At 45.0% G+C, this 57,671-nt stretch carries 50 protein-coding genes and 3 pseudogenes; 26 read left to right on the top strand and 27 right to left on the bottom strand.

Features of this window, described 5'->3' with window-relative positions:
* Nucleotides 1-87: 87 nt before the first annotated feature.
* The 3 genes and pseudogenes from AB4138_RS18445 to AB4138_RS18435 all read left to right on the top strand — a co-directional run.
* Nucleotides 88-383: pseudogene (locus AB4138_RS18445) on the top strand (LysR family transcriptional regulator); the annotation flags it as partial.
* A gap of 10 nt (nucleotides 384-393) precedes the next feature.
* Nucleotides 394-617: pseudogene (locus AB4138_RS18440) on the top strand (GGDEF domain-containing protein); the annotation flags it as partial.
* A gap of 208 nt (nucleotides 618-825) precedes the next feature.
* Entirely contained in the window at nucleotides 826-2,331 is a 1,506-nt protein-coding gene (locus tag AB4138_RS18435) for a bifunctional diguanylate cyclase/phosphodiesterase (RefSeq protein ID WP_102393945.1), read from the top strand.
* 157 nt (nucleotides 2,332-2,488) lie between these two features.
* Here the strand turns inward: AB4138_RS18435 and AB4138_RS18430 are convergent, their stop codons facing one another.
* The 4 genes from AB4138_RS18430 to AB4138_RS18415 all read right to left on the bottom strand — a co-directional run bounded on the left by AB4138_RS18430 (nucleotide 2,489) and on the right by AB4138_RS18415 (nucleotide 7,819).
* Nucleotides 2,489-3,901 (bottom strand): fructose-specific PTS transporter subunit EIIC, encoded by a 1,413-nt coding sequence (locus AB4138_RS18430; protein WP_371705494.1) that lies wholly within the window; start codon nucleotides 3,899-3,901, stop codon nucleotides 2,489-2,491.
* Nucleotides 3,902-3,914: 13 nt separating this feature from the next.
* Complete coding sequence (locus tag AB4138_RS18425) at nucleotides 3,915-4,355, bottom strand: PTS sugar transporter subunit IIA (RefSeq protein WP_017092234.1); 441 nt, start codon at nucleotides 4,353-4,355, stop codon at nucleotides 3,915-3,917.
* A 247-nt stretch (nucleotides 4,356-4,602) separates the two neighbouring features.
* Nucleotides 4,603-5,820, bottom strand: a complete 1,218-nt coding sequence (gene manA / locus AB4138_RS18420) for a mannose-6-phosphate isomerase, class I (protein ID WP_102393943.1) — start codon at nucleotides 5,818-5,820, stop codon at nucleotides 4,603-4,605.
* 94 nt (nucleotides 5,821-5,914) lie between these two features.
* A complete protein-coding gene (locus tag AB4138_RS18415) occupies nucleotides 5,915-7,819 on the bottom strand; it encodes a fructose-specific PTS transporter subunit EIIC (protein ID WP_372307195.1) in 1,905 nt (634 codons plus the stop codon).
* A 379-nt stretch (nucleotides 7,820-8,198) separates the two neighbouring features.
* On the opposite strand from AB4138_RS18415, the gene AB4138_RS18410 reads away from it, so the two are divergent.
* Both AB4138_RS18410 and AB4138_RS18405 read left to right on the top strand, forming a co-directional pair.
* A complete protein-coding gene (locus tag AB4138_RS18410) occupies nucleotides 8,199-9,038 on the top strand; it encodes a helix-turn-helix transcriptional regulator (RefSeq protein WP_017061655.1) in 840 nt (279 codons plus the stop codon).
* 564 nt (nucleotides 9,039-9,602) lie between these two features.
* The gene (locus AB4138_RS18405) at nucleotides 9,603-11,381 is read left to right on the top strand and encodes a sodium:solute symporter family transporter (protein ID WP_029236500.1); all 1,779 of its coding nucleotides are present in this window, start codon (nucleotides 9,603-9,605) and stop codon (nucleotides 11,379-11,381) included.
* A gap of 155 nt (nucleotides 11,382-11,536) precedes the next feature.
* On the opposite strand, the gene AB4138_RS18400 is transcribed toward AB4138_RS18405, so the two are convergent.
* Both AB4138_RS18400 and AB4138_RS18395 read right to left on the bottom strand, forming a co-directional pair.
* Nucleotides 11,537-12,310 (bottom strand): PTS sugar transporter subunit IIA, encoded by a 774-nt coding sequence (locus tag AB4138_RS18400; protein WP_372133869.1) that lies wholly within the window; start codon nucleotides 12,308-12,310, stop codon nucleotides 11,537-11,539.
* Nucleotides 12,311-12,317: 7 nt separating this feature from the next.
* Nucleotides 12,318-12,620 carry a PTS fructose transporter subunit IIB gene (locus tag AB4138_RS18395; RefSeq protein WP_017070485.1) on the bottom strand — a complete coding sequence of 101 codons (303 nt, stop codon included), beginning with the start codon at nucleotides 12,618-12,620 and terminating at the stop codon, nucleotides 12,318-12,320.
* 338 nt (nucleotides 12,621-12,958) lie between these two features.
* Here AB4138_RS18395 and AB4138_RS18390 point away from each other — a divergent pair, with 338 nt between their 5' ends.
* Nucleotides 12,959-14,824, top strand: a complete 1,866-nt coding sequence (locus AB4138_RS18390) for a fructose-specific PTS transporter subunit EIIC (protein ID WP_372133865.1) — start codon at nucleotides 12,959-12,961, stop codon at nucleotides 14,822-14,824.
* A gap of 120 nt (nucleotides 14,825-14,944) precedes the next feature.
* On the opposite strand, the gene AB4138_RS18385 is transcribed toward AB4138_RS18390, so the two are convergent.
* The gene (locus tag AB4138_RS18385) at nucleotides 14,945-15,529 is read right to left on the bottom strand and encodes a TetR/AcrR family transcriptional regulator (RefSeq protein WP_372133864.1); all 585 of its coding nucleotides are present in this window, start codon (nucleotides 15,527-15,529) and stop codon (nucleotides 14,945-14,947) included.
* A gap of 139 nt (nucleotides 15,530-15,668) precedes the next feature.
* Nucleotides 15,669-15,842 carry a hypothetical protein gene (locus tag AB4138_RS18380; RefSeq protein WP_017061661.1) on the bottom strand — a complete coding sequence of 58 codons (174 nt, stop codon included), beginning with the start codon at nucleotides 15,840-15,842 and terminating at the stop codon, nucleotides 15,669-15,671.
* 495 nt (nucleotides 15,843-16,337) lie between these two features.
* On the opposite strand from AB4138_RS18380, the gene AB4138_RS18375 reads away from it, so the two are divergent.
* Nucleotides 16,338-18,317: a methyl-accepting chemotaxis protein gene (locus AB4138_RS18375; protein WP_017061662.1), complete on the top strand. Its 1,980-nt coding sequence runs from the start codon at nucleotides 16,338-16,340 to the stop codon at nucleotides 18,315-18,317.
* A gap of 89 nt (nucleotides 18,318-18,406) precedes the next feature.
* Here the strand turns inward: AB4138_RS18375 and AB4138_RS18370 are convergent, their stop codons facing one another.
* The 6 genes from AB4138_RS18370 to AB4138_RS18345 form a co-directional block, all read right to left on the bottom strand.
* The gene (locus AB4138_RS18370) at nucleotides 18,407-19,150 is read right to left on the bottom strand and encodes a GntR family transcriptional regulator (protein ID WP_048611702.1); all 744 of its coding nucleotides are present in this window, start codon (nucleotides 19,148-19,150) and stop codon (nucleotides 18,407-18,409) included.
* Nucleotides 19,151-19,269: 119 nt separating this feature from the next.
* On the bottom strand, nucleotides 19,270-20,556 hold the full coding sequence (locus AB4138_RS18365) for an OFA family MFS transporter (RefSeq protein ID WP_372307191.1): 1,287 nt from the start codon (nucleotides 20,554-20,556) through the stop codon (nucleotides 19,270-19,272).
* A 94-nt stretch (nucleotides 20,557-20,650) separates the two neighbouring features.
* Nucleotides 20,651-21,604, bottom strand: a complete 954-nt coding sequence (locus AB4138_RS18360) for a PfkB family carbohydrate kinase (RefSeq protein WP_372307188.1) — start codon at nucleotides 21,602-21,604, stop codon at nucleotides 20,651-20,653.
* Nucleotides 21,594-22,616 (bottom strand): ADP-ribosylglycohydrolase family protein, encoded by a 1,023-nt coding sequence (locus AB4138_RS18355; RefSeq protein ID WP_372307185.1) that lies wholly within the window; start codon nucleotides 22,614-22,616, stop codon nucleotides 21,594-21,596. The genes AB4138_RS18360 and AB4138_RS18355 overlap by 11 nt, the downstream gene beginning before the upstream one ends.
* 74 nt (nucleotides 22,617-22,690) lie before the next feature.
* A complete protein-coding gene (locus tag AB4138_RS18350) occupies nucleotides 22,691-23,989 on the bottom strand; it encodes a nucleoside permease (RefSeq protein ID WP_372128397.1) in 1,299 nt (432 codons plus the stop codon).
* 342 nt (nucleotides 23,990-24,331) lie between these two features.
* Entirely contained in the window at nucleotides 24,332-25,495 is a 1,164-nt protein-coding gene (locus AB4138_RS18345) for an amino acid permease (RefSeq protein WP_017061663.1), read from the bottom strand.
* Nucleotides 25,496-25,985: 490 nt separating this feature from the next.
* Between AB4138_RS18345 and AB4138_RS18340 the strand changes: the two genes are divergently transcribed.
* From AB4138_RS18340 to AB4138_RS18330, 3 genes are all read left to right on the top strand, one after another.
* On the top strand, nucleotides 25,986-27,221 hold the full coding sequence (locus tag AB4138_RS18340) for a MerR family transcriptional regulator (protein WP_372307182.1): 1,236 nt from the start codon (nucleotides 25,986-25,988) through the stop codon (nucleotides 27,219-27,221).
* Complete coding sequence (locus tag AB4138_RS18335) at nucleotides 27,222-27,791, top strand: GNAT family N-acetyltransferase (RefSeq protein ID WP_372307180.1); 570 nt, start codon at nucleotides 27,222-27,224, stop codon at nucleotides 27,789-27,791.
* A gap of 236 nt (nucleotides 27,792-28,027) precedes the next feature.
* Nucleotides 28,028-28,576 (top strand): carboxymuconolactone decarboxylase family protein, encoded by a 549-nt coding sequence (locus AB4138_RS18330; RefSeq protein ID WP_017061666.1) that lies wholly within the window; start codon nucleotides 28,028-28,030, stop codon nucleotides 28,574-28,576.
* Between the two features lie 114 nt (nucleotides 28,577-28,690).
* Here the strand turns inward: AB4138_RS18330 and AB4138_RS18325 are convergent, their stop codons facing one another.
* Entirely contained in the window at nucleotides 28,691-30,118 is a 1,428-nt protein-coding gene (locus tag AB4138_RS18325; RefSeq protein ID WP_372112839.1) for a PLP-dependent aminotransferase family protein, read from the bottom strand.
* Between the two features lie 124 nt (nucleotides 30,119-30,242).
* Here AB4138_RS18325 and AB4138_RS18320 point away from each other — a divergent pair, with 124 nt between their 5' ends.
* Nucleotides 30,243-31,142: a DMT family transporter gene (locus tag AB4138_RS18320; protein WP_136982575.1), complete on the top strand. Its 900-nt coding sequence runs from the start codon at nucleotides 30,243-30,245 to the stop codon at nucleotides 31,140-31,142.
* Between the two features lie 106 nt (nucleotides 31,143-31,248).
* Here the strand turns inward: AB4138_RS18320 and AB4138_RS18315 are convergent, their stop codons facing one another.
* On the bottom strand, nucleotides 31,249-31,674 hold the full coding sequence (locus tag AB4138_RS18315) for a DUF3010 family protein (RefSeq protein WP_017061669.1): 426 nt from the start codon (nucleotides 31,672-31,674) through the stop codon (nucleotides 31,249-31,251).
* Between the two features lie 258 nt (nucleotides 31,675-31,932).
* Between AB4138_RS18315 and AB4138_RS18310 the strand changes: the two genes are divergently transcribed.
* Nucleotides 31,933-33,570 carry a methyl-accepting chemotaxis protein gene (locus AB4138_RS18310; protein WP_372307177.1) on the top strand — a complete coding sequence of 546 codons (1,638 nt, stop codon included), beginning with the start codon at nucleotides 31,933-31,935 and terminating at the stop codon, nucleotides 33,568-33,570.
* Nucleotides 33,571-33,723: 153 nt separating this feature from the next.
* Here AB4138_RS18310 and AB4138_RS18305 read toward each other — a convergent pair whose 3' ends face one another.
* Nucleotides 33,724-34,071, bottom strand: a complete 348-nt coding sequence (locus tag AB4138_RS18305) for a DUF3316 domain-containing protein (RefSeq protein WP_017069799.1) — start codon at nucleotides 34,069-34,071, stop codon at nucleotides 33,724-33,726.
* A 209-nt stretch (nucleotides 34,072-34,280) separates the two neighbouring features.
* On the opposite strand from AB4138_RS18305, the gene AB4138_RS18300 reads away from it, so the two are divergent.
* Nucleotides 34,281-35,150 (top strand): LysR family transcriptional regulator, encoded by an 870-nt coding sequence (locus AB4138_RS18300; RefSeq protein WP_017064933.1) that lies wholly within the window; start codon nucleotides 34,281-34,283, stop codon nucleotides 35,148-35,150.
* A 114-nt stretch (nucleotides 35,151-35,264) separates the two neighbouring features.
* Here AB4138_RS18300 and AB4138_RS18295 read toward each other — a convergent pair whose 3' ends face one another.
* The gene (locus AB4138_RS18295; protein WP_017064932.1) at nucleotides 35,265-36,926 is read right to left on the bottom strand and encodes a methyl-accepting chemotaxis protein; all 1,662 of its coding nucleotides are present in this window, start codon (nucleotides 36,924-36,926) and stop codon (nucleotides 35,265-35,267) included.
* Nucleotides 36,927-37,201: 275 nt separating this feature from the next.
* Between AB4138_RS18295 and AB4138_RS18290 the strand changes: the two genes are divergently transcribed.
* From AB4138_RS18290 to dgcA, 5 genes are all read left to right on the top strand, one after another.
* Nucleotides 37,202-37,714, top strand: a complete 513-nt coding sequence (locus tag AB4138_RS18290) for an RNA methyltransferase (RefSeq protein WP_017061674.1) — start codon at nucleotides 37,202-37,204, stop codon at nucleotides 37,712-37,714.
* An 87-nt stretch (nucleotides 37,715-37,801) separates the two neighbouring features.
* Nucleotides 37,802-38,638 carry an SGNH/GDSL hydrolase family protein gene (locus tag AB4138_RS18285; RefSeq protein WP_017069800.1) on the top strand — a complete coding sequence of 279 codons (837 nt, stop codon included), beginning with the start codon at nucleotides 37,802-37,804 and terminating at the stop codon, nucleotides 38,636-38,638.
* Between the two features lie 95 nt (nucleotides 38,639-38,733).
* Nucleotides 38,734-39,639, top strand: coding sequence for a LysR family transcriptional regulator (locus AB4138_RS18280; protein ID WP_372307174.1), 906 nt, complete (start codon nucleotides 38,734-38,736; stop codon nucleotides 39,637-39,639).
* A 91-nt stretch (nucleotides 39,640-39,730) separates the two neighbouring features.
* The gene (dgcN, locus tag AB4138_RS18275; RefSeq protein ID WP_017061677.1) at nucleotides 39,731-40,738 is read left to right on the top strand and encodes an N-acetyltransferase DgcN; all 1,008 of its coding nucleotides are present in this window, start codon (nucleotides 39,731-39,733) and stop codon (nucleotides 40,736-40,738) included.
* A gap of 57 nt (nucleotides 40,739-40,795) precedes the next feature.
* Nucleotides 40,796-41,782 carry an N-acetyl-D-Glu racemase DgcA gene (dgcA, locus tag AB4138_RS18270; protein WP_372307172.1) on the top strand — a complete coding sequence of 329 codons (987 nt, stop codon included), beginning with the start codon at nucleotides 40,796-40,798 and terminating at the stop codon, nucleotides 41,780-41,782.
* 94 nt (nucleotides 41,783-41,876) lie between these two features.
* On the opposite strand, the gene AB4138_RS18265 is transcribed toward dgcA, so the two are convergent.
* The 4 genes from AB4138_RS18265 to AB4138_RS18250 form a co-directional block, all read right to left on the bottom strand.
* Nucleotides 41,877-42,665 (bottom strand): HAD-IIB family hydrolase, encoded by a 789-nt coding sequence (locus tag AB4138_RS18265; RefSeq protein ID WP_372307169.1) that lies wholly within the window; start codon nucleotides 42,663-42,665, stop codon nucleotides 41,877-41,879.
* A gap of 78 nt (nucleotides 42,666-42,743) precedes the next feature.
* A complete protein-coding gene (locus AB4138_RS18260; protein ID WP_017064927.1) occupies nucleotides 42,744-42,899 on the bottom strand; it encodes a DUF3012 domain-containing protein in 156 nt (51 codons plus the stop codon).
* A 240-nt stretch (nucleotides 42,900-43,139) separates the two neighbouring features.
* Nucleotides 43,140-43,496, bottom strand: a complete 357-nt coding sequence (hpf, locus tag AB4138_RS18255; RefSeq protein ID WP_017061680.1) for a ribosome hibernation-promoting factor, HPF/YfiA family — start codon at nucleotides 43,494-43,496, stop codon at nucleotides 43,140-43,142.
* Between the two features lie 337 nt (nucleotides 43,497-43,833).
* Complete coding sequence (locus AB4138_RS18250; protein WP_229648214.1) at nucleotides 43,834-44,091, bottom strand: hypothetical protein; 258 nt, start codon at nucleotides 44,089-44,091, stop codon at nucleotides 43,834-43,836.
* Between the two features lie 57 nt (nucleotides 44,092-44,148).
* On the opposite strand from AB4138_RS18250, the pseudogene AB4138_RS18245 reads away from it, so the two are divergent.
* Both AB4138_RS18245 and AB4138_RS18240 read left to right on the top strand, forming a co-directional pair.
* Nucleotides 44,149-44,376: pseudogene (locus AB4138_RS18245) on the top strand (hypothetical protein); the annotation flags it as partial.
* A gap of 414 nt (nucleotides 44,377-44,790) precedes the next feature.
* Nucleotides 44,791-46,221: a YfcC family protein gene (locus AB4138_RS18240; protein WP_372307167.1), complete on the top strand. Its 1,431-nt coding sequence runs from the start codon at nucleotides 44,791-44,793 to the stop codon at nucleotides 46,219-46,221.
* A 121-nt stretch (nucleotides 46,222-46,342) separates the two neighbouring features.
* On the opposite strand, the gene glgC is transcribed toward AB4138_RS18240, so the two are convergent.
* Complete coding sequence (glgC, locus tag AB4138_RS18235) at nucleotides 46,343-47,563, bottom strand: glucose-1-phosphate adenylyltransferase (protein ID WP_017064925.1); 1,221 nt, start codon at nucleotides 47,561-47,563, stop codon at nucleotides 46,343-46,345.
* 399 nt (nucleotides 47,564-47,962) lie between these two features.
* On the opposite strand from glgC, the gene ompW reads away from it, so the two are divergent.
* Complete coding sequence (ompW, locus tag AB4138_RS18230; RefSeq protein WP_372307164.1) at nucleotides 47,963-48,613, top strand: outer membrane protein OmpW; 651 nt, start codon at nucleotides 47,963-47,965, stop codon at nucleotides 48,611-48,613.
* 202 nt (nucleotides 48,614-48,815) lie between these two features.
* Nucleotides 48,816-50,633, top strand: a complete 1,818-nt coding sequence (locus tag AB4138_RS18225) for a choice-of-anchor I family protein (RefSeq protein ID WP_372307162.1) — start codon at nucleotides 48,816-48,818, stop codon at nucleotides 50,631-50,633.
* Nucleotides 50,634-50,740: 107 nt separating this feature from the next.
* Here the strand turns inward: AB4138_RS18225 and AB4138_RS18220 are convergent, their stop codons facing one another.
* Nucleotides 50,741-51,460, bottom strand: coding sequence for an SDR family oxidoreductase (locus AB4138_RS18220; protein ID WP_004733012.1), 720 nt, complete (start codon nucleotides 51,458-51,460; stop codon nucleotides 50,741-50,743).
* A 210-nt stretch (nucleotides 51,461-51,670) separates the two neighbouring features.
* On the opposite strand from AB4138_RS18220, the gene AB4138_RS18215 reads away from it, so the two are divergent.
* Nucleotides 51,671-52,576: a LysR family transcriptional regulator gene (locus AB4138_RS18215; RefSeq protein ID WP_102534422.1), complete on the top strand. Its 906-nt coding sequence runs from the start codon at nucleotides 51,671-51,673 to the stop codon at nucleotides 52,574-52,576.
* A gap of 57 nt (nucleotides 52,577-52,633) precedes the next feature.
* On the opposite strand, the gene AB4138_RS18210 is transcribed toward AB4138_RS18215, so the two are convergent.
* Nucleotides 52,634-52,972 (bottom strand): helix-turn-helix domain-containing protein, encoded by a 339-nt coding sequence (locus tag AB4138_RS18210; protein ID WP_017087099.1) that lies wholly within the window; start codon nucleotides 52,970-52,972, stop codon nucleotides 52,634-52,636.
* Between the two features lie 105 nt (nucleotides 52,973-53,077).
* Here AB4138_RS18210 and AB4138_RS18205 point away from each other — a divergent pair, with 105 nt between their 5' ends.
* Both AB4138_RS18205 and AB4138_RS18200 read left to right on the top strand, forming a co-directional pair.
* On the top strand, nucleotides 53,078-53,845 hold the full coding sequence (locus AB4138_RS18205; protein WP_009846265.1) for an SDR family NAD(P)-dependent oxidoreductase: 768 nt from the start codon (nucleotides 53,078-53,080) through the stop codon (nucleotides 53,843-53,845).
* A gap of 135 nt (nucleotides 53,846-53,980) precedes the next feature.
* Nucleotides 53,981-54,634 carry a cupin domain-containing protein gene (locus tag AB4138_RS18200; RefSeq protein WP_372307159.1) on the top strand — a complete coding sequence of 218 codons (654 nt, stop codon included), beginning with the start codon at nucleotides 53,981-53,983 and terminating at the stop codon, nucleotides 54,632-54,634.
* Between the two features lie 77 nt (nucleotides 54,635-54,711).
* Here AB4138_RS18200 and AB4138_RS18195 read toward each other — a convergent pair whose 3' ends face one another.
* Complete coding sequence (locus AB4138_RS18195) at nucleotides 54,712-55,350, bottom strand: NAD(P)-dependent oxidoreductase (RefSeq protein ID WP_108123746.1); 639 nt, start codon at nucleotides 55,348-55,350, stop codon at nucleotides 54,712-54,714.
* A gap of 154 nt (nucleotides 55,351-55,504) precedes the next feature.
* Here AB4138_RS18195 and AB4138_RS18190 point away from each other — a divergent pair, with 154 nt between their 5' ends.
* On the top strand, nucleotides 55,505-56,401 hold the full coding sequence (locus AB4138_RS18190; RefSeq protein ID WP_372307156.1) for a LysR substrate-binding domain-containing protein: 897 nt from the start codon (nucleotides 55,505-55,507) through the stop codon (nucleotides 56,399-56,401).
* Between the two features lie 131 nt (nucleotides 56,402-56,532).
* On the opposite strand, the gene AB4138_RS18185 is transcribed toward AB4138_RS18190, so the two are convergent.
* Nucleotides 56,533-57,381 (bottom strand): hypothetical protein, encoded by an 849-nt coding sequence (locus tag AB4138_RS18185; RefSeq protein ID WP_372307154.1) that lies wholly within the window; start codon nucleotides 57,379-57,381, stop codon nucleotides 56,533-56,535.
* Nucleotides 57,382-57,671 lie beyond the last annotated feature (290 nt).

Genomic DNA, 57,671 nt, shown 5'->3' with positions numbered 1-57,671 from the left:
CCCTTCGTCATTAATCTGTAACGGTAAGCGCAAAAAACTGAAACCTGATTGAAGTATTTTTCACTTTTATTTCAATCAGGTGAAGCCATGTTACCCCCTCTACGTGCTCTTGTTGCGTTCGAAGCTGTTGCTCGTCTTGGTTCCATTGGCGCGGCTGCCCGAGAGCTTTGTGTCACGCAAGCGGCGGTTAGCCAACAGCTCAAAAGTTTAGAAACCTTCCTCGCCTGCCATCCTTTTATAAAAAATACTCTTTTATCAGGCTTAATATTCAGCTGGTGGACTGGCCATCAACTAACCCTTGTCAGAATGTCGATATCGAGCTGACCAACGGCAAGGTCGAAAGCGAAGACACTCATTGCGAGCGATTGTTTCAAGAACATTGGTAACTGGTGTGCAGCCCTTTCAGAGAAATTACGCTCAGCAATTCAGAAGATCAAACTTGAGCAACAACCAACTCTAACAATTAAGTCTAGTTTTGGTATTAGCTTGCTATCAGAAAAGGAAAAGTGGAAAGACTGTGCGATCGCGCGCTTTATCAAGCAAAGCTAAAAGGACGAAATACAATTGTGATTGAAGAGTCATACCCGGCATCAACAAAAGCGATCGGCAGCTCTTAGTTTGACTAAGAGCCAACATCCACACAAATTATTTTTGGCATGTTTAGCCCTAAAAGGCTTTCGTCGTGCAAAGTGATGACGAAAATCGGTAAATAAAAGTCAAAAATAAAAACGCGAGCGGTAGATTGCGATTTATGTTGGTGCTACGTTATGAGCAATTTATAACATATAAGTCATGACACATTAGACTGAGAGATAGCAGCTAACGATGAACAAGACAAAAAGATATCCGGCCAGCATAGTATTCAGCTACCTAATACTTTCATCTTTATGGGTTTTATTTTCTGATCTCGCGGTTGAATCATTATCAAATGACTTGCGTGAACATGCCTTAGCACAGACAGTCAAAGGTCTGGTATTTATCATTCTAACGTCTGCTCTGTTATGGGTAATGGTTCGGAAAAATAATCGCGATTTAGAGAGCGCCAACGATCTTGATAGTGTCACCGGACTTCATAGCCCTTCAGTCTTTTATCGATATTTAAATAAAAGACTGAAAAATTCTCAAGCCAGTGACCATTATGTCCTCTTCTTATTAGACATTGATAACTTCAAATCTGTCGCTGACCAGATCGGATTCGAGAATACTAATTCATTTTTAAAAGATATCGCACGATCTATTGAACTTCCTATAGAGCATCAACCGCTTTCATCACGAGTGCACTCAGATGGCTTCGCGTGCTTGGTTAAACTCAACCACACGGAGCATATTGAATCCTACATTGCCCTCGTACATCGTAGATTTAACCAGTGTGCTTATCGTTATGATATCCACGCCACTTGTTGTATTGGCGCTGCTCTATTCCCCTCGGATGGGAATAATGCCAAGCAACTCATGGCATCTGCTACCCACGCCTTAACTGAAGCAAAGAAAAGCAAGGACACGATTGAATTTCATGACCCAAAACTCACTGAGCTTGAACGTCAACGTCAAGAAATGGTGCAAGAATTACGTAAAGCGATTGATGACAAAGCGATTGATATTGTGTTTCAGCCTAAATTCAACATTGAAAGTAGACTCGTCGCAGGTGTGGAGGTGTTGTCTCGTTGGACGCATGAGCGCTATGGTGTCGTTTCACCGGATATCTTTGTCGCGCTAGCAGAAGAGAATTATTTTTGTCGTGATTTGACTACGTTAGTTCTAGAGAAGACTGCGTCACAACTTAGGGCTAATGGCTTGCTAGGGAATGAGCTTAATAGTGTCTCGGTCAATATTTCAGCGGTAGAGCTAAATAGCGTTGATGACATGAACCATCTGGACGAATATCTACGAAAGGATCCCGAGTTTGCTCGCTTACTTTGTCTGGAAATCACTGAAACCGCTATTTTGAAAGATATAGATCAGTGTGCAATCGCTGTTCAGAAGTTAAAAAAACAAGGGGTGTCCTTTTCGATAGATGATTTTGGTGTTGGCTACACGTCTTTTGGTATATTTAGCAAATTGGATGTAGATGAAATCAAAGTCGATCGCAGTTACATCAGTGGGTTAGAAGATGATTATCGTTCTAGAGCTATAACGTCTGGTATCATTGATATAGCGCGAGGGTTTGGCATTAGTGTTGTGGCTGAAGGGGTTGAAAATGCTCAACAACTGTCAATTTTGAAAACGTTAAATTGCGAACAAGCCCAAGGTTATTATCTGGGCTACCCGATGCCATATAAGCAGTTGAAAGAAAGTCTCACCTCTGAAATAGAACCATGTTCAACAACATAACTTAATACTTTTTCATCTAGGCTACAGAGATACAGATGACTTGTATCGAGAAGGATGCTGTTGGCCTAACTATAAGAAATCCCCATTCGCTGACAAAACGAATGGGGATTTTAGTTACTAGGGGGTAGTAATTTTATCTTCTAACTTGTTTCAGGTTTTAAATAGCCACCATAGTCGCGGCTTTCTTCATTGCTTCTTTGGTTGAACACTCAATCACGTTCGCGTTAGCAAAGCGGTGAGCGTCTTTCACTTGAATATCGTGAGCCAAGATAACCAGTCTTGCGTTCGCTACGTCTAGGTCGCTGATGCGGTTCTGAATACCGTTTTGACCTTGAGTTTCTACCTTAATCTTAAGGCCTGCGGCTAAGCCTGCTTTCTCTAGTGCTTTCGCTGCCATGAAGGTGTGTGCAACACCAGAAGGGCAACATGTTACTGCTACGATGTCGTACTCACCTTCGCCTGCTTCAGGAGCCGCTTGAGCTTGTACTGGCGCTTCAACCATATCTTCTTCTGTTTCTACCGCGACTGGTTTCCAGAAGCCAACGATAACGGCTGTGGTTAGCGAGCCAAGTGCAATACCGACCACGTACATTGGAATGTTGCTTGATACTGGCGCAGTGATTAGGCCGCCCCACGGTGCGTGCAGCAGAACGTCTGTCATGAAGCCAAACACACAACCAACGATACCACCGGCTACGATTGAAGGAAGAACGCGCATTGGGTCATTCGCTGCGAATGGGATAGCACCTTCAGAGATACCGATAGAACCCATGATTGCTGCTGCTTTACCTGCTTCTTGCTCTTGTTTAGAGAACTTGTTTTTGAATAGGAAAGTCGCCAGAGCCATACCTAGAGGTGGAGTACAAATCGCGATGCCTACACCGCCCATTAGCCATGGTTGGGTGTCTACTTGAGTTTGAGCAAATAGGGTCGCTACTTTGTTGATAGGGCCGCCCATATCAAACGCCGTCATACCGCCAAGGATTGTGCCCAGAACCATCTTAGACGCGCCAGCCATTGAAGCTAGGAACTCGTTCATAGACGACATGAACAGTTTGATTGGCTCGCCGATGCCCCACAGTACGATACCTGCAGAGATTAACGTACCTAGAAGCGGGTAGATAAAGTACGCACCCAGCGCCGTCATGTTTGCAGAAAGTGGTATCTTCTTAAGTTGGAACACCACGCCACCGGCGATAAAGCCTGCCACGATACAGCCAAGGAAGCCGCCGCCCATGTCTGCCATGATGCCAGAAGAGATCATCGCAGGTGCAAGTGCTGGTTTGTCTGCAATTGAGTAACCAATAAAGCCGCCAAGAATGATTGGGAAAAGAACAAGGCCTTTGATACCGATATTAGAGATGTCTGCTAGCATGCCGTCTGCTGGTACAGCACCTTTGCCTGATGCCATTACCGCTAACGCCAACAGAACACCACCGGCTACGATGAAAGGTAGCATGTGTGAGGTTCCGAAAAGCAGGTGGCCTTTCATGGTACTAAGGATTTTTTTAAAGTCGCTACTACTATTTTTATTATTGGTATTCGTAGCTTGAGTTGTTAGGGTGCTCATGATTTTCTACGCCTTATGAATTAATTAAAATATTAAGGATCTGTTGTTCGTCTTTTGCGTTATGGATATCTTGAATAAATTCATCGCTGAATTTTCCAAATAGTTCTTGTAGTACGTAAATATGATGGTCAGCACCGTTATCGGGTGAGGCAATCATAAAAAACACGGTTGGATTGATGCCGTCTTCATCGCCATACTCAATACCTTCACGCTTAACACCGACAGCGATTGCTGGCTCAGTTACCGCCTTACTTTTTGAGTGTGGGTAAGCGATGCCGTCCATTGAGGTAATGCTTTGAGATTCACGAATTTCGATGTCTGCCAAGAAGGCTTCTTTATTACTGATTCGGTTGTTCTCAAATAACATGCTTGCCAATTCTTCAAACAGTTCTTTTTTATTATTCGCTTGAAGGTTGCTATTAATTAAGTTGACGTTAGTTAGCTGTGTGATCATTTATTAACTCATTCACTATTGAAGTTCTTGAATTAAAATTAATGGATTAACCCGATTCGCGAAATAGCAAATAAAAGCCCTTCACTGTACATTTGTACCAAGCAAAATTAAGTGTGATTTGCATCATTCATCCAGTGTGAGATGAGTCATATTTAATGGTGTACTTCGGTGTTGAAATAACTTTCTGTAGGAAGAAAAATGCCCCGCAAAGCAGGGCATGATCAGTGTTTGTATCTACTCGGGAGAGCTAACTGTAAGCACGCGCTACTCGGCCAACGCAATCGAGTTTGTAACTCTCAGCGTAAGCGGGAATGAACACCGATTGGCCTTTCTCTATTACGCAGGTTTCACCACATTGATGGGTTAGCACCATGGATTCATCGAGTGGCAGTAGGATCTCGGCACCTTCGGTAGTGATCTTCCTCTGATGTGAGTTTTGCACGATAGAGAACTTAAAATCTTCGACTGGAATTTGATATTCCATCACATCACCTTGCTCAATCGGGCTGAGCAGTAATCTATCCGCAGGCTTTTCATTGAATTGAGTACAAGAGACTAATTCATTGATATCCATGTACTTAGGCGTCAACCCTGCGCGGAGTACATTGTCTGAATTCGCCATCACTTCTAAGCCCGTACCTTTAATGTAAGCGTGAGGTGTCTCGGCATCCAGATACATGGCTTGTCCGGGCTTTAAGGTGAGCACGTTCAATAGCAGCGGAGCAAACAGGCCGACATCCCCTGGATACTGCTGTTCTAATTCTGAAATCAACTGGAACACGGGTGCATCAGAAAGCTTGGCCTTCATCAGCAACATGGTCAGCGCCATGCCTTTTTGTTCACCTTGCAAAGACAATAAGCTCGCGAAGAAGCTGGCTAATCCATTGGGCGTTTGGTCGCCCGCGAGATCGTTAACCATCGAATGAAGCTCTGCAATGTCGAGATAATGGAAGTGTTCAAGGATCTCGTTGATCGACCTAAAGCCATTCATCGCGGTGTAGTCGGTTAATGCATACACCAGCTCCGGCTTGTGGTTGGGATCCTTGTAGTTGCGGTTGCCAGCCGTCATCGGAATGCCTTGCTGCTCTTCAAGAGCATAGCCAGATTCGGCTTGCTGCTTGTTCGGGTGAACTTGAACAGAGAGCGCTTTCTCAGCCGCTAATACCTTAAACAGATACGGAAGTTCACCAAAACGACTTGCGACTTTCTCACTTAGAAACAGGTTTAGGTTCTTGGAAATAAGGTTCGACAACGTGGTTTGCTGACCATTGTCAGTGACCATCGAACAACCATTAGGGTGAGCACCCATCCAGATCTCCGCTTGCGGCTCACCAGACTGGTTATCAGTACCAAACAGTTGGCTGAACGAAGAAGGGCTACCCCATGCGTAGTTCTGAATCACGTTGGTCATAGGGTAGAAAAAACGTTGGACGAACGAATCGTTCGCTAAAGAAAAATCAGACATCGAAATCACCATGAAGGGAAACATGGCTTGAGCTCTACTCGGCTTAATGAAATGCGAGACTAGAGTGGACTCAAGCCATTGGAGTTGAAATGGCTTAAGCCGCTGCTGTTGCTAGCTTGGCTTTGCGTAGATTTTTAAGTGCGATACAAGTAACCGCAGTTACGCCTGCACCAGACGCCATGCACAACAGTGCTAGCAGTGGGTAGTTCATTGCGCCAAGTAGAGCGACCACTGGACCACCGTGAGCAACACTGTTGGTGATACCAAACGAGAACGCCATTACCGCAGCAGTCATTGAGCCAAGCACGTTGGCTGGGATAACTGACATTGGATCTTGAGCCGCGAATGGAATCGCACCTTCAGAGATACCCACCAAGCCCATCGCGCCTGCTGCTTTACCTGCTTCAATCTCAGAAGATTCGAATAGGTCGAACTTACGGCCAAGTCTGGTTGCGATAGCCATACCAAGGGGAGCGACAGGGATTGCACACGCCATTGCACCCATGAACTGAGTTTGACCGCTGGCAATCATGCCGACTGAGAATAGGAACGCCACCTTGTTGAACGGGCCGCCCATATCAAAGCCGGCCATGCCACCAAGGACAATACCAAGCAGAACCACGTTGCCTGTACTCATGCTGGTTAGCAGTGCAGTAAGAGCATCCATCAGCCCAGCGATAGGTGCGCCAATAACAAAAATGAACAGACCTGCGATGAACAAAGAGCCAGTGATCGGAGCGATCATGATAGGCACAAGCGGTTGAACGAATTTGTGGTAGTTAAACGAAGTAATCCATTTAACGAAGTAACCCACTAATAAACCCGCGATGATTGCGCCAATGAAGCCAGTACCTGCGTCAGCGCCATAGAAAGAACCGTTGTTGGCAATCCAGCCGCCAATTAAGCCAGGGGTTAGGGCAGGGCGGTCAGCAATCGCGTAAGCAATGTAGCCAGCCAAGATTGGGATCATCAGGGTGAAGGCCACCACACCCACCTCTAGGATTTGGTTCCACATGCTGCCAGCAGGAATTGCCATGCCAGATTCACTCGGCTCACCGCCAATGGCTAGTGCTAGGGCAATCAAAAGACCGCCCGTCACCACGAATGGGATCATGTGAGATACGCCATTCATCAAGTAACGATAAAGGTCTGAACGTGCTTGTGAGGCTTTCTCTGCAACAGATTGGTTGGTCGGCGTTTGTTCAGCTTGGTAGCTAGGTGCATTGAGAGCTTGCTTGATCAAGCCTTGTGCGTCTTTGATTGGTGCTTTTACATTGGTGCTGATAACGCGTTTTCCGGCAAAGCGAGCCATGTCGACCTGTTTATCACAAGCCACGACAATCGCATCTGCGCGTTCGATCTCTTCTTGAGTCGGGCTGTTTTTAACGCCGATAGAGCCGTTGGTTTCGACCTTGATGTCGTAGCCAAGAGCCGCCGCGCCTTTCTCTAGCGCTTCAGCTGCTAAATAAGTGTGTGCAACGCCAGCTGGGCAGCCAGTTACACCAATGATGAAGCCTTGTTTCTTAACGTTGGTTTCCGTTTCTGAAGGCTCAGGTTTGGTAAGCAGTAATTCCAAAGCTTCTTGTTCAGATTGAGCATTCATGAAGCTTTCGATAAAGCCTTCTTCAATCAGTTTTGAAGAAAGCTCCGCCAGTACTTCGATGTGGTGATTATCACCACCATCAGGAGAGGCAATCATGAAGAACAGTTTTGATGGCTGGCCGTCATCTGCGCCGTACTCGATACCCTGTTGATGGACACCGATAACAACCGCGGGTTTAATCACCGCAGTGCTTTTCGCGTGTGGCAGAGCAATACCTTCTTCAAATCCGGTATTACCTTGTTCTTCACGAGCTTTAATGTCGGTAAGGAACTGTGCTTTGTCTGAAATTCGACCTTGTGCGTACAGCACCTCGATCAGCTCTTTAAATACGTCTTCTTTTGAATTAGCGCTAAGCGAAAGCTTAATCAAATTTTGGTTGATCAATGTCGTGATCATAATGAACCCCTACTCTGTTTTTATTTTGTTAGGGGTATTCTGGAATCTACGGCTTGCCTTCTGTAGTGAAGAAAAAATGCATTTACTGGATGATTGTTGCCTTATAAATGGAGTGTGATTTTGATCGGTTAGGAGTGCCTGTTTGGGGGAGTGTTGACAGCTTTTATGAGGTTATAACGCTTTTATTGATAAGGGCTTAGATTGATTTTTCTATCATGATAACAGTGTTCTAAATCTGGCCTTAGACTGGAGATTTATTTCCACTACTGGATTTTTGTAACCTAGATCTCAAATTGTGATTTTGCTCAATAGCGCTATGTTTCACTAAGGAGTATATCTATTCCCGTAGCCTTATTGCTGCTTATAAGAGTTCGAAACAATGATATTTCATGACCTAATCTCGTCGGTATTAAACGAGCGAGAACCGTTTCATAACATCTGGTTTGCGGGAGATTTTCACACGCCTTCAGCATTCAGTTATCAGGTGAACTTTCCGCGTTTAGAGCTGGTGCTCGACGGTGAGTATATTAATGAAATGGAGAGTCATGATCGCAAGATCACCAATGTTGTTGCGAAAGCAGGGGATGCGATTTTCATCCCGCCTAACTGTTGGAACAAGCCGAACTGGGATACTGATTGTTCGGTACTGAGTATGTTGTTTGGGCGTCGTCAGCTTGGTTTAAGCTTGGTGAGCAAGCGCAAAGGGGAAGAGAGCTTCTACGATATCCAAAAGCATAGTATTCAGACTCGCTCTGGCTTTGCGATTGATAATATTTTGGAGGCGCTCAGCTCGTTAGCGCGCGAGAGCAACAAGCAGCCGATGGATGAATTATTGCTGCAAGCGTTGCTTCAATACAGCAAGACGATGCTGGATGCGCCTGTCGAGAAGTCTCACAGCCGCGTACAGGATGTGTATCAAGGGATCTGTATCTATATCCAAGAGAATTTCCACCGCCAGATCACGCGAGACAGCATCGCTTTGCGCTTTAGTATTTCATCCAACCATTTGTCGCGAATGTTTCGTCAACAAGGCCACATGACGCTGGCTGAATACATTACACGTGTGCGAATCGACCGCGCCAAGTTCATGCTCAAGAAATACAATTTCAAGCTCAATGAAGTGTCGGTACGTTGTGGCTTTAAGGATGTGAATTACTTCTGCCGAGTATTCAAAAACCGCACCGGAAGAACCCCGACTGAATATCGTGGTTCAATCTAATATCCCTTCAAATTGCCATTTTTGACCAGAGCTTATACGACCGAAATTTGTATGACTAGATCACCACAGTGAGCTCTGTGTTGTGGTGATCAATTTGCTTTGTGTTTTCCTCTGCTGTTTATTTCTATACCTTATTTCCAAACCTATCTTTAGGCACGTTCTCTATTTATCCCGTTTCACTAAATAAACCCAATTAATAACATTAAGGCTTCGCTTTGCGAGTTGCTTATTGTTTTTCGTTGCCTATTTATTGAATTAAACGTGTGAGAGTTGATGTATTAACGCGATGCATTTAATGGATGATAAGTAAATTAAAAACCACTTATCGAGACGATAAAATCTTGTTGTTATTGTCCGGCTTACTGATTTAAATGTTTTTAAGTTATTGATTTTAAATGCTTACTTCGCTTCGGCTTATTCTTTGTTTACTAACGTGTAATTCATGTCTCGAAATCAAATATTCAGGTTTATACGCCCCATCACAACCTTGACTTATAATACTACAAATTAAAAATTCTATAGATAATATGATCTTCAGATATTCATCATAAAGAAGACTTATACATGGAACTCAATACTCTGATCGTAGGAATTTATTTCCTTTTCCTTATAGCAATAGGTTGGATGTTTAGAACGTTCACCAGTACAACCAGTGATTATTTCCGCGGGGGCGGTAACATGCTTTGGTGGATGGTTGGCGCGACTGCGTTTATGACACAGTTCAGTGCTTGGACCTTCACTGGCGCAGCGGGTAAAGCGTATGCCGATGGTATGGCTGTCGCGGTTATCTTCTTAGCGAACGCATTTGGTTACCTGATGAACTACCTGTACTTCGCTCCGAAATTCCGTCAACTGCGTGTGGTAACGCCAATTGACGCGATTCGTATGCGTTTTGGTAGCTTCAACGAACAAGTATTTACTTGGTCTGGCATGCCGAACAGTATTGTTTCTGCAGGTATCTGGCTGAACGGTTTGGCGATCATCGCATCGGGCATCTTTGGCTTCGACATGACGACAACCATCGTTCTGACTGGTCTTGTTGTACTTGTTATGTCGGTGACAGGCGGCTCTTGGGCGGTTATCGCGTCTGACTTCATGCAGATGGTTATTATCATGGCGGTAACCGTAACGTGTGCTGCAGTGGCTATCGTACAAGGTGGTGGCGTTACTGAAATCATCAACGATTTCCCTGTAGCAGAAGGCGCATCATTCGTTTCTGGTAACAATCTGAACTACGTAAGCATCTTCGGAATTTGGGCATTCTTCATCTTCTTCAAACAGTTCAGTATCACCAACAACATGTTGAACTCTTACCGTTACCTAGCGGCAAAAGACTCAAAGAACGCGAAGAAAGCGGCACTGTTGGCATGTATTCTGATGACCATCGGTCCAATCATTTGGTTCATGCCACCTTGGTTCGTTGCAGGACAAGGCGTTGACCTTGCAGCACATTACCCAGACGCAGGCTCTAAAGCAGGCGACTTCGCTTACCTTTACTTCGTAGAGCAATACATGCCAGCGGGTATGGTGGGGCTTCTAATCGCAGCGATGTTTGCGGCAACTATGTCTTCTATGGACTCAGGCTTAAACCGTAACTCTGGAATCTTTGTAATCAACTTCTATCAACCGATTCTTCGTCCAAACGCGACAGAGAAAGAGCTGATGATTGTGTCTAAGTTGATGTCTACCTTCTTCGGTCTAGCTATCATCCTTATCGCGCTGTTTATTAATTCGCTAAAAGGCTTGAGTTTGTTCGACACCATGATGTACGTGGGTGCACTTATTGGCTTCCCAATGACCATTCCAGCATTCTGTGGCTTCTTCCTTAAGAAGACTCCGGACTGGGCAGGTTGGGGTACGCTAGTGGTCGGTGCGATTGTGTCTTACATCGTTGGTTTCGTGATTACCGCTGAAATGCTACAAAACTTGTTCAACCTAGAGCCTCTAACAGGCCGCGAATGGTCTGACTTGAAAGTTGCAGTAGGTCTGATTGCGCACCTAGTGTTTACTGGCGGCTTCTTTGTTCTTTCGACATTGTTCTACAAACCACTAGAAGCGTCTCGTCAGAAAGATGTTGATACCTTCTTCAACAACCTTGCGACACCATTGGTTTCTGAATCAACAGCACAGAAGAAACTGGACAACAAACAACGTCACATGCTGGGCTCACTGATCGCAGTGTCTGGTGTGGCAGTGATGGCGATGTTTGCTCTACCGAACCCATTCTGGGGAAGAATGATGTTCGTACTGTGTGGCGGTATCGTATTCGTAGTTGGTTTGCTGTTGGTGAAAGCTGTAGACGACTCGGTTGAGGATGCGAAACAAGCGAAAAAAACAGCTTAAGTTAGCTAACCAGTTAAACAAGTAATTAAACATAAAACGGCTGAGCTCTAATGCTCAGCCGTTTTTTATTGTATGAGAAAATGAGCTTATAACGATTGGATAGGTGTCACAACGGGGGATTAATGGATGCTTTGAGTTTGACCAGAAGAGATGAATTAGATAAGGCGTGACGAGATGTACATCAACAAGGCTTGTAGGTCGACACTGCTTCGAGTCTTTTGCAGACGTTCATTGACCTGATCGTGAAGCAGGTTTCGAGTTAGGTTGGTCGCCGCGACAATGTGCTCACGCTGTGGCTTGGTTGGCAGAACAAGAGCAATGGCCACATGCACTTCGCCGATACGTGATGCCCAGTCAATTGGGTCGTCACTGACGATAACCGCAATCGAGAGATCTTGAGTCGATTCAAACATTACATGCGGCAGTGCAATACCCGGTGACACGCAGGTTGAAGAGCGTTCTTCTCGCTTAATAAATGCCAGAATCAATTCATCTGGGTCTTCTGGGTAAACAAGGTGAGCGAGCCCTTTCAAGCACTCAAATTTGGTCAGTTGGGTTTGCGCCTTAGCGTGGTGCCATTTGATATCACAAGGTGGGCATATTTGTGGCATTCGCTGAATTAGATCGCTAGAGAACTCATGGCTCACCTGTGAGCCAACCATGTCGTAATGCTCTGCAATGACATCTTTGAGAACGAAGCAGGCAAGCTCCGCATCAATACCAACCGCGGTTATCTGACACAAATCACCACGAAGTAGACCTACTTGTAGCATCGCGACGGATTTGGAGAGATCAGCGGTTCGATTTTGAGTGATGTTGATAATGCGGATGTTGCTTTTGAACTTCTTCGCTAAGCGAGTCAGCGGCTGTGCGACATGTGAGTTCGCGGCAGGATCGTTAACGAAGAAGGTGATCTGGTATTCGTTCATCAAAAGCTTAAGTTCGACAATGCTTAATAAAAACTTTATCGACACTCAACAACACCTCTTCCATTGGAACAAATACGGTTTTAGCTGGGTCAAATCGGCTTGGTTGTTCGATGTCGATATCAGATACGATCAACACTTTGTCTGCGAGGGTAATATCTTGGGCGGTCAGTAAGTTTTCAATACCCATAGCGCCTTGCGTCTCAACCTTGATTGAAACGTTGAACTTAGGGGCTGTTTTATTTAGAGCATCAGCTGCCATATAAGTATGCGCAATGCCTGTAGGGCACGCAGTTACCGCTACAATTCTCATTATTATTCTCGGCTTAATCTCGTCCCTGTTACGTTACATAAGCTACCTTTCAGAAGCTACCCGGCAAAAGCTATCTTGCATGGGAACTCCAGTATGGAAAGCTCGCATGGGAGAGGGACGATATTGTTATGGGTTCTGTGGATTTTATGGATTGGCGTTTTTTATTCCAAGGTGAAAGTCACACTCTGAGTTCTTGGTTACAATAATCCAGTTAATGCACCTTTCGTCCTATATATTGAGTGCCTTCACACCGTTAATCTTTTCATCTTATTAACCTTATTCCTAGGTTAACAGACACTAATTACTTCAGTCTGAAATCAGGCGAGGCAGAGCAGCATATGGATATCACCAACATTATCGAGCCCGAGATCATCTGCTTAGATTTACAAGCAGACTCAAAACAGGCGGTATTTGAAGAGCTTGTTGAACTGCTCGACCGTGCCGGTAAGCTCTCCAATAAACGTGAATTCCTTGACGACATCTGGAAGCGTGAAGCCATCGGTAATACTGGCTTTGATGATGGTATTGCGATTCCACATGCGAAAAGTACTGCCGTCGCTAAACCTGCTGTCGCAGTAGGCATTAGCCGAACGGGCATTGATTATGGTGCTGATGGCGGTGAACTCTCCGATGTGTTCTTTATGCTCGCTTCACCAGACAACAACGACGACCACCATATCGAAGTACTGGCTCAGATTTCGACCAGACTTATCGAGGATGGCTTTGTTACAAAATTAAAGGCGGTGGAGTCTGTCGAGGAAGCTCAAGAGCTGTTTCTCGAAGCCAATTCAGATTCCTTCGACAGCTACGCTTCTAGTCATCATGAAGTGTATGTCGAACCACTAAGCCCTTGGGCACAATCTCTTAATCGCCTCAAAGAACACTTATTATACGGCACCTCACACATGATTCCTTTCGTGGTTGCAGGTGGTGTGCTTTTGTCTTTGTCGGTGATGATGTCGGGTCATGGTGCAGTACCTGAAAGCGGTGTGTTAGCAGATATCGCACAGATGGGCATCGCGGGGTTAACCCTGTTTACAGCGGTGCTCGGTGGTTACATCGCGTATTCAATGGCCGACAAACCGGGTTTAGCGCCCGGTATGATTGGTTCTTGGGTTGCGGTGAATCAATACAATACCGGCTTTCTCGGTGCAATTGTGGTCGGTTTCTTCGCTGGTTTTGTGGTGAATCTACTTAAGAACATCAAACTGCCAGACAGCATGATCTCGCTGAGCTCTATCTTCATCTATCCATTAGTCGGCACCTTCGTGACCTGTGGTGCGGTGATGTGGGTGATTGGCTCTCCGATAGCTCAAGTAATGCTTGAGATGAACCAAATGCTCACGGGCATGGCAGGCTCCGGAAAAATGGTATTGGGCAGTATTTTAGGTGCAATGACGGCCTTTGATATGGGCGGCCCGATCAATAAAGTAGCAACGCTGTTTGCCCAAACTCAGGTGAATACTCAACCATGGTTGATGGGCGGTGTCGGGATAGCGATTTGTACGCCACCGCTAGGTATGGCATTGGCGACTTTCTTATCGCCAAAGAAATTCAAAACAGACGAACGTGAAGCAGGTAAAGCGGCGGGTATCATGGGTATGATTGGCATCAGTGAAGGCGCGATTCCTTTTGCTGCCGCCGATCCTGCGCGCGTTCTGCCTGCGGTTGTTGCTGGTGGCATTGTCGGTAACGTGGTTGGCTTTATGTTCCATGTAGTGAACCATGCACCATGGGGCGGCTGGATTGTGCTGCCAGTGGTAGATGGCAAGATTGGTTATATCGTCGGCACACTAGCAGGTGCTCTAACGACAGCCCTGATCGTAATTCTTCTGAAGAAGAACGTGGTCGAAGGTGAAGTGAATTCTAATCAGTTGACCTGTGGTTCGGTAACGGAAGAAGGGCAAGCAGATGTATTGGCGATCACTTCTTGTCCATCTGGTGTTGCCCACACTTTCTTAGCGGCGAAGTCTTTAGAAAAGGCGGCGCATCATCTTGGGGTTCGGATTAAAGTCGAAACCCAAGGTGCCAACGGAATAGGTAATCGCATTACCCAGAAAGACATTGAAAGGGCGAGGTTGGTGATCTTTGCTCACGATGTGGCGATTAAAGAAGTAGAGCGCTTTGCGAACGTTAAAATCTTAGATGTCAGCACTAAAGAAGCGATGCTCAATGCGCAGGCGTTGATCATGCGAAAGGTGTAACCCTTAAGCTTTAAAGTTAATCATCTATAAAGTTAACTAGACTCAAACTAAAAAGACTCCGTTCTAGCCTTTGGCTAATAGTGGAGTCTTTTTGTATGGCTTCTAAAACAAGTTGAGCTTTTAAAAAGGATGATACTTAAATACGTCTTCAACCATAGAGTTAAGCAAATCGATGTCGTCACAGGTTTTCGCGTAGGTACGCAAGCCTGCGATCTGAACTTGAACATGTCGAGCAAGCTGAACAGGTTCACGCTCTTTGCTTATTTCACCAAGCTCTTGTGCTTCGGTAATCAGCTTAGCGAACTCACCTTCCATGATCTTGAGAGATCTCTTCGCCTCTTCTAATAACTCTGCGTGCTCGTCAGTCAACTCAGCCACCGTCTTAGCCAACATACACATGCCATTTGGCGCACTTTTTTTAGATTCAACTACTGCACGTTTTACGAAGCTTTCAAGCGCTTTGATAGGCGATTCGGTTTCACTGCGAAAGCGGTTCAGGTTGAGAATACCAAGTTCGGTATAGCGAGCAAGCGTCTCTTTAAATAGACCCTCTTTGCTGCCGAACGTCGCGTAGATGCTGCCCGGACGCATATCAATCACGTCTTGCAGGTTGCGCATAGAAGTCGCATGAAAGCCCTTTTCCCAATACAGGTTCGTTGCTTTATCTACTACATCTTGTCTATCGAACTTAGCGGTCTTGGCCATAACATCTACTTCATTAATCTGAACATATGTTCAATATTTTATGCTGAACGTTCGTTCTAGTAAAGGTGTGTTTAGCTGCTTTGCGCAGGCTTAGAACATCAAAGAGTTAATAAAACATCCAGATCATCAGGAAATAATCTTAATCATCAATAACTTCTACGGTCTTGTGCTGAGCGCCGTAGTAGGTGCCTTCATCGATGGTGTACATCAATGTTGCTTCGCACTCTGGACAATCGAATTCCTCATTGGGTTCAATAGCCGCTTCTTCTACCCATTCCCAACCGATATGTTCTTCGCAAGCGGGACAATCCATACAATATCTCTCAGTTGTTGTCGCATATTTATTGCGAATCTCTACTTTGACAATTCGGCATTATACATATTTAGTTAACGAGGAATAGACAGTTAATCAGCGCAGAATAGGGAGTTGATTAGTTGTGAATCAATCGCTGGTGAGCGTTGAATCTATAGTTAGTTCTGAATATATCGTTTTCTCTGAGCACATAATTGGTGCAGGCCTACCCCTTTTGGGTAGTTAAAGTGTGTCAGATTTCAGTCGCTTACGTCAATAAAATGTTGTCGCATGTGTTTTGGGTATCGTTAGGTTGCTTAGCTAACAGTTTTATCGGTAAATCAATGAATTTTGTAAGGTTAAATGTTACCTTCATCGCATCGCGATCTGTGTGGCACGGTAATTGATGCACATTGATCAAGTTGAATAATTATACAGTCACAATTGAGGCGCATCTTATTAAGGGTGTGCGAGTTAGATGACTGAAAAGATTTGTTAGCTGCTAGGGAAATGATAATGAAATTAACCGATATGTCTTTTAAGCAAAAAATCATCGCTTTGCTTATTTTACCGATCTTGGGATTTCTATGGCTTAGCGTTTCTGCGATTTCAAAAGGCGTAGAAACCACCAGTGAATTGTCTTCATTAAACCAACTTACCCGTTTGTCGGTTGTGTACAGTGAACTTGTGCATGAGTTACAAAAAGAGCGTGGAATGACGGCTGGGTTTATCGGCTCACAGGGCACTAAGTTTGTCAGTGAACTACGTGCACAAAGAGCCAGTGCAGATAATAGACGTAATCTGAAAACCGAATACTGGCAATCTGCTGAAATCGATTTACCGCAGATCACTCGGCTGAACACTGAAATAAGCCAAAGCCTAAATCAAATTACTTCTATTCGAAATCGAGTGGATTCTCAATCGATTCCTCTGTCTGAAGCTTTGGGTTACTACACCAAACTGAATGCAAAGCTGCTGAGCGTATCGGCGTTAATTGCTGAGCTTAGCTCTGATGCTGCCATCACCACTGAAACCATCGCTTACTACAACTTTTTACAAGGTAAAGAGCGAGCGGGTATCGAGCGTGCTGTCCTAAATAATACCTTCTCTAAAAATGAATTTGGCCCAGGCATGTTGGTTAAATTCATCTCTTTGGTGACTGAGCAAAATACCTATTTCTCAAACTTTGAGGTATTGAGTAACCCAGCTAACGTTCGTTTCTTTGAACAGCAATTGAATGATCGTTCGGTGGCAGAAGTAGAAAAGCTTCGTGGTTTGGCTGAATCTAAGATGAGCGGTTTTGATGTTGATCCTGTGTACTGGTTCTCGCAATCTACCGCTCGTATTGTTCAGCTAAAGAAAACAGAAAACCGCCTAGCAGAGTCGCTTATCGCACTGACAGAGAAAAAAATGTCAGAGGCGCAGTCTGCGATGATGATGAGTATTGGTCTGTTTGCTTTGATAACCTTGTTCGCGACCTTCGTGAGCTATAAGGCGATCAGCGACCTGACGATGAGAGTAAAAGATCTTACAGTGATGTTGTCTAAGGTTCGTAATGACAACGACTTAACAGTTCGCGCTAAGTTCGTTGGCAACAGCGAGCTTGGACAGATCTCTTCGGCACTCAACGAAACGCTAGAGAAGTTTTCAAACGTTATCGACAACCTGTCTCAGTCGAGTCTGACCTTAGCTTCAGCCGCTGAAGAAACCTCACAAACCTGTCACTACAATTCGAACACGCTAGTGCAACAACAAGACCAAATTGGCTTGGTTGCGACGGCGACAGAAGAGTTATCAGCAACGGTAAATGAGGTGGCGACTAAAACTCAGCAGACAGCAAGTTCCGCTAAACTGGTCGATGAGCAGTCTCAAGAAGGTTTGAGTACGGTTCAAAACTCTTACCACTCTATCGAAAAACTGGCATCTGAAATTAATGATCTAGCGGAAAAGATCACGCACTTACACGAGAGCAGTAATAACATCAACAGTGTGATTGATGTGATTAAGTCCGTCGCTGAACAGACTAACTTGTTAGCATTGAACGCGGCAATTGAAGCGGCAAGAGCGGGTGAGCAAGGTCGTGGATTTGCGGTAGTGGCTGATGAAGTTCGCACGTTAGCACAGCGTACTCAGCAGTCGACAGCTGAAATTGAAGGTTTCATCAGCTCGTTACAGTCTGATGTGCAAACCGCGTTTAATGTGATTGATAACAGTCAGAAGATGTCGTCTAAAGCGGTTGAGGATTCAAAAGAGGTGGAACACACCTTACAAGGTATCTCAGCATCGGTGAGCGAGATCTTTAGCATGACTGAGCAGATCGCAACCGCTACCGAAGAGCAAGCGGTAGTGACTCAAGATATTGCTCAAAACGTCATGGCAGTAGAGCAGAAGTCGACAGAATCTACGACAGGTGCAACGCAAATAGCTGCAACAGCCAAAGAACAAGCTCAGTTAGCAGCTTCATTGAAAGATATTGCGAGTACGTTTAAGAGCTAGCCAGAAGCGTTCAAATAAATCTGATTAGCAAAACTAAAAAGCCCGTGAATCTCTGGATTCACGGGCTTTCTTATGGAAGGTATCTTGAGTTAGTCTTCACTCACAAACACATACATATCACCACGACAGCGGTTGATGCTGTATTCAATCGGAACGCCTTTCTTATCGTAAGCGGTTTGTTCGATGAGCAGTACAGGTACAGTTTCGTCGATGTTAAGCTTTTCTAGAAACTCTTCAGTTGGCATCTTAGCGGAAACTCGGCTCTGAGTTTTTGTCGGCGAGATATCTTGGCTGCGGAAGTAATCGTAAAGAGACAGCTGAATTTCATCTGGATCGTGGATCAGGTGAGCAGGGACGTAAGACTCTTCGATAGAGACAGCTTGCTCGTCGATGTAACGAACGCGCTTTAATAGAAAGACTTGATCGTTCTCTGCAATTTTAAGCATCTTGGCGATTTCTGAAGAGCAAGGAACCACATCTTTCTTTATCCACAATGTGTCGGGTTTTTTGCCTTTTAGAACTACTTGCTGAGAGAAGCCTGTCGCCTCTTTACTTGAGTATTCAACAGTCTCGCTGATCATAGTGCCCAAACCACGAGAGCGAACTATCACACCTTCCTTATCTAGAATATCCAATGCTTTGCGGACCGTAATTCGAGATACACCAAGCTTGTCGCTGAATTCACGTTCCGTTGGGATAAAGTCACCGCCCTTCAACATTTGTTGCTCAGTCGCGAGCTTTACTGAATCGGCAATCTTCAGATACAGAGGTGATTTATCTTTCTGGTCGATTCGTTCCTGAATCAAGGTAAGCAGTGGTTGATAAGCGCTCATAAAGGTCTGTTTTAGCTTTTATATTTAACCGAAGTATACCCGAAGTCTGAGTCCACACTTAATAGAAATGTGAAATCTGAGGGCGAAACAAAGATTCCACCACTCAGGGAGTTATTGAGTTAGCTTGAACGTCCCAACTGGTAACTGGAGGCGCCCCCATTTTCGCTGCATGGTTCTGTAGAAATAGATTTGACACGGAAGGTCAGTACCGTAGCCATGCTCACCAATACAGCACAGATCAAATAGGCGATCGAGTAACTGCCGTACCAATCCACCGATATTGCCGCCAGGATAGGGCCGATAAAGCCGCCAATCCCCCAAGCGGTATAAAGCACACCGTAGTTGGCACCAAAGTTTTTCAGGCCGTATAAGTCCGCCATAATTGAAGGGAATACCGCTAATAAAGTGCCGTACCCAATGCCCGCTAACGCAGCACCAACCATTAGTGCTGAGCTAGAAACAAACTGGCTGAACAGCAGCATATTGATGGTTTGCAGGCTCAGTGCGATCGCTAACGTTTTCAATGCGCCAATCTTGTCGCTGAGAAGTCCAGAAATCAATCGGCCTGCCGAATTGAATATCGATAAAGTCACGATCAAATACGCGCCTTCTAAGATATTGGCTTGCTCAGCAGCGATAGAGGTGATGTTGGCGATGATCATTAAACCTGCGGCCGCGCCGAATGCGTAAGTGAACCACAATAAATAGAACTGTTTGGTGGCGAGCATTTCTTTCCACATGTAATTGCGGCTGGCCGTTGATGCAGGGGTTAATGCGTCAGGCTGTGATGAGCTGACTTTAGGCTCATAGCCCTTTGGCGGATTCTTGATAGAACAGGCCAGTGGAAAGGCGATAAGAATCAAACCTGCCCCAAGTATTTGAAGGCTTTGCTCTAGACCGAATTCTGAGATTAGATAGCTAGTAAGAGGTGCCAAGTAAATAGCAGCCAGCCCGAATGCAGTGGCGAGTAACCCATTGACCATACCTTTTTGAGAAGAGTGAAACCACTTCATCGCGGTTGGATTCAAACACGCATAAGCGAATCCAATACCGGCACCAGTGACTAGACCAAAGCTCACATTAAGGTTCCAAGGCGTTAGGGAGAGGCTCGCCAAGATCATTCCCGCGCCAGCCATAAAAGAACCCACCATTAATACTTTTTGTGGGCCGATTTTATCTTGAATACGACCAGCAATGAGTAGTGCCAATGAAAGGGTGATTATAGTGATGGTGTAGGGCATCGAGGCTTGAGTGTTGTTCCAACCGAGTTCTAGTAGCGAGTTCTTAAAAACGCTCCAGGTATAGAGCACGCCGATACAAAGGTTGATCCCACAGCTCGCAAGCAGAATCCTCGTTGCTTTGTTATTTGCATTGGAAAAACGGTTCATAACAGAAGAATGATTCATATTAGAAAGGCCAAAAAAGCTAGATAGAAGAAAGACAGGCATAACAAAAAGGCCCAGTAATACTGAGCCTTGTGTCTACATGACTTAACAGGAATTAGTATTGGTTAAGGTAGTGAGTTATCTCGTCAACGCTTGGTGCGCAGTCGCCGCCCACATGACTCACCACATAAGACGCAACCGCATTGCCAAGTAAGATCGCGTCAGGCAGTTCCCAGCCAGAAGCCAAGCCCGCTAACACGCCACCCGCATGGGTATCACCTGCGCCAATAGTATCTACCACGGTCGCTTTAAATGGTGCAACGTTCCCGTAGCCATCTTGAGTAGCGAACAGAGCACCATCACTGTCGATACGCAGAATCAGTGGGCAGCCATACTGGTTATGCCATTGTTCTACAAACGCGTTTATCTCTTGCATACCGAGCACTTCGGCTTCTTGGCGATTTAAAGATATGGTCGGTTTCAGCTTGATTAGGCGATCAAATAATGGTGTTGGAATGTCTCCAATACGAGGACCGAAATCGATGAATAGTTCAATACCGCTTGGCAGTGTTTCAAGCCAAGTAACGATTTGTTCTCCACAAGCTGAAGACAACTGGTATCCCGAAAGGTAGATGATCGCATTGTCTTGAAGCTTGAGTTGTTCAAGCGCTTGTTGATTCCAGTTGTTCTCAACGCCACTGACGGACAGGAAAGTACGTTCGCCATCGGGTTCAACTAACGCTAAGCACCAACCATTGTCGCCACTTGGATCTTGCAGGCTACTTGTTAGGCCTTTCTCTGCCATCGCGGCAGTGATGATGTCCGCCCATTTACCTTGGCCAATCGGTAGAGCATTAATAGATTCAACGCCGAGCTTTTTTAAAGCAATCGCGATGTTGAGAGCGCAACCGCCGACATGAATGCCTTTCTCTGTGAGCTCGACATCAGTGCCACGTTTCGGTAGCGCAGGTGTCTCTGTCACGATATCGACCACGGCAGCGCCGATTAGGCACAACTGTCGCTTGTTTTGTAGAGTTGGAATCAGCTGAACTAAAGAACTATGAGGCATAACCTTGCTCCTTAATCTCTCTTAAGCGTAGGAAGGTTTCAGCGTAACCGGTAAAGTCGAGTTGGTTTTCGTCATCGAGCTGTTTTTTCAGTTCGACATCGATAGCTTGAATACCATTCAATGCGCCACAAATTGCAGTTGCCATTGCACCAATTGTATCGGTATCACCGCCTAAGTTGGCACATAGAATTGCACAGCGGTTTGGATCGGTTTGTGCTAGCTCAACCATTGCGATGGCAGCCGGAACTGACTCAATCGTGCTTACACCTGCACCGACTAAGTTGTAGATCTTTTCCATGCGTTCTTCAATGCCGCTGTTTTCTGATGCCACCATAAGTGCAAGCTCAATACGAGCGCCCATTGAAGCACTGAACGTGGTGATCTTCTTGGTTTGTGCTGCGTTAGCAATCGCAGGTAGTTGGTCTTTAATTGCGCTCCAGCTGTGCCCTTCAATCGCTTTAGATACAGACCAAGCAATGGCAACCGCACCCGCAATCGCTACGTCTGATTTATGTGTTGGGCTTGAAGCCAGAGCGACTTGGTCGATAAAAGTATCAAGGCTGGTGGTTGGTATAAGGCAGCCCATTGGCGATACACGCATTGCTGCGCCATTAGTTACACCGTTGTTTTCAAGCTCATCAATTGAAGTGCCTTCTTTAATCGCGCGCATCGCAGCTTTCGAGCTTGGGCCGAAAATATTTTTATTGAATGCATCAAAGCCTTCAGCCCAACTTAATACGTTACGAGCAATGATCTCTGGTGAGATTTCGCCATCGCATTCAATGATAGCGTCTGCAAGAGCCAGCGCCATTGAGGTGTCATCCGTGAACTGGCAAGCATCGAAGTAACAAGCGGCGTTGTTTTCAGCAGGCCCCGGCAGGAATGAGTCAATCCAACCAAAATGCGCTTTTACTCGGCTTCTTGGCCAAAGCTCTGATGGCATTCCCATCGAATCACCCAGTGCTTGACCATAAAATGTGCCTAAAATTCTGTCTTGTTTTGAAATGTTCATCTTACTTCACCAAAAATAGGTTATCTAAAAGCTGCTCAGTCAGAAGCTAGGAGAGAGACCGAGCAGGTATAAAGTTACGCTTGAGCTTTTTCTACTGGAGTTTGCTCTGATGGGGTTCCATCTGATTTGTTGTCGATATTAATCTCTTTGATCTCGCCGTTTGGTTCACGGAAGAAGTACATAAAGATGACTAGGATGATGGCGATCATGATGGCTCCGAAGCCCCACATACCAGCCCAATCAAATGTCAGGCCATTCTGTGGTTCGTCGTAAGCAAACATCTTCTCCATCAACACGCCACCTAAGCGGTAACCGAGCAAGCTACCAATACCTTGGCAACCTAATGTGATAAGGCCTTGCGCAGCGGTACGCATGTGAGCCGGTGCTTTTTTGTCGACATAGATGTAAGCCGTTACGAAGTAGAAGTCGTAGCTCACACCGTGCAATAGGATGCCTGCGAACAGCAGTGAGTAGAGGTACCAAGTGTCTGCGCTACCGTAAACGAAGAATCCATAACGAACCGCGGCAGTAAATAGACCAAGAAGTAATACCTTCTTAATACCAAATCGTTTTGTGAAGAATGGTAGTGCCAGCATAAAGAAGATTTCAGAGAACTGACCCAGCGTCATCCAACCTGTCGCATTACTCATTCCTACTTCAGTTAAGTAGCCATTAGCGAAGATGTAGTAGAACGCTAGAGGCATGCTGAACATGAAAGAACAAACGAAGAATGCTAGGAAGTTTTTGTCTTTTAGCAGCACGATAGCGTCTAGGCCAAGCATCACTTTAAGGCTGAGTTTACCGGTACTTTTCGGTGGTGTATCTGGCAGTGTTAGCGCGAAGATACCCAGAGCCAAAGATGCTAAAGCGGTCAGAATAAGTGGGATATTGCTTGATGAAATATCACCATAGCCTAACCAACCTGGTAGGAAGCCGATAGCGATACCTGACGCAATCCAACCGATCGTACCCATAACACGAATGCGCGGGAAGTCACGTTCTACGTCTTCAACGTTAGAGAAAGCAATGCTGTTGGTCAGTGCAATCGTCGGCATGTAGGTCAGTGAGTAAAGCAAAAGTAGTGGGAAGAAGGTGGCGAACTCGGTTTGCTGAGCCGCTAAGTACATCAAACCTGCACCTGCTATCAACATCACAGAAAGTACTTTCTGTGCAGCGAAGAATCGGTCGGTGATTGAACCAACTAAGATCGGTGAAATGATCGCGGCGATCGCGGTACATGCGTAAGACCATGCGATCTCAGTTGGTGTGAATCCATTGGTATTGAGTATTTGCCATAGGGGAACAAACCATGCTCCCCAGATAAACCATTCAATGAACATCATTGAAGACAGTTTGAAGTTATTCGATTTCATTATTATGTCCTTTAGTACTGTAGGGTACGCGAATGATGGTATTCCAAAATATAATACCAATACAATACCATTGGGGTTGTTTTGTGATCTAACTATCAGATGTATCAGCAACGCAGTTACTTTATATGATCATAGAACATGGTGTTTTGAGCTGGTGCTGAGATCTAAATATGACGAGTTGTTTATCTAAATTATTGTTTCTAAATACGTTGTTTGAATGTCTCTGACGATGTGTGTCGATAAGGAGGAAGGAATAACGTGGGTAGGGAAATTAGGCATAAAAAAAGAGCAGCCAACGCTGCTCTTTCTGGTCTTAGTTTGGGTATATTACTCAGTGAATAGTTAACCCATAAACCAAGACACGAAAATCAACGCACCAAAACCAAATGTCGCCATTAATGCCGTGTCGCCACCGGCTGCTGTGTAGCTGCCTTCGGTTTGTAGGTGAGGGAAGTCAGGTCTGCGAACCTTAACTACCATTGCGAGTGGGCCCCAGATAGCTAGGAACACCAGGACCATGCCTGCATAGTCCAGCATGCTTACAAACTGGCTAGCGAACAACTCAGCTAATACCAAAGGTAAGATGAAGGTTAGCGCATAAGCCAACGCTTTGTTGTTGGTCACCGCATCTTTGTTTTGGTCGTAAAGCGCCATCGACACGCCGAGGAAAGAAGTCACCAAGGCCAGAGCAGAGAACAGAGCGATCACCACTTTCAACCAAGCAGATTGGCCGCTGAACGCAGAGATCAACTCAGAGATATTGTGGAACTGGCTTATCGCGTCTGTGCCAAGGTTGCCGATAATCGCGAATAACCAAGTTAGGTAGCAAATTAATGGAATCACTGAGCCTAGCAGAATCATATTGCGGATCTGCTTTTGAGTTGCTTCACGGTTGTAGATAACCAGTGACGGGATCACCACCATAGAGGCAAAGCTAGTAAAGATAACTGCGCTGTATTGCACCACGTCGTTGGCCGTGTATTGGCTGGTTTGAGTTAGGTAATCAAGGCGAATGTTGCTAAATAATGACGCGATAACGATAAACAGCATCACGACCATCAAGATGAATAGCCCGCGATTCAGTTTGTCGATATAAGACTTGCCCGAGACGACGATAGCACCCATCAATAGGCTGAAAATGGTATACGCAACGGATGCTGATACATCGACACCAACGTCGAGCAGTAGCTTATGAATGATGTCACCGACACCCAAGATATAAGCGATCAACATGCATACTAGCAACAGGTAAAAGAGTGCATTGATAAAGTGTTTACCTTTGCTGCCCAGAGTGAGGTAAGCAACACTGCTCATGCCACTGTTGTCTTTAGTTTTAGTGCATGCTTCTGCCAGGAGGAGTGCAGAGTATGTGGTGCCGATAAAGATAAGTAGCATCAGCACTGAGCTGATCATGAAGCCAAATTGGGCCAACACCATGGGAATAGCGAGCATGCCAGCCCCTAATGCAGTTCCTGACAGAATCAAAGAACTGCCGAATAATTTCATATTCAAGAAAAACAACCTCAAGCGATCCAATTAAATTTTGTTTGGATTGTAAATAATTGTTTCCAAGACTAACAAAATACTCAGTAAAGTTAGGGGTTAATTTCTAATAAATTTTGAATTTTTCTAAAAAATTTAAGCAGGAATTTCTGGTGTATATGTGTGGTTGATTTAAGTATTCACTCGGTGAGTTTATTTATCGTTTAGTTAACGTTCGTCCATTATTGAATGATTTAGAAATTGGCAAAATTCAGTTAAAAAGAAGTATGTTTATGAGCTAATTGTTTTCAATTCATCAAGTTTAATACTTCTCCTTTCCTGAATCCCGTTCAGGCAATGTCGATGACTAACCGTTCTATGGGTAAAAGACACGCTCAGATCGCTTTATCAATTTGAAGGTAAATAGGTAAAGAACGAGAAAAGTGTCGAAAATTCTGTTGACCTGACTACAACTTCATAGTTTATCTTTACTACTGAAATGAGGGAGAAGTGGATGTATCGCATATCTGAATTAGCGGAGCTCGTTGGCATGAGCCGTTCAACGCTTTTGTACTATGGAAAGTTGGGTTTGATAGAAGCTCAACGCACCAATAATGGTTATCGAAGTTATTCCGAACGCGACTTGCAGCGTGTGAAATTGTTGCAGCAGTTACAAGCGGGTGGACTGACGTTGAAAGAGTGTCAGGCGTGTTTGGATGCCAAGGTTGACCGCTCCTTGTTACAAAACCGACTCGAACAATTGGACGAAGAGATCGCTCAGAAACAGCGTTCGAGAGATCTTTTATCGGCCTTGTTAGGCGAGAGTGGTTTGCAAGATTGGCATGAATCGATGGACAAGGTGGCGCCTGATGCGCATCTCGATTGGCTCATTAAGCAAGGCTTTGATGAGAAGCAAGCACTGCGACTGAAATGGCTTTCAAAAGACATGAACGATCATGACCAGTACATGGCGGATTTTGAGGTGATCTTTGAGGGTTTACAGCGTTTAGGGCCAGGAACAGCGGAAGATACTTTAGCGGCGTTGGTACACGTTTCGGTTTCTCCTAAACGTGTGCTTGAGATCGGTTGTGGTAAAGGTATTGCCACCTCTGTGTTAGCGAAAGCCTTAGTAGAACATCAAGTGGATGTGCAAATAACGGCGGTAGATAATGATCAACCGAGTTTAGATGTTCTGACTCAGCAAGGACAGGTTCTTGGCTTAGAAAGCAACGTCAAAACCGTATGCGCGAGCATGATGGATCTGCCGTTTGAAGCTAAGTCGTTTGACCTAATTTGGTCGGAAGGCAGCGCTTACATCATGGGTGTTGAAAAGGCGCTAAAGCAGTGGCGAAATTTACTCAGTGATGACGGCATATTGGTCGTTAATGATTTGGTGTGGAATACCGAACAACCTAACGAATCGAGCAAAGCGTTCTGGCAGAAAGAGTACCCGGACATGACGACGGTTTCCGAGCGTATTAAACAGGCAAAAGCAGCGGGTTATGAAGTTTTGGATCACTTTGCAATGAGTGACGCTGGTTGGCTTGCGTATTACCAGCCCTTTCAAAAGCGAATAGAAGCGCTTAAAGCAACGATGCCGAACTCAAAAGCGCTCGTCGATTGCGACAATGAAGTTAAACAATTTTTCGATAGCAGCACATCAAAGAACGGTTTGGGTCAAGAGCCTTCGAAAGGTTCTGAACAACGTGATTTTGATTATCAGTTCTTTGTGCTAAAGAAATTAAAGTAAATGAGTAACACCATGAAATTTAGGCAATATAATTCAAATGAAATCGAAACGATCACTCAAGTTTTCACTCAAACCTTTACGGATTCAGAAGGTGAGAACGAAGGTAAAACTTTGGGTGAGCTTGCCAACGATCTTTTAACGACCACAGCTCCGACAGAGCTATTTTGCTTTGTTGTTGAAGACGATTCTAGTGAGTCGGATGCGGATAGCACGATTGTGGGTGCGATTATCTTTACGCCGCTTTCATTTGATGATGAAACCAAGGCATATTTGCTTTCGCCAGTCGCGGTGAGCACTCAGGTGCAAAAGCGTGGTATTGGTCAGAGCCTGATTAACTCCGGTTTGCAGCTCCTAAAAGAGCAGGGTATTGAGCTTGCAGTGACGTACGGTGATCCTAACTACTATTCAAAAGTGGGCTTTGAGCAAATTACCGTTGAGCAGGTCCCTGCGCCCTTTGAATTGAGTTTCTCTCACGGTTGGTTGGCTCAATCGTTGACTGGTGGTGAAATTAAAGTAACAAGTGGCAAGTCGAGCTGTGTTAAAGGCTTGGCCCACGCAGAATATTGGTAGCCGCTTGCAAAAAAATTGAGAAAAAGAGAAAGCCCATCAGGTGTTGCCTGTTGGGCTTTCTTGTTATGAACGAAGACATTCTTCTGGCTTCAATGTATAAATTGAACAACTGTTCAAAATAACATTTGAACGATCGTTCTTGTTTGATCTATATTGTTTTCACACCAACGGAGAACATTCATTAATTGCTCCGTGATTGAATAACTTTAGAACCGAAAATTGATAGGGATAGAGCAATGAGCAACTTCAAAATTCACTCAGTAGAATCCGCGCCAGAGCAAAGCCAACCTATTCTTGAGGGCGCTAAAAAGCAGATGGGCAGAGTGCCGGGCTTGTTTGGTGTGTTGGCTGAATCTCCAAACACACTTAAGGCTTACACTCAGCTTCATCAGGCGTTTAGTGATTCATCTTTCGATGCTGAAGAGCTAACGGTTGTTTGGCAAACCATCAACGTTGAACACGAATGTCACTACTGCGTTCCAGCGCACACAGGTATCGCACATTCAATGAAGGTTGATCCTGCAATCACCGAAGCACTGCGTAATCGCACGGCTCTACCCACTGAAAAATTGCAAGCACTGCATGATTTTACGCTGAGCATGGTGCGTAACCGCGGCAATGTGCCTGAAAGTGAAATGGCAGCATTTTTCGAAGCGGGCTACGGTCAACAACAAGTGTTAGAAGTGATTCTTGGCCTGTCTCAGAAAGTGATCAGTAATTACGTAAACCACGTTGCTAAAACGCCAGTCGACAAAGTATTTGAACAGTTCGCTTGGCAAGGTTAATCGCATTTAACTAACCATCGTATTTAAGCAACTCAAGATATGATAATGATGAAAGCCCCGCTCAGTTGAGTGGGGCTTTGTTGTTTGGGTTGAATATGGAATTAACAAGGTTACCTAACGTACGTGCCTAGCGATTATCTTCGCTAGTGTCACAAGCCCTTCTTTCCACTCTTTGCTCTCTTCAATGTTGGCGACAGTGAAGCGCAGACAGTGTTTATATTGGTCGTTGGTGCCAAATACTGTTCCGGGTAAGATCCCCAATTTATGCTTCAAACAATCTTGATAGACCGCGTAGCTATCGACCGATTCAGGCAGTGTTATCCAGTTTAAAAAAGAGCCTTCCGGTTTTGATAGGTGGTATTGCCCGACAAGGTGTGGGTAGCTATCTAGTGCTTGTATTAACAGGCTTTGGAATTGCTTTTGATTGGTTTGGTAGAGCCGCTTCATCTTAGACAAATGACTGCGATATTTGCCGGTAGTGAGAAATTGACCCACAGCGGATTGCATCAGATTTGAGCTGCCCATGTTGTCGCATAAAAGGTACTTTTCGACCAAAGGTTGGTAGCGCCCAGACAGTAACCAACCGATTCGCAAGCGTGAGTCTAATGTTTTAGACAGTGAGTTGACGTAGATGACTCTATCTTGATCATCAAGCTCTTTGAGGCTCGCGATTGGTGTGTCGAATGCCAAGCTACCGAACACATCGTCTTCGATAATTGGTAAAGATCCGGTGATCTCCAGTAATGCTTTTCGATTCGCCAATGGCATTCTTGAGCCGGTTGGGTTGGTAAAGTTTGGTGTTAGCAGTAAGGTTTTCACTTCCCATTTATCCAGTGCACTTTGTAGCGAAGGAATGTCAATACCGTGGCTAACGCTGCTTGGTATTTCAAGGGCTTGTAAGCCAAGCGATTCAAGTAAAAGTAGATTGCCGAAGTAACACGGTGACTCGACCGCCACGATGTCACCGGGCTTGGTGAGCGCACGTAAAGCCAAACTGATCGCCTGTTGAGCACCATGAGTAATCGCAATCTCTTTCGATCCCGCAGGCACACCAAGATCATGAGTGATCTTTAACAATTGCTTTACTAATTGCTCGTCGCCGGGGGGTAATTGGTAATAACCGGGAAGTTGAGTTTGTAATCGACTGTGACGGCCAATCTCGGCATACAAGCTACGAATCGCAGGATTGTTGATGTTCGGGTGCGCGGAGCCTGCCAATAGTTTCAGACGACCTTTTGGACGAGAGAGTACCGATTTAGTGACAGACAATAGATCGACTTTTTGAGGTTGGCTTGATGCATCCCAGCTGGTGGTGCTCGGTGCTTTCACGCGATAGCCTGATTTAGGCACAGAATAAACCCAGCCTGTCGCCTCCAGTTCTTGATAGGCACGAATCACGGTATTTTTACTCACACCAAGCTGTTCGCTTAATTGACGGATTGAGGGAAGACGATCGTCTGGATGAAAAAGTCCCTTATCGATCTGAGCCTTAATATGTTGTTCGGTAGCAAGGTATTTATTGCCGCTGAGTTCTGCTTCCACGTGTTTCTCCCTCGTTGCACACTCTCAATCTGTAACCATATAAAGTGTTATATCTGTATCTTTATTAGTTATCTGTACCCAACTAAGGTAACAGCATTGATGAATAGTTGACCAGAGGTTTGTAATGCTGATTAAAATGATTCCGTTTGTGTTTGTAATATTGTGGTCGTCAGGTTTTGTCGGCGCACGTCTTGGTGTGGAATACGCGGAACCCGCAACATTACTTTCATTGAGGATGGTGGCCAACGTGGCGCTGTTCTTGGTTTTGATTGCAATCCTTAAGCGTCGTATTCCTCGTGGTCGAGCATTCTTCCACGCAAGTGTGGTTGGCATCTTGATTCATGGTTTCTACCTTGGTGGCACCTATCTGGCGATTGATATGGGTATGCCCGCCGGGTTGAGCTCTCTACTTGTTGGCTTACAACCGATTCTGACCGCCTTGATTATGATCAGCTGTACTTCGCAGCGTTTTAATTTTGCACAGTGGTTGGGATTAGCGCTTGGTTTTGCGGGTATTAGTTTGGTGTTGATGGGTAATATTGAATGGCAGTCAGACGACCAAAAAGGCTTGGCAACATTATTGTGTTTGGTTTCTTTGGTGGGTATTACCTGCGGCACTCTGTATCAGAAGCGCTTCTGTCAGGGGACAGATATGGTCGGCGGTGCGATGGTGCAATACTTGGCTTCTGCGGCGTTGTTTCTGCCGTTCGCAATGCGCTATGAAACCATGCAGGTAAACTGGACTGTAGAATTCACGCTAACTCTAATCTGGCTGGTGGTTGTTCTGTCTTGTGTTGCCATATTATTGTTGCTTTACATGGTAGAACACGGTGCATCTTCAAGTGTGGCCTCAGTGTTTTACTTAGTTCCACCGACGACAGCAATTCAAGCTTGGCTTATTTTCGGTGAGTCGTTCGACATCTATGGCGCAATGGGCTTTGCGTTGTCGGCAGCTGCAGTTTATTTGGTGGTGAGGAAGCCAGAATGGATTAAGGTTCGCAGACGAACAGTGTTACAGCGGTAGTTTGTATACCAAAACTCACTCTACTTAAAGTCGATGACTAGAAACAAAAAAAGAGCCTGACGATGCAGGCTCTTTTTTTACTCATTTTTTCGCTAGCGATTGATGACTAGCGTTTCATCAAACAAGCGTAAGCCGTTGTAAACGGTGCTTCTTGGTATTGCTTAAGGCCGGTCTCTTTGAACTTCATCATAAGAGGGTTGCGCTTAAGGCTTTCTTTGATTTCAGCTGGAGACACAACGGTTACATCTAGGCCGTCGATTAGCTGAATTGCTGCTTCAAGTTTGAAGCCGAAACCACCGCCAGCAAATTTGCCTTTAGTCTGACGTTGGCGAATTACAACTTTTTCTACTTGGTAATCTTCCATTAACTTTGCAAAAGAGAATTGAAAGTCTTTCATATTCTGTGTGTCGTTTGCGTCGCTAATCGCAACCTTAGAAACTCGGCAATCAGGAATGTTAAATACACCATCTGATAGAGAAAGAAGACAGATGACTGCATCGTTACCTTTGATTTCAACACCACAAATTTTCATGTTCTTACCTACTTATTTTAGAGCCCTACATTATGGTGTTATTTCTAACACTTCTCCAGTATTTGCGCGTATCAGCGGCAAATAAGTCTAAATCAGAGAGTATTTTAGCCGTCGAAAGTTAACCTTTGATTGAAAAAACATCACACGAATTACGGTATCGTTTGCTATGAGATGAAGCTCACAAAAGCTTAGCGGGATTTCATATGTGTGCTGTATATTGCGCGCGCATCCCTATTTGAAGTGTGGTTATTAATCCCAATGAATATCAATAATCTTTCGATTAAGAGTAAAATCGCGATCCCGCTGTTGGTGATTGTGATTGTTTTTTCTACCGTTACTGTGCTCAACGTTATCAGATCAAATGCTCAAGCTGCGATTAATAATGAGCTCAATAATGTGGTTCAGCCAGTGCTAGATAACCTAGAAGATGGCTACCGCGATATCTACCAAATCATCGCTTCGGCACAAGGTCTGTTGCTTGCGAAAGACCAAGCGGCGGTCGAGTACCAAAAGTTTGAATTTAAAGACAACGCTTACAAAGCGGTTCCTCGTTTTCAAAGTGTCGAAACCTTGTATCAAGCGGGCGTGTTGGATCCATCTTCACGTGGCGAGTTATCAAAGCTTGTTAACGCGATGAGCAAGTGGGTGGTGCTGCATGAACCAATGTTTGCAGACCCTGCCAGCGCATACCAATACAACATCAATTACTCGCCAGCATTAGACGCTGAGTTTGCAATCATTCGTGTTCAGCTTCGTGATATCAGAACCCTGATTGAACAAAAGCAGAAAGAGCTTCGCCAGCAAGCTGCTGACTCTATCGAATCAAGTAAGTTGATCATTGAAGTGGGTATGGCGGTCGCTGTTTTCGCTGCGCTTTTCGCTATGTGGTTATCCAATCGGTTTATCGTTCAGCCAATCCAGAACGTAGAGAAAGCGATGAATGAGATCGCATCGGGTGACGGTAACTTGTCTCAACGTATGAAGGTCGAAGGTAATGATGAGATCGCTCGTTTAAGTTCTGCTTTCAACCAGTTTGTTGGCAAGATCCATGTCACCGTCGAACAAGTTATTTTTACATCGAATGCGGTACGCGCTGAGATGGAAAACATTAAATCGTTAACGCAAAGTGTTGCTGAATTTTCATCGAACCAACAGCGTGAAAGTGAAGTAGTCGCGGCGGCGGTTCATGAGATGCAAGCAACCAGTGAAGTGGTGAGTGGTAATGCATTAGATGCGGCAACCGCCAGTAATGTTGCCAATCATGAAGTGGAATCGGCAGACACCACGCTTGGCTTGACCGTGACTTCGATTGAACGCCTTGCGCAAGATATCGAGAACGCGGGCGGTGTTGTTCAAGAGCTGGACACAGACGTGAAGAACATTGCCTCAATCCTTGGTGTGATCAAAGGCATTGCAGAGCAAACCAACCTACTTGCTTTGAATGCGGCAATTGAAGCGGCACGAGCGGGTGAACAAGGTCGTGGCTTTGCAGTTGTGGCTGATGAAGTTCGTGCGCTTGCGAGCAAAACTCAAGACAGTACAGGCGAAATCCAATCAATGATTGAACGCTTAGAAGTGGGGGCTAAACATGCGGTTGGCGTGATGACTGAAAGCAAAGTGAGTGGCGAGAAAACCATTGTTCAAGCAGGAACTGCAGCGTCTTCATTGAGTGAGATTCGAAACTCAATTGGCAAGATGAATGACATGAACACACAAATTGCTACGGCGGCTTCGCAACAGTCTCAAGTGTCTGAAGAAGTGAATAAGAATGTTCAACGCATCGCTGAAAGCACCATGCAAATGGTTGAGATGGCAAGCAGCGCAGAAAATGCATGTATGGCATTGGCTGAACAGTGTGAAGCGCTAGATAGCCTTGTGTCTCAGTTTGAAGTGTAATTTTCAAAATTAGACAGACGCATATGAGCCGATAATGGTTGCTCGTTTGAATTCCATTAATCAGCGCTGAACGAAAAAAAGCCCGTACTCTATGAGTGCGGACTTTCTTTTTGACTAGGTGATCAGTTTTTAGACCTGATCAATCACTCAGTGTTAGCTGCTAAGACCGTCTTTGTATGTGTAACGGTAGTCCACTTTTACGTTCGCTTGGTAGTGGATGTCGCCGTTCATGTTAGTGATCTTTTTCACTTCCATATTTGCATCATCAATCTTGAACGAATCGTATTTGGTTGTCTGTTGGAACTGTGGCAGTTCTCTTGAAAGCTCAAAAGGTGTTTTTGCGCTTAACTCATCCATAAGGTTGGTGCCTGCATCGTATGCTTCCGCTTCAGTAACAAATGTATCAGATTTTAGCGTTGTTTCTTGAATTGTTGTTTTAGTTGCTGCAAACGCAGTGGTGCTGAGTACAAGAGTTGATGCAAGTATGATTAACTTCTTCAAAGGGATACCTTACTTTGTTGTACCAGTGTTTTAGAGATTCTCACCCTAGCAATAGGGGATGAGGTTAATGTTAGGACAAAAATATGGTTCTGTAAGGGAATGACTATAGGTGCCGAAGATTAATGCACAGCGCATATCAAGCAAGGTGACACTGATATCTAACTTCAATACACTGTATGGGTAACCAAAGTTCAGCATAAGGTAAAGGCATGGCCAATTGGGAAGGGGTAAGTGAGTTTGTTGCAGTGGCAGAGCGTGAAAGCTTTACTGGTGCGGCGCAGAAGCTCGCTACGTCGGTGGCTCAAATCAGTCGTAGAGTAGCAAACCTCGAAGAACGACTCGCAGTGAAACTGCTCAATCGAACGACTCGAAAGGTGTCTCTTACAGAGGCTGGGCAACTCTATTACCAACAATGTAAGTTGTTGGTCGAAGGTTTAGAAATTGCTGAGCTTGCGGTCACGCAGATGCAATCCACACCCAAAGGCTTACTGAAAGTCACCGCGCCTGTGACTTATGGTGAGCGCCAACTCGCCCCAATACTGCATCAATTCTTAAAGCTTCACCCGCAAGTAGAGCTTGAGCTGATGCTGACCAATCAAAAGCTCGATCTTATCGATTCGGGTGTTGATGTTGCGATTCGTCTTGGCCGCTTGGAAGATTCAAGCCTTGTGGCAAAGAGGCTGTCTCAACGCCAACTTTATGTATGTGCAAGCCCTGAATATATTGAACGTTATGGCGAGCCGCATACATTATCAGAATTAAATAATCACCAATGTTTAGTCGGTGGATTTGAACATTGGCGTTTCAAAGAAAATAGACGCCCTCGCTCAGTTCGTGTTAACGGACGCATTAAGTGCAACAGTGGTTTAGCCTTGTTAGACGCAGCTAAGCAGAGCATTGGCTTGGTGCAGTTGCCTGAATACTATGTGAGTGAAGACCTTGATTCTGGTGAGTTGGTTGAGGTGCTGTCCGATTATCGAGATGACAAAGAAGGGATCTGGGCGCTTTATCCTCAGAACCGCAACTTATCTTCAAAGGTTCGCCTGCTGGTGGACTTCCTTTCTGAGCAATTGGATTAGTGTATGGCTTAAAACCTCCACCGATAAAAACGGGCTTCAGAATAGAGATTCTGAAGCCCGACGTGTTTTAGGATTAATTATCGTTTGATTACGGCTTACTAGACCGAAAATGTATTAGACGGTGAAGCGATCCACCAAGTGATACAGCTCATTTGCACGACTGTTGAGGTTTTGGCTACCTGTACGGTTTTGATTCGCGAGTTCTGCCGATTGTGAGCTTTGGTCAGAAATCACCACGATGCGTTGAGATATTTCTTGTCCTACAATATTTTGCTGTTCAGTGGCTGTCGCAATAAGCGAGTTCATGTCCATGATGGTATCAATCGACGCTTGGATCTTCGCCAGTGCTTTGGCTGCGGCATTCGCTTCTTCCACGGTTTGCGCACTTCGGTTTTGACTTGAATCCATCGCTTTCACAGCAGCATCTGAGGCAGCTTTAAGTTGCTCAATCATCTTGTGAATGTCGCCAGTGCTTTCTTGAGTACGGCTTGCCAGTTTACGAACCTCATCGGCAACCACAGCAAACCCACGACCTTGTTCGCCTGCACGTGCAGCTTCAATCGCGGCATTCAACGCGAGTAGGTTAGTTTGCTCGGCAATGTCTTGGATGACCGCCAACGAAGAGGAGATATTCTGCACATCACCTTCTAAACGAGACACGACAGTGTTGGCTTCTGATACTTCGCTCGCTAGGCCTGCCACCGAATCTGCAGCGGCGTTTACTATCTGTTGCGCTTCTTTGGCATTGCCCTCTGCAAGTTTAGCGGAATCCGCCGCTTGGCTAGCGTTGCTCGAGATCTCTTGCGCCGTTGTGGTCATTTCAGTCATCGCCGTTGCAACTTGTTCAGTCTCTTCACGTTGCCCAGTAGCAATCTCGTCGACCTGCGCAGCGCGAGAAGACATGCTAGATGTCTCGGCTACGACTTGCTGACCGACATCGCTTACGCTGCGAATGATGGTTTGAAGGCTTGCCACGAAGGCGTTGAAGTTCTCGCTGAGCTTAGTGAACTCAGGCGCTTTGAAGGTTTCCATTCGAGCGGTTAAATCGGCTTCGCCACTCGCGAATGCGCTGATTGAACGATCAAACTGCTCGAGTGGTCGCATGATTGTGCGGTTGACGGCAACGGCAAACGCAGCAACTACTAGGGCAATCAAACCACAGAATATAGCGATCGCCGTCAATGAGCTTTGTAACGCGACATTCGAGCTCTCTTTCATCTCTGCGATTACAGCATCGATGTCGTCAGTATAAAAACCTGTGCCTAGCATCAAGTCCCACTGGGGAACGAATATCGAGTAGCTCAGTTTCGGTAGAGCTTCTGATTGACCAAGTTTTGGAAAGTAGTAGGTGGTGAACTCACCAAGCTTTGAGTTCTTGATCAAGTCACGAATCAGGTAGTTGCCTTTTTTGTCTTGCAGGTCGTAGTAGTTTTTACCAATGCCATCGTTATTTTGCCCAACAACTACTCGAACGCCTTTAGAGTCGTAGCCAAAGATGTAGCCAGACTCGCCATATTCGAGAGTTCTTAATGTCGGTAAGGCTTCTTCTAATGTTGCACCTCTTTCCAAGAACGGGCTAATAGAAGATTGAGCCATTTGCAGATACGCTTTAAGTTCCTTTTCTTTCATCGCCATCATATTGCTACGCGTCGATTCTACTTGTTGTGCGGTTAGCTCGGTGCTCTTCATATACGTCACGCTCATCATCCCAATTGCCATCAGTAGCAGTGGAATAAAAGAGAGAATATAAAGGCGGTTTTTGATGGTTAGGGTCATGTCACGCTTCCTGTGTGATTGTCTCATGTAATTTTCAACACATTATTAATGTGGTTTCAAAATGTAAATGGGCTTGTTGTTTAATTGTTATCCTAGAGTGTTTTTGTTTTATAAATATGATGACGGTTAGGTTTTTGGGGTGAGAAGCCTTGCAACTAGAGGCTTAAGCGCGAAAAAGTGAGTTTGTATCGATGCTTTTGAATTCGACGCTGCTTTGTTAGAATGCGACGCTTTGTAGCACCCTGCTATGTCTATTCGTTAAGTGAGAAAGATTCATGAACAAAAGCCATGTGACTATTGGTTTAACTAACCCAAAGAGCCCGACAAACGTTGGTGCTGTTATGCGTGCGGCTGGTTGTTACCAAGTCGACGAAGTTAAATACACAGGGCAACGCTACGAAAAAGCCGCAAAATTCCACACCGATACTAAGAGTGCTGCGCGTACTATCCCGTTGACTGGTGTTGAGTCGTTTTTAGACAATCTTGATCCAGAAACTAAGATCGTTTGCGTAGAACTCGCAGAAGGTGCAACACCACTACCGCGTTTTAAACACCCAGAAAATGCCATTTATATCTTTGGCCCTGAAGACGGCTCTATTTCTCAAGATGTCGCCGACAGAGCCGATCATGTTGTGTACGTACCAACGGTTGGCTGCATGAACTTGGCTGCAACAGTTAACGTGCTGCTTTATGATCGCCTTGCTAAGTCAGATGAAATGGATGAGAGCAACGAGCTGATTAAGAAAAGCCGTGATAACCGTAATCACCTGCTGATCAAAGAAAAGTAATTCTCTGCTTCTAGTGTTATCTATCCCGTACGCAATCGGATATTATCTTGAGTTCATCATCAGATAATTGAAGGGTTAGATAACACCATGGAAGACAAGCAATTACTTGCCGCGCTACAGCAACACTCTGTCCTCGATCTCTATCAGTTATTCCAAGAAGTTGGTCAAAACTGCTCTTTGTATGCATTACTAGAGAGGTTATCTTCCCTTAAAGAACATCATCAACTGAGTACTCGTCTTAGCCCTTTTAAGCCTCATATCGAAGGATTGCTAGCTCAATTTGATAGCGCCACTCCAGATAGCGAGATCCTCAAGGCAGTCGCTCTTCAGTCTGAGATTCAGCAACGAGGCCACAGTATGAGTCGTTACATCATGACATCAGATAATCACCGCCATTTTTCCCCAAGTGCAGACCTAGTCATGTTTGGTGATTCGATCACCGAATGGGCCCCGTGGGCGGATATCTTTCGCGATGTTTCGATGGTCAACCGTGGCTTAGCGGGTGACACCACAACTGGCATGTTGCGCCGTATTGATACCACGTTGAATGTGAAGCCAAAGCTGGTGTGTTTTATGGCAGGGATAAACGATTTAGCTCAGGGTTATGATGTCGACCATATCTACCAGAACTACATTGATATGCTTAAGGTGTGGCAAGAAAATGAGATTCGCATATTGGTGCAATCAACGCTTTATGTTGGCTCTAAACTGCAAGGTTTAAATCCGTCGGTTGAACTGCTCAATAGCAAGCTAAGCGAGTACTGTACACAGCAAGGCATTGCGTTCTTAGATGTGAATTCAGTATTGTCGCCTAATAAGCTGTTGTCGAACAAGTACTCGTGTGATGATCTGCATTTGAATGCGAAGGCTTATCAAACTTGGGCTGAGATACTTCAACCTACGATAGCTGAGCTACTAAAATAGACTCACGCAAAACGCTAGCTAGACCGATAAACAGCTTAGCTAATACAAGAAAAGCCAACCCCTAGATTTGTTTCGCGAACCATAAGGACATCAATGTGAACCTAAGACAATTGGAAGTCTTTTACGCCATTATGCAGACCGGAACCGTATCTGGAGCCGCGCGCAGCTTGCATGTGTCGCAACCAAACGTGACCCGTATTTTGGCGCACACGGAGCAACAACTTGGGTTTGGCTTATTCGAACGAGTTAAAGGGCGGTTGGTGCCAACGGTTGAGGCAAAAACCTTACTGCCAGAAGCGGAAAAGGTGTATCAGCAATTGGGGCAATTTCGATCTCTGACCAACAAAGTGAAGCAAGGCCATCAGCATTTACGCATTGGTGCGCCGCCGATTTTAGCGACTAAATTACTGACTCCGGTAATCGCCCAAATGTCTCGCGAGCAAAATGGCAGTAAGCAAGATCTCTCTTTTGAGTTGCTGACAGCAAACCGTGATGAGCTGTGCGCTGGGCTATTAAAGCATGAGCTTGATATTGCTATCGCGTTTGGCGATGAAGCACCGCCTGCGATATTAAGTGAAACGCTATTAACCGAATCACTAAAGGTTTTGGTTCCTTCCAATACGGTTGATCATTTCCCCGCGGAATTAACGTTAGATGATCTGATCAATTATCCGCTGCCAATCATCGGGCTCGATAGCCGCGATCCATTAGGCCTCCTGTTACATCAACGCCTTATTGCACGTGAGCAGCATTATCACCACCCGATATCTGTACGTGGGTATAGCGCCGCTGCGGAACTGGTCAAGCACCAAGCGGGGTTTGCGATTGTTGATCCGTGGACGGCAGATCAATATCAAAATGACGATGCGGTCTGTGTGTTGCCGCTTCAACCAGACATCCAATTTTCGGTATCGATGCTTTGCGCAGAGCACACCCCTCAGTCGATTTCCGTTAAGCAATTTATCGCTTCATTGAAAACCCATACTCACCCTATAACTTAAGGTTATAGGCTCGCCATAAATAGGCATTCGGCAGCTTCGAAGTTCTTAATTAAAGTAAACCCATACAAGGGCTTATTAATTAGGAATACTCATGTCGATCGCTCAACCTTACCTTCTTTTTCTTGGGGATGTTACTGACCCACTCGCTGCAAAAACAGCTCGCGGTATTCATCAATGGCGACCAGAAATCTGCCTAGGTCAACTGCGTTTAACGGGTGATACCGTTTCACTGGGCTTAACGGATATGACCCTGCAAGAGGCGCAAGCGCAGGGCGCGAAGACGCTAGTGATTGGTACCGCAAATCCGGGTGGTGTTATTCCTGATTCTTGGCAGTCAACCATTATGGCCGCTGCAGAAATGGGATATGAGATTGCATCTGGCATGCACCAACGATTGAGTGAATTTTCACCGCTTGCTGACATGCAGCAACAAGGATTGACTAAGCTTCATGATGTACGCCATTTTGACGGTGTTCTTAATGTTGGTAACGGTAAGCTTCGTCAAGGTAAGCGCCTGCTTACTGTCGGAACTGATTGCTCAGTAGGCAAAATGTTCTCGGCATTAGCGATTGAAAAGTCGCTTAAACAAGCGGGAACATCCGCTCAGTTTAAAGCGACAGGGCAGACAGGTATTTTGATTGAAGGCAGCGGTATTTCGATTGATGCGGTGGTTGCGGATTTTATTTCTGGCGCAGTTGAAGCTATTAGCCCTGATTTTACCGACCACGATTGGGACATCATTGAAGGGCAAGGCTCTTTGTTCAACCCTTCGTTTGCAGGCGTGAGTTTGGGTCTTTTACATGGCGCACAAGCTGATGCCTTAGTGCTGTGTCATGAAGTTGGGCGACCACATATTCGTAACCTTCCTCATGCTAAATTACCAAGCATAGAACAGACGATTGAAGCCAACTTGCAAGCGGCGCGACTGACTAATCCAGACGCGAAGCTGGTGGGTATCTGCTTGAACACGTCGGCGATTAGCATTGAAGAGGCTGAGACATTGTGCCAAGAATGGACCACACTCTATCAAGTGCCAGTGACGGACCCAGTGCGCTTTGGTGTACAACACATTACTGATCATTTGCGACATTCACTTTAACGACTTCATCATTTCTACGTTTCCATTTGTTAAAGTGAACATCAACCGAGTGAAATTATGAAGATTACAGCTGAACCCATTATTATCGCGATGCAAACGCCTTTTCGCATCTCTCGTGGCAGTCGAACTGAGTGTCACGTTGTTCGTGTTTACATTGAACATGGTGGCAAACGAGCTCAGGGCGAATGCACGCCTTACCCACGATACGGCGAGTCATCGGAGTCTGTGTTAGCGCAAATCCAACAAGCGTCTAGCGCACTTGAAGCTATGTTTGAACGAGGCGTTACTGATCCGGCAGAGCTAAGAGATCATCTTCAGTCTTTATTGACCGGAGGGGCAGCGCGCAATGCGGTCGATTGTGCGCTTTGGGATTTTGAAGCTCAGCAGAACGACCAGACGTTTCCGAATAGCTTGTTTGAGTTGCCTGCTCAAATCGTGACTGCAATGACAGTCTCGATTGGCACGTCAGAAGCCATGGCGACTCAGGCTCGAGACTATGTCGCGAATGGTGCGAAACTTCTGAAAGTGAAGCTTGACGGCGAGCAGGTGGTAGAGCGTGTTCGCGCGGTACGAGAAGCTGCGGCAGATGTTCAAATTGTATTGGATGCGAATGAAGCGTGGACAGGATTGAATCTCGAAGAGTTGTTCAATCAACTGGTAGAATTTGATATTGCGATGATCGAGCAGCCGTTACCCCAACAGCACGATGCCTCATTGGCGCACATCAAGCACCCGATACCACTGTGTGCTGATGAAAGCTGTCATACCACTTCGCAACTTTCATCTTTGTTAGGCAAATATGAAATGGTCAACATCAAGCTCGATAAAACAGGTGGTTTGACCGAAGCATTGGTACTTGCTGAAGAAGCTCAAAGGCTAGGATTTACGCTGATGTCGGGTTGTATGCTCGGTACATCGCTGGCGATGCGTGCAGCTCTGCCTATCGCCGTTCAATCTGAAATCGTCGACCTCGATGGCCCAGTCTTACTTGGTCAAGATGTAGCACCATCACTGACTTATCGAGATGGGATGATTATTCTCTAAGTTCGTTGAGCCCGTTTAATCGATGGACATGACATGAATGAAATCGTATGAGTGAAAACTTGTGCGATTTTTGCTTCAAAGTCTGAGCGATTATCTAAATTACTTCACTTTTAAGCCTCAGCAGCGCATCCACAAATTCTGCAAACCCATAGCCACCAGGCTGCGACATGACCCTGCTTGGATGATGCTCTAGCTTATCCCAATAATGTTGAATGTTTGCCACGCCAACGGTAAGTGGAAGTGATTTGAACATCTGCTGATCATTCATTGAATCGCCGACATAGCAGGCTTGATTGTGGATTTGCTCAAGCGATAAGCCTTTATTAGCCAGGAAACGGTGCACGGCGTTTTTCTTTGAGTGTTCGCCGTACCAAGCGTTGATATGAATCGAATTTGCCGTCGCGTGTGCGCCTAAAGCGTGTATTCTTTCGAGTACCGCTTGAACAGTTTCAGGATCAACAGGCTTACGGTTTTGGCCGATATCAATCGCGACCTCACACAAGCGGTAAGATTGATCCAAAGTTAGCGATAGGTCGGGGTAACTCAACAAGATCGCTTCAACTTCTTGTTTTAGCTTAGCTTGGTTCTTACGCACTTGTTCTAGCGGTGTTTCAGATGAGAGTTGTAATGCATCATCTTGCTTCTCTAGTAAGAAGGCGCCGTTTTCTCCAAGCACGGCATCGACAGGCCAGAGCTGCGCAATATGGTCACACCAACCAGCACAGGCTCCCGTTACAGCGACCACTTTGATTCCATTGTCTCTCAGCTTTTGTAACACAATCAGGGTTTCTGGAGGGAGTGAACCTTGCCAAGTGAGCGTGTCATCGACGTCGGTTAATACCCATTCGATGTGCTTCCAGTTGTTGTCTAGTTGGTGTTCCATTAAAACTCACTTATTCCATGGATTGTTTTACACAGAGCGTATTAATTCAGCCCAATGTAGAATTAGAAGCTAACGTGATTAGAAAATACAGTGTTTAGCAAAATCGCCCGCTTCATTAGCCGTCCAGTCACCTTTAGGCTTTTCTTTCATATCCGCACACCAAGCTTCACTGCCAACCTCGGTACAAGCCATTAATTGAGTAGTAAGGAAAAGTATCAACGCGATTTTCTTCATAATAAACATTCCGTTGTGGTCTAAATTTCTGCTTATAACTGTATCAAATCCCACAAGTGATTGTTATAGCTGCTAAGAACTTAAGGGCGTTAATAATGATGTGGGGTTGAGCTGAATTCGAGGGACGGTAAAGAAGCGAAGGTTTGCTTGGCTTTAAGATCGAAAAAGCCAGCAACGTATGCTGGCTTTGAAATTCTTAATAAGTTTCTATTCGTTATTTCGCTTTAACTACTTATCGATTTATACCAATTTCATCTCTTGGATGATGTCCGAAGCAATCTCTGGCTTCGTGCTTGTTGGTTTCTCGTGTAGGTCGGCTTTCAATTGTCCCTTACGGTTACTTAGGCCCGCTTCAAGTTTCTTAAGTGCTGCAGCGATAGCTGGGTACATAACATCGTCTGTCGATTTTGCTGTTACTCGTACACCTTCGTAGTTGGTGAATACTTCAACCTGATGTTGACCGTGTTCTTTAGTAATGATGATGTCGCAACTGATCAGTGATGGGAAATGGTTAGATATCTTCTCGAATTTACCTTCGATGTCTTTGCGTGACTCGTCGTTAATTGATACATGATGTGTTTGAACATTTATTTTCATAAATCATACCTTTCCAATGACTGTGTCATTTAAACGTAGCAAACATCGCATAGATTAACCAACTGAGAATTAGCACATGTGTGATTGACTTCAGTGTTATCAAATATTCTCTTGTTACTCCCTTGAAAGTCCGATGAACTGATCGCATATTATGTTTCGTGTTTTAAAGACATGTTCAAAAAAACTCCATCCTTGATAATTTGCGCTAACCTACAGCGAATTCCCAGTGAATCTCTCTTTATCGGTTTTATAATTCCGAACTTGTCACTCCATTGATTTTCTTTCCAGCTCACTCACTTTTTCTTCTTTGATTAAAAACTCAGCTTAAGTTACTAATTTATAGACACTCAACTGCCCACTCCATATTGAAGTGAAACTCTCCTGCTGTGAGTTGAGACTCGGGTATGGTAATGCGTGCTCGAATATCGACTTCTTTATTGGATGCCAGTTGATCGACAGGAAATTCGACGCCCTGACGCCAATAATTAATGTCACCTTCATAGCGAACCGGCGTTTCGACTTTGAATCGCACAAGTTCTGAAATGCGAGACTCATCAATTGAGCCTAGATCAATATGTTGCAGTTTGAGCAACAATCGAGAATCTTTGCGATTGGACTCAAGCTTAAGCGTTATCGCTCGGGCATCGTATTCTCGGCCACTGAATTTAAGCCGTTTAAGTGTATTAAAACCATCAAAGCCATTAAGATTGATGCAGAAATGCTTGAGCTGTTAGGCAGTGAAGATGGCAACACAGCGATGATCAAAGTGAGCTGGGATGAGAAGGGAATGAAGGTCTATAAGGATGGCTACTTAGCAGATTATGAGTACGGGATTGCCCCTCATGAGATGCAAGAAAACTACGAATTAGCACCTAAGTAACTCGATTCGATTGCAGAAAAGCGCCTTGCTTAGTTAGTGGGCGCTTTTTTGTTGCTCACCAAAATATGACGAAACTCACACTTTTCTGACAATTAATGACTCGTTGTGCTAGTATGCGCCGCTTGTCTTTGTAATTGATAAAAAACGCATTACCAAAACAGACTTTTCTGTTTACCTGCTTGTAATGACCTCATTCAGTTTGGCCTGACTTGGCTGAACATCTGCATTTTGCTCGGACGCAAAGAGAGTAGTTCTCACTACTTCACTATGTACATTTGAGAGCACCATCTATCAAAGGCCTTTTTGAAACAACCTAAATTAGCGCGAACTTAGTTCAGCGTGAAGGGTTTCGTTTTTCCAAAAATCCCTCCGGCGGCTAAGTGAACCTTAGTTGCTGACAAATAAGGAGTCTATATGACGACTACGGTATCTACATCCGTACCTACATCTCAAGCTGCTAACGCAGCGCCGACAGAGAAAGAAGTAAACCACCCGTTTCTCTCTTTGGTTATCATGGTGATCGTTGCTGCAATCGCAACTTACTTCATCCCTGCTGGTGAATTCGAGCGAGTGGTCATGAATGGCCGCACGGTTATCGACCCAGAGAGCTACACACAATTGACGAGCAACCCAACAACATTAGCCTCTTTTTTCGAATCATTTTTTAAAGGCTTCAAATCCGCTTCTGGCGTGATGGGCGTTGTGGTATTTGTGGGTGGTGCTTTTGGCATTATCAAACACATGGGCTTGTTAGACGCATCCGTTGTTGCACTAACCACTAAGCTAAAGAAGCAAGGCTTGTACGTAATTGCGCCTGTGATCATGACGGCGATTTTCTTCAACGTCACCTTCACCGGTATGCGTGAACTTGATGTCATCTTTATCTCTTTGATGATCCCGATCTGTATCAAGCTTGGCTATGACGCGATTACGGCACTTGGCGTTGTTTTACTGGCAAGTTGTGCCGGTTTCGCAGCCGCTTTGGCTAACCCATTCTTTACGGGTATCGCACACACTATCGCTGAACTGCCTATGTATTCAGGCATGTGGTATCGCTTTATTGTTGGCATGTTCATGTTGCTAACAGGTGCTTGGTATGTACTTAACTACGCGCGCAAAGTTAAGCAAGACCCGACCAAAGGTTTGTTGCACGGTACGGGTTACCACTACGAATCTAACGTTGAAGCGAAAACACTCACCACACGTGAAAAGCTTGCGGGCATCGCGTTCTTGGGCGTGTTCGCATACATGATCTTCGGCACGTTGACGATGGGTTTCGGCTTCACCGAGATTGCGGGTGCATTCGTGGCGATGGCGATTATTCCGGGTTTGGTGGCGGGCTTATCTCCGAACAAGATTTGTGAGTACTGGACCAAAGGTGTTAGCGATGTATTGGTTGCGGTACTGATCATCTTCTTTGCTCGTTCAGTGCTAACCATTATGGAAGACGCGAAGATTGTTGATTCTATTATCTTCTATCTTGCACAAATCATTTCTGGTAGCTCTAAACTTGTGGCAGCAGCAGGGATCTACTTCTCGCAGGCTGCGATCAACCTGTTTATTCCATCAGGCAGTGGCCAAGCGGTGATCACCATGCCAATCATTATTCCGTTGGCAGATATTGGTGAAGTGACTCGCCAAGTGGCAGCACTGGCTTCTCAATTGGGTGATGGTATCTCTAACTATATTTACCCAACTAATGGTGGCTTGTTAGCGGTATTGGCTATTGCAAAAGTGCCTTACACCAAGTGGGTTCGTTTCTTCTTACCGTTATTCTTGTTCTGGTCAGCGGGTGCATTGGTTTCGGTTGTGATTGCTCAAATGATTGAGCTAGGGCCTTTCTAAGGTTTCTGTTTAATCGAATACATGGACAGTTAAGGCTTAACTGAAGCTGTGTGAGTAAATAAGAAGGCAGCGAATTCGCTGCCTTTTTTCGTTTAAAGAAAAGCTATTCCAACGTTAAAGGTTACTCTTCAAATTGGTAAGAAGAGGGCACCACAATCACGCCTTGTTTTGATATATGGAAGCGTTTCGCATCGGCAAGGCCATCAAGACCGATCTGGGTTCCGTCAGGCACCTTAACGTTCTTGTCGATGATGCAGTTTTGTATGTGGCAATTTTTTCCAATCTCAACATCTTCAAACAGAATACTATCAATCACAATCGCGGCATTGCTGACTTTCACTTTTGGGAAGAAGATTGAGTTTTGCGCCGAGCCGCCTTCAATTACAACGCCATTCGCTATCATCGAGTTGATGAATATTCCTTGATTACCTTCAACTGAAGCAATGGTTCGTGCGGGTGGCAGCTGCGGTTCGTAAGTACGAATCGCCCAATCAGGTTGATATAAATCGATAGGCGAAGCTGGCTTTAACAGGTCCATGTTGGATTGGTAATAAGAGTCGATAGTACCAACATCTCTCCAGTACGCATCTTGGGTTACGCGACCTTCTTCGTCACCAAACTTATACGCGTAAACACTGTTGTTGCCGACTAACTTGGGAATGATGTCTTTACCAAAATCGTGGCTTGAGTTCGGATCTTCGGCGTCCGCCAGTAGCGCTTGTGTTAACACCTCTTTATCAAAAACGTAAATACCCATTGAAGCCATGCTTCGAGTCGGCCTACCAGGTACACATGCAGGGTAACGTGGCTTTTCGGTAAAGTTATTGATCTCTAGAGATTCGTCTATCTCCATCACACCAAACTCTTTGGCTTCGTCAATCGAAACCTCCATGCACGCCACGGTTAGGTCGGCCTCGTTCTTTTTGTGCTGCTTGAGCATTGGCGCGTAATCCATGCGATAGATATGGTCACCGGATAACACCACCACATGCTTGGCTTCACTACGAGAAAGCAGATACAAGTTTTGATAAATCGCATCGGCAGTACCGCTGTACCAGCTATCACCGGTTCGCATTTGTGGGGGAACATTGGTGATGTATTCGCCGAGCTCGGGGTTAAGCACCGACCAACCATCTCTCAAATGTTTTTGCAAAGAGTGAGACTTGTACTGAGTCAGCACCAAAATTTGGCGTAGCCCGGAGTGCAAGCAGTTCGCGAGAGTGAAATCGATGATTCGATATTTGCCACCAAAGGGTACCGCAGGTTTTGCACGGTTATCAGTGAGAGGGGAAAGCCGAGAGCCAACACCGCCGGCCAGAACGATTGTTAGAGTGTCTTGCATGATCAGAACCTCAATGTATTTATGATTATGAACATAGACTTGCAAGCACTAAGCCAAATGTAACTCATTGAATATTAAATGAGGTGAGGCTGATTCTTGTAGACCTGCACCAAATTGATGCGTACGAGATATTGGCTTGCTCTATTTTGATCCGAAGAGATCTGTGCAAAGTGATGGGGTAAATTAACAAGATGACGCACGGGAAAGTTGCATTACAAAACTGTCAATAAAATGAAGGAATAAAGTGATCGGGTCGATATAAATTTACATAAATAATCACAACTTTTCACAAATTGATTTCCATCAATAAAGTAGGGTTATTCTATGCTACCTTGCACGCAAAATAAGAAATGATTACTCATTCACCAATAAAGATTAAGCCCCCAAAAGGAAATTATAATGAAAAAAACAGTATGTGGTATTGCGGTTATTGCGGTTCTTATGTCAACCAACGTTCTTGCTCATAAAGAAGGTGATTTCATCATCCGTGCAGGTGCAGCGATTGTATCTCCAAACGACAGCAGTGGTGATGTACTAAACTCGCCAGGTTCAGAGCTATCTGTTGATTCAAATACTCAGCTTGGCTTAACATTTGGCTACATGTTTACCGATAACATCAGTTTAGAAATTCTTGCAGCAACACCATTTTCACATACTGTATCTACTAATTTGGGTGGATTAGGTGATATTGCTGATGTTAAACATCTTCCACCGACGTTGATGGTTCAGTACTACTTTGGTGAGGCAAATAGTGAAATTCGTCCTTACGTAGGTGCGGGCATCAACTATACGTTCTTCTTTGATGAAGAATTTAACGGTACTGGTAAAGACGCAAAACTAAGAGATTTGTCTCTTGATGACTCATGGGGTCTTGCTGCAAATATTGGCGTAGATTACATGATCAATGAAGATTGGTTCCTAAACGCATCTATTTGGTATGCAGATATCGATACAACTGCAAAGTATAAAGATACGGCAGGTAATCAATACTCAACAGATGTTGATATCGACCCATGGGTATTCATGATCGGTGGTGGTTACAACTTCTAACCTTCTTTATTAGTTTACTAAAGGCGCTCAAGCACCAGCCAGCTTGAGCGCTTTTTTTTGCGTGCTTGTTAGTGAAGTGTTTAATCTAACTTATTGTTGTTATGGGTAAAGCAAACTGATTGTCGTCATTTATTGTTAATAAAAGAGAAAGATAACTGTCATAACAGCCCTCTATGATCGCGATTCAAATTATGGAGGATATATGAATCGTAAATTTAATAAGCTGACACTATTACTGCCTATCGCCGTAAGTTCTGCTCTAGCAGGCTGTTCTCAATCAACGTCAACATCACCAACGGCTGCTATCCCATCTCAAACGTCACTTGATGCTTTTAGCTTTCAATGCCAATCCATCGAGCAGCCAAGCGCTTCCAATGCTGAGGTAACCGGAATCAGTCTGGTTGGACGTGCTATTACCGACGCTCCGTTTGATACCTCAGCAGCCGAAATCGTCAGCTACGATTCATGTACCGATAAGCTTTATGTTGTGAACGCTCAAGCGCAGAAAGTCGATGTGTTATCAATGAACTCGGCTAGCGAACCAACATCTTCGGGTTCGATTAATCTTCAATCAGCCGCTGCGGCTTCTGGTATTGATATCGGTGCTGCAAACAGTGTGTCTACTCATCAAGGCCTAGTTGCGGTCGCGATTGAGAATGCCGACAAACAACAAAACGGCATCATTGCACTTTATCGTTCAGACACGTTAGAGCTGATCACTACTTATACGGCTGGTGCATTACCGGACATGGTGAGCTTCTCGAAAGATGGTCGCTATATTGCCTCTGCAAATGAAGGTGAGCCGAATGCGGATTACAGCATTGATCCTGAAGGTTCAGTAACGCTGGTGGATTTAACCAATGGCCCTTTGCAAGCGACAGTCACTCAAATTGATTTCAACGCATTTAATCAAGGTCAGCCTCGCCATGCAGAACTGACTGACAAGGTTCGAATCTCTGCGCCGAATGCAACCGTTGCTCAAGACCTTGAACCGGAATACCTAACGTTTGCTGATAACGGAAAACTCTACGTTGCCCTTCAAGAGAACAACGCTTTGGCCGCGATTGATGTGGCGAGTGCACAAGTGGATGCGATTCTTGGACTAGGCGGAAAGCCTTGGGACAGCGCTAAGCTAGACGCTTCAAACAAAGACAAAAACATCGGTAATCTACAAAGCTACGCAATGTTAGAAGGCCTTTACATGCCAGATAGCATCACCAGCTACAGTGTTGATGGTAACACCTACATTGCGACTGCAAACGAAGGCGACGGCCGTGAGTATGGTATCAAGACCACGCAAAAAATGTGTGATGAGAAAGGTTTCGAGTGGGATGGCGATGACTATCAAGGCACCGAAAACTACACCACAGAAAAAGACTTTTGTATCGCGTATGTCGATGAAGTACGCGGCAAGAAGTTAGACGTTGACGCTAACCACCCATTAGCAGGCGCATTGAAAGACAACAAGCAACTTGCACGTCTTAAAGTGATTAAGCCACAAGGGACACTCGCTGCTGACCAAAAGGTTCAAGCATTCGGTAGCCGTTCTTTCTCTATTTGGGATGAGTCAGGTGAGTTAGTGTTTGATAGTGGCGATGATTTTGCTCGAATCGTACTTGAGCAAGATCCTGCAAACTTCAACAGCACCAATGATAACAACCAAAGCGGTGACGATCGTAGTGATGATAAAGGCGTAGAACCTGAAGCTATCGAAGTGGCTGAGATCAACGGTAAGCACTATGCCTTTATTGGACTTGAGCGCCAAGGTGGCATCATGGTTTACGACGTAACACAGCCTAAAAACGCAAGTTTCATCAGCTACTTGAACAATCGCGACTTTACTCAGCCAGTGTGCACTAAGGTTGATGAAGACGGTGATTGCGACAACGAGACTTACTACGCTAAAGCGGGTGATTTAGGCCCTGAATCAATTAAGTATTTCACACGTTCAGGTAACCACTTTATTGCGGTTGGGAACGAAGTGAGTGGTAGCACATCAGTTTATCGCGTTGAGTTTTAATCAAGCTTATTACTAGCAATTAGCTCGAATCAAAACAAAAGCGCCACTACTTATTCAGTAGTGGCGCTTTTTTAGTTCATCGCTTGTTTAGTAGCGATAGCAAAGGCCTATGGCTGTTGCTTAGTTGGCGCTAGAGCAATTTCACGGATACATACGTTCTGTGGTTGTTGGTAAGCGAATGATACAGCGCGAGCGATATCGTCAGCTGCCAATACGCCCCCCATGTCTTCTTTCCAAGAATCGTAACCGTCTTTGATCTCTTGAGATGTTGTGTGAGACAGAAGCTCAGTCTCTACAGCACCTGGTGCAATAGTGGTAACACGAACGTTTGAAGCCGCAACTTCTTCACGAACGTTTTCAGAGATAGCGTGTACCGCGAACTTAGTACCACAGTAAGCAGCGTGGCTTGGGAATGTTTTCTTACCCGCGATAGAGCTGATGTTGATGATAGTACCTGTGTTACGTTCCATCATCGGAGCAAGTACAGACTGCATGCCGTTTAGAAGACCAATCACGTTCACATCGAACATTGTCTTCCACTCTTGAGCGTCTTGAGTATCGATTTGACCAAGAAGCATTGCACCAGCGTTGTTAATAAGCGCGTCCACAGGGCCAAATTTCTCTTCACCTTGTGCGATTGCTGCATCAAAAGACGCTTTGTCTGTTACGTCTACTTTCACTGATAGTGAGTTTGGTAGGTTCAACGCTTCAAGGCGGTCAACACGACGAGCTAAAAGTAGAAGAGGGTGACCTTCATCGCTTAGACGACGAGCGATTGCTTCACCAATACCAGAGCTTGCACCTGTAATTACGATTAGTTTTTTCATTTTATTTCCTCTGTACTTTTATTGCGTCGGTTGGCTACGACGTGTTGTTTAAGTGCATTCGAATCAAGTGCTTGTTGCCTTGCTTCGTTGCGATGGAGGTATATTAAGGAAAATAGCATTGTTGATATATAACTCTTTACTTGAAACACTGTTGCTGTGGTGCAACAATAAAAGCGTCTATCTCATAACTTCATTAGTAATCTGGCGACTATGCTCAATCAAATTAACCTGTCTGATATTCGCTCTTTCGTGCTTATCGCTCGCTTAGGTAATTTCACCAAAGCGGCTGAGGAGTTGGATGTGTCTCGTTCCCACGTATCACGCCAAGTGAGTAGCCTAGAAAAACAGATGGGAGTGACCCTGTTTATCCGCACCACTCGAACTTTAAGGCTGACGCACGCAGGGCAAGATCTATACGCGAGATGTGAACAAGCCTTAGATAATATAGACCAAGCTCTGATTGCTGCGGTGGACGATGTCGAAGAGGTGCGCGGCGATATAAAAGTAAACTGTGTCGGCGGTTATTTGGGTGAGGTGATCATTGCGGATCTAGTGAATGAGTTTATGCAGCTCTACCCAGACATCAGCATCAGTCTTGATTTCAGTAGTAACCGAGTCGACTTGATTGAAGACGCGTTTGATATTGCCTTTCGAATGGGAAGCTTAGAAGACGCGGGCTTTATCGCAAGAAAGCTTCTGGACATTGAGATGGGAACACTCGCGAGCCCTGAGTATTTTTCTCGTAAAGGAAAGCCTAATCACCCTAAGGATCTTATCCACCATGACTGCTTAACGGGCTCGGTGCGTAAGTGGAGCTTTCAAGCTCTGGACGACACAAAGAAAACGGTTGATGTGCATGTGACGGGCAGACTGCAATGTAAAAATGGGCGAGTGTTGGTGCAGGGCGCGAAGTCGGGCAACGGAATTATTCGTGTACCAACCATCTATTGCTTACAAGAATTGAACGACGGGCAATTGCAGCAAGTGTTTGAAGAATGGGTAGTGCCTAAGGTCGACTTTTCAGCGATCTACCATCGAGACCGCTACCAACCAAGCCGAATTCGAACCTTCATTGATTTTGTAAAAGGCCGTTTTGAGCAAATGCCAGTCAGCTAAATAGTGCGTGCTGCCTACCTTCCTCCTTCTTTTGGCAATAGTTGGGCTGGCTTGGGCTTACATCTCGTCGATTTCGTTTTGTAGGTTTTCCAGCTGATCCAGAATCAGTAAAAATTTCTCACCAAACTGAGTCACTTGGTATTCAACTCTTGGTGGCAGTTCGTTGAACATTTGCTTATCTAAAATCCCAAATTCTACATTTCGCTTCAAACATTCATTCAATACCTTGGTCGATAACCCTTCGACCGAGCGCACCATTTCACCAGGGCGATTAATGCCATTTGCCAGTAATTGGTAGACCGTTAGCGACCATTTACAGCCGTAGATGGTTTCTACCATGCGAGCGGAACGCTCTGGTGCTGATTTTCTTGAAAAAAAGTTTTCCTGATTTTTCATAAAGATGTACCAATAAGTACCTACCTAACCGATTTGTACTTACTATTCATAGTGTTAGTTCAAGGCCTAAGATTACCACGTTCACATGACTTAGGAGATAACAAAATGAACTTCACTAAAAATGGTATTGCAGTAGTAATCGGTGGCACGAGCGGTATGGGCTTTGAAACAGCGAAGCAGTTAGTCGCTCAAAACATCCATGTGTTGGTTGTCGGCAATAACCCAACTAAGTTAGATAAAGCGGTGTCAGAACTTCAATCACTAGGCCACGCTTCTGGTTGGCAAGCTAACCTTTATGATGATGCGAGTGTGTCTCGCCTTATTGCGCATTTAGAGTCGCTCGAAGAAGGTATTGGTTACCTTGTTAATGCTGCAGGTTACTTCAACCCTAAAGCGTTTATTGAGCACCAAGAATCTGATTACGAGCAATACATGCAGCTTAATAAAGCAACCTTCTTCATCACTCAAGCGATAAGTAAATTGATGATCAAGAACGGCGGTGGCAGTGTGGTTAACGTTGGCTCTATGTGGGGTAAGCAGGCAATCAAAGCGACGCCATCCTCTGCCTATTCAATGGCTAAAGCTGGCTTGCACGCATTAACACAGCACATGGCAATGGAACTGGCTGAACATAACATTCGTGTAAATGCGGTGTCTCCGGCTGTGGTTAAAACGCCGATTTACGAATCTTTCATTAAACCTGAAGAAGTGGATCAAGCGCTAGAAGGTTTCAATGCGTTCCACCCGATTGGTCGAGTCGGTTTACCGAAAGACATCGCGAATAGCATCTCTTTCTTACTGTCAGACAGTGCTGATTGGGTAACGGGGGCAATCTGGGATGTTGATGGCGGTGTGATTGCTGGCCGCAATTAATTAGGATTCTTTTTAGGTGGCTGTCGCGCAGGCAAAATAGCAGCAAGATGGCCTCCTTGATGAGTATTCGCGTAGAATAAAAGCTAGAAAGATAATAAGAATAATTAAAACGATAACAAGAGTAAGGTCGCCATTATGTTCAACATGGATTTTTCAAAGAGACTGGTTATTGAAACCGAATTATTAGATTGGATTGCAAGCCCTGCCAAAGGGGTATGGCGCAAGCCGCTTGAAAGAGAAGATAAAGAATCAGGTCACACGACCAGCGTGGTGAAGTACGATCCTGAATCTTCGTTTTCTGAGCACCCGCATCCGCAAGGCGAAGAGATCTTCGTATTAGATGGTGTGTTCTCAGATGAAACTGGAGATTTCCCTGCAGGCACTTATATCCGTAATCCGCCGGGTAGCGCGCATTCCCCATCAAGCAAAAATGGCTGCACGATTTTGGTTAAGCTTAATCAGTTTGATGAGAGAGACTTAACTCAAGTTCGCATCAATACTCTAGAAACGGAATGGCTCGCAGGTATCGGCGGTTTACAAGTGATGCCACTGCATGAATTCGAACACGAGCATGTCGCTTTAGTTAAGTGGCCAGTTGGCGAACGTTTTCAGCCGCATCGTCACTTTGGCGGTGAAGAGATCTTTGTGTTGTCCGGTACCTTTAAAGATGAACATGGCGAGTATCCAAAACACACATGGATGCGTAGCCCTCATATGAGCGAGCATTTCCCTTGTGTGGAAGAAGAGACGGTTATCCTAGTGAAAACGGGTCACCTGCCATTGGATTAAAGGAATGCTCAATATAAAGATGAGAAAGCCGCATTGTTTTGAACAAGCGGCTTTTTTAGTTTTTATATATGAGCTGACTAGTAAGCGACACCAATACGTTGGCGTGGGAACTTGCCAGCTTCTAGTTCATCAATCATCGCGATAGCGTAGTCGCTGACGGATATTTTGCTGTTGCCATCTTCGTCAGTGAGCAGTTGATCACCACCTGTGCGGTAGGTTGATAGCTTATCGCCCGGGAAGATTTCCGCAGCAGGGCTCACGAATGTCCAGTTAACCTTGTCATTAGATTGTTTGAACACTTCAAGGGCTTCTCCTTGTGCTAGCGCTTCGTTTTTGTAGTCCGCAGGGAAGTCAGGAACGGTAACTAACGGTACGTTTGGCGCCACTTCTAATGAGCCTGCACCTCCCACCCAAAGTAGACGTTCGATGCCAATGCTTGGCAATGTATCAAGCAACTTAGCTGCTGTGTTTTTTACGATGTCGTGATTGCCTAGAGCGCGTCCACCAATCGAAGCAATTACCGCATCAACGCCTGAGAAAGCGGTCGCTAGACTTGCCGCTTCCTCTTGTAAATCAAATGAACGAACTTCAACATCGCTGATTTCTACGCGGCTTGCATCTCTTACAACAGCAACAACTTCGTGTCCGCGAGATTGAGCTTCTTGAGCGATGTGACTACCAATCCAACCTGATGCGCCTAATACTGCAATTTTCATAATGTCTCTCCAATTATCTAATTTATTGCGTCTGTTTCTCGACAGCCATTGCAGTCTAATAGCTCACTAGATTGCGATAAATATCGTGAAATGATGTAGATTGTATCTACACAGTTATCTAATAGGCTTGGTTAAGTCGGTAAGGGAGAGTGTGATGGACAGGTTGACGGCGATGCGTAGCTTTGTTGAAGTCGCAAATTGCGCCAGTTTTACTCAAGCAGCAGAGCATTTGGACATGAGCCGTTTACAGGTTTCACGGCATGTTCAAGAGATCGAAGGGTGGTTAAAACAAAGGCTTCTGCACAGAACGACTCGTAAGGTAAGTTTGACGACAGCGGGGGAGATTGCGTTACAACGTTGCGAAAAAATACTCCATGAAACGGCGGAGCTAGAAGTCACTGCACTTAATCAAACCGATGCTCTTTCCGGAACCATTCGAATAGCAGCCCCAATTGGCTTGACTCAACATATGCTGTTGGATGTGGTCGAACAGTTCACCGAGCGCCACCCTAATATCACGGTCGAACTGTTTGCCTCAGACCGCTTTACTCAGCTGGTGGATGAGAGGATCGATATTGCACTTCGTTATACCGATCAACCTGATGATAGTTTGATTGCACGAAAGCTAATGGTTATTGATTCAGTGGTGTGTGCCTCGCAAGCCTACTTAGACAAACATGGTGAACCTGAAACGGTCGAGGCGCTTCGACAACACAATTGTTTTCGTCACTTGAATGTTTCTAAGTGGGATTTTGTTAAGGACAATCAACACTATTCAGTTGAGGTGTCTGGCACTATCAAGGCTAATGATGTTGGAGTGCTAACTCGCGCCGCACAGCACGGGAAAGGGGTAGTTCGTTTACCTTGTGACTTAGCCAACCCACTGATTGCGAATGGCAAATTGATACGAATATTGGATGAGTTTGTTTCACCGAGTAGTGTGCTGTGGGCGGTGTATTTGTCTCGTAGTTATCAGCTGCCGGTTGTTCGTCAGTTCATTGATTTTGCCGCAGAAGCTTGGTCTAGCGATATCAAATCTGGCGATGTTTGAAACTTCATAGGCAATGATACATAGCGATAGAATTTTAAAAGCTCATAAATACAAAAATCCGATATCAATGGTGATATCGGATTTGAACTCAATAATTCAGAGTTCCAGCACGCTCTCCTCTCACGAAGTCTTTACATGTAATGATGTACGGATAATCGGGTATTTATTACCTTTTCGTTTACGTCTGGTAAAGGCTGATACAAGCTTCTCGTAATGTCGGATAATACTTGGTCGTAAACTTGCGACACGACGCTAGAGATATCACTGGTTAATTCGTACATGCTATCTGCCGGTTGGGTCGCTTCGTTACTTGATGCGATCTCTGAGAGTGCATGCATCGCTCGCGTACAAACCGGTGACCCACTACTAAGAGGGCAGATAATCGATAATTGGTTGAGTTTACGGTGTGTCTGAGATGCGTAGAATTTGAATCTCGCATACTCTTCAGGTTTTTCCATATCAGGTATGCACATTCTCAGCTTGGTCAAGATCTCCATGCAGTCTAAGATCTGTTGCCAATTCATGTGGTATTCACTACTCATGTCTTCTCGCTCAGACTGGATCAGCCAGATGATCATCACTTCATCCATCAAGAACATGCTGTGGCGAATTGTTTTGCCATGAATCGATTGGTTACGCACCAAGCTGCGGTTTTGCCAGTCGCTGTGCATGGCAATGAGCTTAAGGTGATAGATGCGATACATAGGGCGACTATCAAACGAAACATGAGATTGAAGCAATTCAGAGACCTCAAGTATGTTGTCGTAAATCTCGTTCACTTTACGAATCGAGTCGCTAGATAATTTATAAGCCAGAGCGTAATGCGTTGCCGCGCGATGTTTACGTGATAACAACAATAGCTCTCTAAGCAAAACTAAGGTTTCGAACCGGTGTGATAGCGCTGTTTCTCTCTTCCTTGAGAAATGATACAGGGCGGAAAGTACTAATAGGGATAAACCCACTGAAATAACTACAAACATATTCTACTCCTAATATCTGTATACCTACTTAGTGGTAGTGCAGACACCGTGCCAAAATATATAATTGTTAAATTTCAATTGCTTATGTTTTTTCTCTATTTATGGATGTTCAATAATGGTGCATGACTTCACCATTCGAGTGAATTCTTCTCATATTTTGCAGGACTTTTTGAGAGGTTACGCTTTTCTTGTGATTAGGCTGGGGAGGTTTCGATAGGTAGGGACACTTCGGCGATCAATCTCTAGCTCGTCTCAAAATACGGAAATTAAAAAGGCCTAATTCTTTAATG

It is taken from the genome of Vibrio sp. 10N.286.52.C3, assembly GCF_041468865.1.
Lineage (GTDB): Bacteria > Pseudomonadota > Gammaproteobacteria > Enterobacterales > Vibrionaceae > Vibrio > Vibrio crassostreae_C.
The sequence above is the reverse complement of the archived record's forward strand: the minus strand, read 5'-3'. Positions and strand labels throughout refer to the sequence as shown.

Coding starts and splice junctions, on each gene's coding strand:
- AB4138_RS18225 (WP_372307162.1), top strand. CDS start 48,816: ATGAATCGTAAATTTAATAAGCTGACACTATTACTGCCTATCGCCGTA.
- AB4138_RS18300 (WP_017064933.1), top strand. CDS start 34,281: ATGGCCAATTGGGAAGGGGTAAGTGAGTTTGTTGCAGTGGCAGAGCGT.
- AB4138_RS18200 (WP_372307159.1), top strand. CDS start 53,981: ATGTTCAACATGGATTTTTCAAAGAGACTGGTTATTGAAACCGAATTA.
- AB4138_RS18340 (WP_372307182.1), top strand. CDS start 25,986: ATGTATCGCATATCTGAATTAGCGGAGCTCGTTGGCATGAGCCGTTCA.
- AB4138_RS18220 (WP_004733012.1), bottom strand. CDS start 51,460: ATGAAAAAACTAATCGTAATTACAGGTGCAAGCTCTGGTATTGGTGAA.
- AB4138_RS18355 (WP_372307185.1), bottom strand. CDS start 22,616: ATGAACATTTCAAAACAAGACAGAATTTTAGGCACATTTTATGGTCAA.
- AB4138_RS18260 (WP_017064927.1), bottom strand. CDS start 42,899: ATGAAGAAAATCGCGTTGATACTTTTCCTTACTACTCAATTAATGGCT.
- AB4138_RS18240 (WP_372307167.1), top strand. CDS start 44,791: ATGACGACTACGGTATCTACATCCGTACCTACATCTCAAGCTGCTAAC.
- AB4138_RS18375 (WP_017061662.1), top strand. CDS start 16,338: ATGAAATTAACCGATATGTCTTTTAAGCAAAAAATCATCGCTTTGCTT.
- manA (WP_102393943.1), bottom strand. CDS start 5,820: ATGTCTGATTTTTCTTTAGCGAACGATTCGTTCGTCCAACGTTTTTTC.
- AB4138_RS18210 (WP_017087099.1), bottom strand. CDS start 52,972: ATGAAAAATCAGGAAAACTTTTTTTCAAGAAAATCAGCACCAGAGCGT.
- AB4138_RS18330 (WP_017061666.1), top strand. CDS start 28,028: ATGAGCAACTTCAAAATTCACTCAGTAGAATCCGCGCCAGAGCAAAGC.
- AB4138_RS18360 (WP_372307188.1), bottom strand. CDS start 21,604: ATGCCTCATAGTTCTTTAGTTCAGCTGATTCCAACTCTACAAAACAAG.
- dgcA (WP_372307172.1), top strand. CDS start 40,796: ATGAAGATTACAGCTGAACCCATTATTATCGCGATGCAAACGCCTTTT.
- AB4138_RS18365 (WP_372307191.1), bottom strand. CDS start 20,556: ATGAATCATTCTTCTGTTATGAACCGTTTTTCCAATGCAAATAACAAA.
- AB4138_RS18295 (WP_017064932.1), bottom strand. CDS start 36,926: ATGACCCTAACCATCAAAAACCGCCTTTATATTCTCTCTTTTATTCCA.
- AB4138_RS18195 (WP_108123746.1), bottom strand. CDS start 55,350: ATGAAAATTGCAGTATTAGGCGCATCAGGTTGGATTGGTAGTCACATC.
- AB4138_RS18320 (WP_136982575.1), top strand. CDS start 30,243: ATGCTGATTAAAATGATTCCGTTTGTGTTTGTAATATTGTGGTCGTCA.
- AB4138_RS18380 (WP_017061661.1), bottom strand. CDS start 15,842: ATGGATTGTCCCGCTTGCGAAGAACATATCGGTTGGGAATGGGTAGAA.
- AB4138_RS18265 (WP_372307169.1), bottom strand. CDS start 42,665: ATGGAACACCAACTAGACAACAACTGGAAGCACATCGAATGGGTATTA.
- ompW (WP_372307164.1), top strand. CDS start 47,963: ATGAAAAAAACAGTATGTGGTATTGCGGTTATTGCGGTTCTTATGTCA.
- AB4138_RS18315 (WP_017061669.1), bottom strand. CDS start 31,674: ATGAAAATTTGTGGTGTTGAAATCAAAGGTAACGATGCAGTCATCTGT.
- AB4138_RS18395 (WP_017070485.1), bottom strand. CDS start 12,620: ATGAGAATTGTAGCGGTAACTGCGTGCCCTACAGGCATTGCGCATACT.
- AB4138_RS18425 (WP_017092234.1), bottom strand. CDS start 4,355: ATGATCACACAGCTAACTAACGTCAACTTAATTAATAGCAACCTTCAA.
- AB4138_RS18435 (WP_102393945.1), top strand. CDS start 826: ATGAACAAGACAAAAAGATATCCGGCCAGCATAGTATTCAGCTACCTA.
- AB4138_RS18400 (WP_372133869.1), bottom strand. CDS start 12,310: ATGAACGAATACCAGATCACCTTCTTCGTTAACGATCCTGCCGCGAAC.
- AB4138_RS18290 (WP_017061674.1), top strand. CDS start 37,202: ATGAACAAAAGCCATGTGACTATTGGTTTAACTAACCCAAAGAGCCCG.
- AB4138_RS18350 (WP_372128397.1), bottom strand. CDS start 23,989: ATGAAATCGAATAACTTCAAACTGTCTTCAATGATGTTCATTGAATGG.
- glgC (WP_017064925.1), bottom strand. CDS start 47,563: ATGCAAGACACTCTAACAATCGTTCTGGCCGGCGGTGTTGGCTCTCGG.
- AB4138_RS18345 (WP_017061663.1), bottom strand. CDS start 25,495: ATGAAATTATTCGGCAGTTCTTTGATTCTGTCAGGAACTGCATTAGGG.
- AB4138_RS18405 (WP_029236500.1), top strand. CDS start 9,603: ATGGAACTCAATACTCTGATCGTAGGAATTTATTTCCTTTTCCTTATA.
- AB4138_RS18410 (WP_017061655.1), top strand. CDS start 8,199: ATGATATTTCATGACCTAATCTCGTCGGTATTAAACGAGCGAGAACCG.
- AB4138_RS18415 (WP_372307195.1), bottom strand. CDS start 7,819: ATGATCACGACATTGATCAACCAAAATTTGATTAAGCTTTCGCTTAGC.
- AB4138_RS18390 (WP_372133865.1), top strand. CDS start 12,959: ATGGATATCACCAACATTATCGAGCCCGAGATCATCTGCTTAGATTTA.
- hpf (WP_017061680.1), bottom strand. CDS start 43,496: ATGAAAATAAATGTTCAAACACATCATGTATCAATTAACGACGAGTCA.
- AB4138_RS18370 (WP_048611702.1), bottom strand. CDS start 19,150: ATGAGCGCTTATCAACCACTGCTTACCTTGATTCAGGAACGAATCGAC.
- AB4138_RS18215 (WP_102534422.1), top strand. CDS start 51,671: ATGCTCAATCAAATTAACCTGTCTGATATTCGCTCTTTCGTGCTTATC.
- AB4138_RS18205 (WP_009846265.1), top strand. CDS start 53,078: ATGAACTTCACTAAAAATGGTATTGCAGTAGTAATCGGTGGCACGAGC.
- AB4138_RS18385 (WP_372133864.1), bottom strand. CDS start 15,529: ATGGCCAAGACCGCTAAGTTCGATAGACAAGATGTAGTAGATAAAGCA.
- dgcN (WP_017061677.1), top strand. CDS start 39,731: ATGTCGATCGCTCAACCTTACCTTCTTTTTCTTGGGGATGTTACTGAC.
- AB4138_RS18430 (WP_371705494.1), bottom strand. CDS start 3,901: ATGAGCACCCTAACAACTCAAGCTACGAATACCAATAATAAAAATAGT.
- AB4138_RS18190 (WP_372307156.1), top strand. CDS start 55,505: ATGGACAGGTTGACGGCGATGCGTAGCTTTGTTGAAGTCGCAAATTGC.
- AB4138_RS18285 (WP_017069800.1), top strand. CDS start 37,802: ATGGAAGACAAGCAATTACTTGCCGCGCTACAGCAACACTCTGTCCTC.
- AB4138_RS18310 (WP_372307177.1), top strand. CDS start 31,933: ATGAATATCAATAATCTTTCGATTAAGAGTAAAATCGCGATCCCGCTG.
- AB4138_RS18335 (WP_372307180.1), top strand. CDS start 27,222: ATGAGTAACACCATGAAATTTAGGCAATATAATTCAAATGAAATCGAA.
- AB4138_RS18185 (WP_372307154.1), bottom strand. CDS start 57,381: ATGTTTGTAGTTATTTCAGTGGGTTTATCCCTATTAGTACTTTCCGCC.